The sequence below is a fragment of the Candidatus Borrarchaeum sp. genome, assembly GCF_019058535.1.
GTDB lineage: Archaea > Asgardarchaeota > Sifarchaeia > Borrarchaeales > Borrarchaeaceae > Borrarchaeum > Borrarchaeum weybense.
Genome location: NZ_JAHPYX010000268.1, coordinates 1 through 47,213 on the forward strand (window position 1 = coordinate 1; position 47,213 = coordinate 47,213).

The 47,213-nt window shown below is 37.3% G+C and carries 55 protein-coding genes; 40 read left to right on the forward strand and 15 right to left on the reverse strand.

Translation table 11 applies throughout. From position 1 onward, the window contains the following. Positions 1-990: AAA family ATPase (locus QVB70_RS16750; RefSeq protein WP_287588638.1), on the reverse strand; the 990-nt coding region annotated here is incomplete at its 3' end. A gap of 239 nt (positions 991-1,229) precedes the next feature. On the opposite strand from QVB70_RS16750, the gene thpR reads away from it, so the two are divergent. The 7 genes from thpR (at position 1,230) to QVB70_RS16785 (ending at position 8,557) form a co-directional block, all read left to right on the forward strand. Then, positions 1,230-1,808 (forward strand): RNA 2',3'-cyclic phosphodiesterase, encoded by a 579-nt coding sequence (gene thpR, locus QVB70_RS16755; protein ID WP_287588640.1) that lies wholly within the window; start codon positions 1,230-1,232, stop codon positions 1,806-1,808. A gap of 30 nt (positions 1,809-1,838) precedes the next feature. Further along, on the forward strand, positions 1,839-3,257 hold the full coding sequence (gene cca / locus QVB70_RS16760; RefSeq protein ID WP_287588642.1) for a CCA tRNA nucleotidyltransferase: 1,419 nt from the start codon (positions 1,839-1,841) through the stop codon (positions 3,255-3,257). Between the two features lie 325 nt (positions 3,258-3,582). Beyond that, positions 3,583-4,782: a Cdc6/Cdc18 family protein gene (locus tag QVB70_RS16765; protein ID WP_287588644.1), complete on the forward strand. Its 1,200-nt coding sequence runs from the start codon at positions 3,583-3,585 to the stop codon at positions 4,780-4,782. 161 nt (positions 4,783-4,943) lie between these two features. Further along, positions 4,944-5,660, forward strand: coding sequence for an ATPase domain-containing protein (locus QVB70_RS16770; protein ID WP_342766581.1), 717 nt, complete (start codon positions 4,944-4,946; stop codon positions 5,658-5,660). A gap of 41 nt (positions 5,661-5,701) precedes the next feature. Then, entirely contained in the window at positions 5,702-6,355 is a 654-nt protein-coding gene (locus QVB70_RS16775; RefSeq protein ID WP_287588648.1) for an RAD55 family ATPase, read from the forward strand. A gap of 214 nt (positions 6,356-6,569) precedes the next feature. Then, a complete protein-coding gene (locus QVB70_RS16780) occupies positions 6,570-7,337 on the forward strand; it encodes a geranylgeranylglyceryl/heptaprenylglyceryl phosphate synthase (protein WP_287588650.1) in 768 nt (255 codons plus the stop codon). A gap of 74 nt (positions 7,338-7,411) precedes the next feature. After that, entirely contained in the window at positions 7,412-8,557 is a 1,146-nt protein-coding gene (locus QVB70_RS16785; protein ID WP_287588652.1) for an NAD(P)/FAD-dependent oxidoreductase, read from the forward strand. Between the two features lie 13 nt (positions 8,558-8,570). On the opposite strand, the gene QVB70_RS16790 is transcribed toward QVB70_RS16785, so the two are convergent. Continuing rightward, the gene (locus QVB70_RS16790) at positions 8,571-8,876 is read right to left on the reverse strand and encodes a hypothetical protein (RefSeq protein ID WP_287588655.1); all 306 of its coding nucleotides are present in this window, start codon (positions 8,874-8,876) and stop codon (positions 8,571-8,573) included. A 277-nt stretch (positions 8,877-9,153) separates the two neighbouring features. Here QVB70_RS16790 and QVB70_RS16795 point away from each other — a divergent pair, with 277 nt between their 5' ends. Beyond that, positions 9,154-10,689, forward strand: a complete 1,536-nt coding sequence (locus QVB70_RS16795) for an AMP phosphorylase (protein ID WP_287588751.1) — start codon at positions 9,154-9,156, stop codon at positions 10,687-10,689. A gap of 24 nt (positions 10,690-10,713) precedes the next feature. On the opposite strand, the gene QVB70_RS16800 is transcribed toward QVB70_RS16795, so the two are convergent. Both QVB70_RS16800 and QVB70_RS16805 read right to left on the reverse strand, forming a co-directional pair. Then, entirely contained in the window at positions 10,714-11,295 is a 582-nt protein-coding gene (locus QVB70_RS16800; RefSeq protein WP_287588657.1) for a hypothetical protein, read from the reverse strand. 363 nt (positions 11,296-11,658) lie between these two features. Further along, positions 11,659-13,422 (reverse strand): ATP-dependent DNA ligase, encoded by a 1,764-nt coding sequence (locus QVB70_RS16805; RefSeq protein WP_287588659.1) that lies wholly within the window; start codon positions 13,420-13,422, stop codon positions 11,659-11,661. Between the two features lie 173 nt (positions 13,423-13,595). Here QVB70_RS16805 and map point away from each other — a divergent pair, with 173 nt between their 5' ends. The 10 genes from map to QVB70_RS16855 all read left to right on the forward strand — a co-directional run bounded on the left by map (position 13,596) and on the right by QVB70_RS16855 (position 22,711). Beyond that, on the forward strand, positions 13,596-14,516 hold the full coding sequence (map, locus tag QVB70_RS16810) for a type II methionyl aminopeptidase (RefSeq protein WP_287588661.1): 921 nt from the start codon (positions 13,596-13,598) through the stop codon (positions 14,514-14,516). A 95-nt stretch (positions 14,517-14,611) separates the two neighbouring features. Beyond that, positions 14,612-16,045, forward strand: coding sequence for a hypothetical protein (locus tag QVB70_RS16815; RefSeq protein WP_287588663.1), 1,434 nt, complete (start codon positions 14,612-14,614; stop codon positions 16,043-16,045). Positions 16,046-16,241: 196 nt separating this feature from the next. Further along, complete coding sequence (locus QVB70_RS16820) at positions 16,242-16,655, forward strand: Lrp/AsnC family transcriptional regulator (RefSeq protein ID WP_287588666.1); 414 nt, start codon at positions 16,242-16,244, stop codon at positions 16,653-16,655. Between the two features lie 258 nt (positions 16,656-16,913). Then, positions 16,914-17,090 (forward strand): hypothetical protein, encoded by a 177-nt coding sequence (locus QVB70_RS16825; RefSeq protein WP_287588668.1) that lies wholly within the window; start codon positions 16,914-16,916, stop codon positions 17,088-17,090. 231 nt (positions 17,091-17,321) lie between these two features. Continuing rightward, positions 17,322-17,498 (forward strand): hypothetical protein, encoded by a 177-nt coding sequence (locus tag QVB70_RS16830; protein ID WP_287588670.1) that lies wholly within the window; start codon positions 17,322-17,324, stop codon positions 17,496-17,498. Positions 17,499-17,607: 109 nt separating this feature from the next. Beyond that, on the forward strand, positions 17,608-18,480 hold the full coding sequence (lysX, locus tag QVB70_RS16835; protein ID WP_287588673.1) for a lysine biosynthesis protein LysX: 873 nt from the start codon (positions 17,608-17,610) through the stop codon (positions 18,478-18,480). 78 nt (positions 18,481-18,558) lie between these two features. Beyond that, positions 18,559-19,623 (forward strand): N-acetyl-gamma-glutamyl-phosphate reductase, encoded by a 1,065-nt coding sequence (gene argC / locus QVB70_RS16840; protein ID WP_342766583.1) that lies wholly within the window; start codon positions 18,559-18,561, stop codon positions 19,621-19,623. Between the two features lie 18 nt (positions 19,624-19,641). Continuing rightward, positions 19,642-20,445 carry a [LysW]-aminoadipate/[LysW]-glutamate kinase gene (locus QVB70_RS16845; protein ID WP_287588678.1) on the forward strand — a complete coding sequence of 268 codons (804 nt, stop codon included), beginning with the start codon at positions 19,642-19,644 and terminating at the stop codon, positions 20,443-20,445. Next, complete coding sequence (locus QVB70_RS16850; RefSeq protein WP_287588680.1) at positions 20,442-21,641, forward strand: aspartate aminotransferase family protein; 1,200 nt, start codon at positions 20,442-20,444, stop codon at positions 21,639-21,641. The genes QVB70_RS16845 and QVB70_RS16850 overlap by 4 nt, the downstream gene beginning before the upstream one ends. Further along, a complete protein-coding gene (locus QVB70_RS16855; protein ID WP_287588682.1) occupies positions 21,626-22,711 on the forward strand; it encodes a M20/M25/M40 family metallo-hydrolase in 1,086 nt (361 codons plus the stop codon). The genes QVB70_RS16850 and QVB70_RS16855 overlap by 16 nt, the downstream gene beginning before the upstream one ends. A gap of 15 nt (positions 22,712-22,726) precedes the next feature. On the opposite strand, the gene speB is transcribed toward QVB70_RS16855, so the two are convergent. The 3 genes from speB to QVB70_RS16870 are packed head-to-tail and all read right to left on the reverse strand — an operon-like array spanning position 22,727 to position 24,725. After that, positions 22,727-23,677 (reverse strand): agmatinase, encoded by a 951-nt coding sequence (speB, locus tag QVB70_RS16860; RefSeq protein WP_287588685.1) that lies wholly within the window; start codon positions 23,675-23,677, stop codon positions 22,727-22,729. An 18-nt stretch (positions 23,678-23,695) separates the two neighbouring features. Then, positions 23,696-24,001, reverse strand: a complete 306-nt coding sequence (locus QVB70_RS16865; protein ID WP_287588687.1) for a DUF211 domain-containing protein — start codon at positions 23,999-24,001, stop codon at positions 23,696-23,698. A gap of 46 nt (positions 24,002-24,047) precedes the next feature. Next, complete coding sequence (locus QVB70_RS16870) at positions 24,048-24,725, reverse strand: HAD family hydrolase (protein WP_287588688.1); 678 nt, start codon at positions 24,723-24,725, stop codon at positions 24,048-24,050. Between the two features lie 173 nt (positions 24,726-24,898). On the opposite strand from QVB70_RS16870, the gene QVB70_RS16875 reads away from it, so the two are divergent. From QVB70_RS16875 to npdG, 4 genes are all read left to right on the forward strand, one after another. After that, positions 24,899-25,282: a hypothetical protein gene (locus QVB70_RS16875; RefSeq protein WP_287588691.1), complete on the forward strand. Its 384-nt coding sequence runs from the start codon at positions 24,899-24,901 to the stop codon at positions 25,280-25,282. Between the two features lie 110 nt (positions 25,283-25,392). Then, positions 25,393-25,728 carry a hypothetical protein gene (locus QVB70_RS16880; RefSeq protein ID WP_287588692.1) on the forward strand — a complete coding sequence of 112 codons (336 nt, stop codon included), beginning with the start codon at positions 25,393-25,395 and terminating at the stop codon, positions 25,726-25,728. A gap of 128 nt (positions 25,729-25,856) precedes the next feature. Then, the gene (locus tag QVB70_RS16885) at positions 25,857-26,177 is read left to right on the forward strand and encodes a hypothetical protein (protein WP_287588693.1); all 321 of its coding nucleotides are present in this window, start codon (positions 25,857-25,859) and stop codon (positions 26,175-26,177) included. 123 nt (positions 26,178-26,300) lie between these two features. Continuing rightward, complete coding sequence (npdG, locus tag QVB70_RS16890; protein ID WP_287588696.1) at positions 26,301-26,975, forward strand: NADPH-dependent F420 reductase; 675 nt, start codon at positions 26,301-26,303, stop codon at positions 26,973-26,975. A 10-nt stretch (positions 26,976-26,985) separates the two neighbouring features. On the opposite strand, the gene QVB70_RS16895 is transcribed toward npdG, so the two are convergent. Together QVB70_RS16895 and QVB70_RS16900 are read right to left on the reverse strand one after the other, a co-directional pair. Next, positions 26,986-27,705: a hypothetical protein gene (locus QVB70_RS16895; protein ID WP_287588698.1), complete on the reverse strand. Its 720-nt coding sequence runs from the start codon at positions 27,703-27,705 to the stop codon at positions 26,986-26,988. A 74-nt stretch (positions 27,706-27,779) separates the two neighbouring features. After that, positions 27,780-28,508: a HEAT repeat domain-containing protein gene (locus QVB70_RS16900; RefSeq protein WP_287588700.1), complete on the reverse strand. Its 729-nt coding sequence runs from the start codon at positions 28,506-28,508 to the stop codon at positions 27,780-27,782. A 516-nt stretch (positions 28,509-29,024) separates the two neighbouring features. Between QVB70_RS16900 and QVB70_RS16905 the strand changes: the two genes are divergently transcribed. The 12 genes from QVB70_RS16905 to QVB70_RS16960 are packed head-to-tail and all read left to right on the forward strand — an operon-like array spanning position 29,025 to position 34,465. After that, complete coding sequence (locus tag QVB70_RS16905) at positions 29,025-29,486, forward strand: 50S ribosomal protein L22 (RefSeq protein WP_287588703.1); 462 nt, start codon at positions 29,025-29,027, stop codon at positions 29,484-29,486. Between the two features lie 51 nt (positions 29,487-29,537). Then, complete coding sequence (locus QVB70_RS16910; protein WP_287588752.1) at positions 29,538-30,236, forward strand: 30S ribosomal protein S3; 699 nt, start codon at positions 29,538-29,540, stop codon at positions 30,234-30,236. Further along, positions 30,236-30,445, forward strand: coding sequence for a 50S ribosomal protein L29 (gene rpmC, locus QVB70_RS16915; protein WP_287588705.1), 210 nt, complete (start codon positions 30,236-30,238; stop codon positions 30,443-30,445). Before QVB70_RS16910 ends, rpmC begins: the two co-directional genes overlap by 1 nt. Continuing rightward, positions 30,442-30,720, forward strand: coding sequence for a ribonuclease P protein component 1 (gene rnp1 / locus QVB70_RS16920; RefSeq protein ID WP_287588707.1), 279 nt, complete (start codon positions 30,442-30,444; stop codon positions 30,718-30,720). Before rpmC ends, rnp1 begins: the two co-directional genes overlap by 4 nt. A 6-nt stretch (positions 30,721-30,726) precedes the next feature. Then, positions 30,727-31,053, forward strand: coding sequence for a 30S ribosomal protein S17 (locus tag QVB70_RS16925; RefSeq protein WP_287588709.1), 327 nt, complete (start codon positions 30,727-30,729; stop codon positions 31,051-31,053). Between the two features lie 19 nt (positions 31,054-31,072). Then, entirely contained in the window at positions 31,073-31,495 is a 423-nt protein-coding gene (locus tag QVB70_RS16930; RefSeq protein ID WP_287588711.1) for a 50S ribosomal protein L14, read from the forward strand. Positions 31,496-31,507: 12 nt separating this feature from the next. Continuing rightward, the gene (gene rplX, locus QVB70_RS16935; RefSeq protein ID WP_287588713.1) at positions 31,508-31,897 is read left to right on the forward strand and encodes a 50S ribosomal protein L24; all 390 of its coding nucleotides are present in this window, start codon (positions 31,508-31,510) and stop codon (positions 31,895-31,897) included. A gap of 14 nt (positions 31,898-31,911) precedes the next feature. Next, positions 31,912-32,658, forward strand: coding sequence for a 30S ribosomal protein S4e (locus QVB70_RS16940; protein WP_287588715.1), 747 nt, complete (start codon positions 31,912-31,914; stop codon positions 32,656-32,658). Between the two features lie 35 nt (positions 32,659-32,693). Beyond that, complete coding sequence (locus QVB70_RS16945) at positions 32,694-33,302, forward strand: 50S ribosomal protein L5 (RefSeq protein WP_287588717.1); 609 nt, start codon at positions 32,694-32,696, stop codon at positions 33,300-33,302. 5 nt (positions 33,303-33,307) lie between these two features. After that, positions 33,308-33,475 carry a 30S ribosomal protein S14 gene (locus tag QVB70_RS16950; RefSeq protein WP_342766584.1) on the forward strand — a complete coding sequence of 56 codons (168 nt, stop codon included), beginning with the start codon at positions 33,308-33,310 and terminating at the stop codon, positions 33,473-33,475. A gap of 11 nt (positions 33,476-33,486) precedes the next feature. Next, on the forward strand, positions 33,487-33,879 hold the full coding sequence (locus QVB70_RS16955) for a 30S ribosomal protein S8 (RefSeq protein WP_287588720.1): 393 nt from the start codon (positions 33,487-33,489) through the stop codon (positions 33,877-33,879). A 43-nt stretch (positions 33,880-33,922) separates the two neighbouring features. Beyond that, complete coding sequence (locus tag QVB70_RS16960) at positions 33,923-34,465, forward strand: 50S ribosomal protein L6 (protein ID WP_287588722.1); 543 nt, start codon at positions 33,923-33,925, stop codon at positions 34,463-34,465. Between the two features lie 57 nt (positions 34,466-34,522). On the opposite strand, the gene QVB70_RS16965 is transcribed toward QVB70_RS16960, so the two are convergent. Further along, on the reverse strand, positions 34,523-35,794 hold the full coding sequence (locus QVB70_RS16965) for a transposase (protein WP_342766582.1): 1,272 nt from the start codon (positions 35,792-35,794) through the stop codon (positions 34,523-34,525). Positions 35,795-36,037: 243 nt separating this feature from the next. Next, the gene (locus QVB70_RS16970; protein WP_287588725.1) at positions 36,038-36,445 is read right to left on the reverse strand and encodes a 30S ribosomal protein S19; all 408 of its coding nucleotides are present in this window, start codon (positions 36,443-36,445) and stop codon (positions 36,038-36,040) included. Positions 36,446-36,681: 236 nt separating this feature from the next. Here QVB70_RS16970 and glmM point away from each other — a divergent pair, with 236 nt between their 5' ends. From glmM to QVB70_RS16990, 4 genes are all read left to right on the forward strand, one after another. Then, positions 36,682-38,049, forward strand: coding sequence for a phosphoglucosamine mutase (gene glmM / locus QVB70_RS16975; RefSeq protein ID WP_287588727.1), 1,368 nt, complete (start codon positions 36,682-36,684; stop codon positions 38,047-38,049). A gap of 49 nt (positions 38,050-38,098) precedes the next feature. Then, the gene (locus QVB70_RS16980) at positions 38,099-39,451 is read left to right on the forward strand and encodes a signal recognition particle protein Srp54 (protein ID WP_287588729.1); all 1,353 of its coding nucleotides are present in this window, start codon (positions 38,099-38,101) and stop codon (positions 39,449-39,451) included. A gap of 86 nt (positions 39,452-39,537) precedes the next feature. Then, positions 39,538-40,878, forward strand: coding sequence for a tRNA pseudouridine(54/55) synthase Pus10 (locus QVB70_RS16985; RefSeq protein ID WP_287588732.1), 1,341 nt, complete (start codon positions 39,538-39,540; stop codon positions 40,876-40,878). Between the two features lie 45 nt (positions 40,879-40,923). Continuing rightward, positions 40,924-41,487, forward strand: coding sequence for a class II aldolase/adducin family protein (locus QVB70_RS16990; RefSeq protein WP_287588735.1), 564 nt, complete (start codon positions 40,924-40,926; stop codon positions 41,485-41,487). A gap of 121 nt (positions 41,488-41,608) precedes the next feature. On the opposite strand, the gene QVB70_RS16995 is transcribed toward QVB70_RS16990, so the two are convergent. Further along, positions 41,609-41,875, reverse strand: a complete 267-nt coding sequence (locus tag QVB70_RS16995) for a UPF0147 family protein (RefSeq protein ID WP_287588737.1) — start codon at positions 41,873-41,875, stop codon at positions 41,609-41,611. Positions 41,876-42,009: 134 nt separating this feature from the next. Here QVB70_RS16995 and QVB70_RS17000 point away from each other — a divergent pair, with 134 nt between their 5' ends. After that, positions 42,010-42,381 carry an Sjogren's syndrome/scleroderma autoantigen 1 family protein gene (locus tag QVB70_RS17000; protein ID WP_287588740.1) on the forward strand — a complete coding sequence of 124 codons (372 nt, stop codon included), beginning with the start codon at positions 42,010-42,012 and terminating at the stop codon, positions 42,379-42,381. A gap of 99 nt (positions 42,382-42,480) precedes the next feature. Here the strand turns inward: QVB70_RS17000 and QVB70_RS17005 are convergent, their stop codons facing one another. After that, the gene (locus QVB70_RS17005) at positions 42,481-42,825 is read right to left on the reverse strand and encodes a hypothetical protein (protein ID WP_287588743.1); all 345 of its coding nucleotides are present in this window, start codon (positions 42,823-42,825) and stop codon (positions 42,481-42,483) included. Between the two features lie 309 nt (positions 42,826-43,134). On the opposite strand from QVB70_RS17005, the gene QVB70_RS17010 reads away from it, so the two are divergent. Beyond that, the gene (locus tag QVB70_RS17010) at positions 43,135-44,385 is read left to right on the forward strand and encodes a glycosyltransferase family 4 protein (protein WP_287588745.1); all 1,251 of its coding nucleotides are present in this window, start codon (positions 43,135-43,137) and stop codon (positions 44,383-44,385) included. Between the two features lie 91 nt (positions 44,386-44,476). Here QVB70_RS17010 and QVB70_RS17015 read toward each other — a convergent pair whose 3' ends face one another. Then, on the reverse strand, positions 44,477-44,974 hold the full coding sequence (locus tag QVB70_RS17015) for a hypothetical protein (protein WP_287588747.1): 498 nt from the start codon (positions 44,972-44,974) through the stop codon (positions 44,477-44,479). Positions 44,975-45,048: 74 nt separating this feature from the next. Then, the coding region (locus QVB70_RS17020; protein ID WP_287588749.1) for a DNA topoisomerase at positions 45,049-47,213 on the reverse strand (2,165 nt) is incomplete at its 5' end.

Here is a 47,213-nt window from a genome sequence, read left to right on the forward strand (position 1 = left end):
ACTAAAGCCTTCTGTGTCAACAGCCAACTTCCGAATATTCACTTCAATTTGTAATGGCAGTTTGTCAATGTACATTTCGAGAATTTTAATTCTATCTTCTAAAGTTGGTAGTAGAAATTCAATCTCATCTTCAAATCGACTTCTTATTGCACGATCGAGGAGTTTGGGTGCATTAGTTGATCCAATAGTCACAACACCCTTATTTTCAGTTATTCCGTCCATTTGCTGCAATAGAGCCGTAACTACTTCTGAAACATCCCCTCGAATGTTTTGATAACTTCTATCAAGTCCTATTGCATCTAATTCATCTAAAAATATAATACATGGAGCTTGTGCCTTTGCTTCTTTGAACAGGTTCGAAATCCTTCGACTAGCATCTCCAACATGAATTCCAATCAGTTCAGTGGATGATATTGCGAAAATTTCGGAATTCGTTTCCGACGCCAGTGCCCTCGCAGTCATAGTTTTCCCAGTTCCTGGAGCCCCATAAAATAAAACACTTCGGGGTCTCCATTCTGAAAAGCGTTCTGGATCTTTAAGATAATTTTTGATTATTTTACATTTTTCTTTTGCTTGTTGATGACCAATAATCTCATCAAAAGCAACTTTTGGTATTTCCTGATGCATATATGATGTTTTCTTTGACTTAGAGTCTAATATTATCTTAGTCTGAGTGCCAATTACTCCACCTTTTTTTGGTTCGCAGTTTTTTACTTCGAATGCGTAATCTGGAACCATAAATTGGTCGAATAGAAAGTCTCCTTCGTTCACCTGAAATCCTGCCCACTGTTCTCTTGCGTATGCTTCAAAAAGCCTAGGATTGTCTGTATCAACTTCAATATCTTTTTCCTCTTGAAATCGCAGGGGGTAGCCTGCAGGTTGAATACGTATTATATTAAGTGGTATCTTTAGTTTTCCTTTTGTTGTTTTTTTATCAATTAGATCATCTGAAGGCGCCGATGAAACATGCCAAAGTTTTGTTTTTTTCATATATTCAAAACCCTCTTCTTATGATCCATGTATTCAATTCTGTGCACAATTGTCAGATATTTTATCAACAATAAAAACTTCATACACCAACTTGTTTTTCAATCTATTGTTATTTTAAAAATCACAAGAACAAATCTAATACAGTTCTCTATAAAGATTAAAACAATTATTAACTAATTTGAATCCGTATTACAAAAATAATTACTTTTATTCTGGCAAAAAGTATTGTAAGAAAGGTTGTGGGGAAAATATCTGAACAAATACGCGCGTTTCTAGCAATAGATATAGATGAACATTTATTTGATAAAATCAGAGAAATACAAGATTCTCTCATTCAAATTAAGGATGATTTAAGATTAGTACCTCTTGAAAACATCCATATTACTCTCGAATTCCTTGGAAATCTCCCCCCATCGATGGTTGATGAAATTTCTCGAATAATGCAAGCAATTTCGCTAGAACCTTTTAACCTTGAGTTTAAGGGTGTAGGGATTTTTAATCCAAAATTCATAAGAGTAGTATGGATTGGTACTGGGGACGGGAGCAAAAATGCGATCTCTCTTGCTGAGGATTTAAAAAAGAGACTGAAAACTCTTGGCGTAAGAATTACCAAAAAAAGATTTACGCCACACGCGACAATTGCAAGGGTTAAGAGCAAAAGGAACACTCGCGAACTTGCTAGGTCAATTCAGGAACTCTCGGAGATAAAAATTGGAACAATGATGGTTACTTCATTTAAACTAAAAAAAAGTGAATTGAGACCAAGAGGTCCTATTTATACAGATCTAAAAATACGTCAACTGGAGCCTCTTCAGTAGATATTAAGAGATTGTATCAGGTATTGAAAAATGAGCATTCAAAGTGTATTAAAAAATGCTATAAAAAGACTGAAACCGACAAAGAAAGAAAGCCAAGATGTTCAGCATCAAGTTAAAACTATAATTGACGAGTTAACTATTGGGCTCAAAAACTTCTATCCAGATATCGAAGTTCATGTAGAAGGATCAATCGCTAAGAACACTTGGATTTCCAATAGTAAGGAAGTCGATATTTTTATTCTTCTTCCTTCAGAGGCAACGCGAGAACATCTTCAAGATGTGCTGAGCACCGTAAAAAATGTAATTAAGGCTCAGTGGATTGAAAGGTACGCAGAACATCCCTTCCTTGAGTTTTCCATAAACGACTATAAAGTAGAGATAGTTCCTTGTTTTAAAGTGCTCGATTCAAAGCATTTGAAATCAGCGGTTGATAGAACACCTCTCCATACACGATATGTTAACAAAAAAATGACCCAACAATTAAGAGATGATGTCCGCTTATTGAAGGGTTTTACCAAAGGAATTGGCGTTTATGGTGCTGAATTGAAGATTGGAGGTTTTTCAGGATACCTTTGTGAACTTCTAATCATTGCATATTCTGGTTTTTTAAGACTCTTACAAGAAGCAACTTCATGGACAACTGGAACTGTGATTGATATTCAAAATCACTACAAAAACTTTAATGAATTACGAAAATTATTTGATTCGCCTCTTATTGTCGTGGATCCTATTGATATTTCACGAAATGTTGCATCCGCATTAAATCTCAAAAATTTCTCGATTTTTGTAGCTGCTGCTGGCGAGTTCTTAAGGAGACCTCATCTCCACTTCTTTTTCCCTCCATCTACACCAAAACTCTCTGTCAAAGAAATAATTTCACGAATGAATTCACGTGGAACTCATTTTCTTTTTCTAGTGATTCCTGCGCCATCTGTTGTTTCAGATATTCTGTGGGGACAACTCTATAAATCTGTTTCAGCACTTCATACTTTTTTTGAACATCATGATTTTCCAATATTCCGCAAAGATGTTTGGACTGACGAACAAACTCTCGTGATTTTTATATTTGAGTTAGAACACAAAACTATCCCTTATGTTGTGAAAAGAATTGGACCTCCAATAACATCACCTCAACATGCAACCAAATTCATTAAAAAGTATATTAAAAGCAAAGATACTTTATCCGGTCCCTGGATAAATGAAGATGGAAGATGGATCGTTGAAATAAAAAGAGATTTTACAAAAGCAGAAGAATTACTTGCCAGAAAAATCCTTGACAAATATTTAGAGGAAATTGGTCTTGGAAAATATATTAAAATGGAACTTACATCGGCAAAAGTCTACTTGGATTCTGAGATCGCATCTCTTTTGAAGGAAACTCCCGATTTTCTAGATTTTTTCACTAATTATCTTGTTAAAACACCTAAGTGGCTAACAAAGAACTCCTAGTTACACAAACTATTTTTGAACTACTCTTTCCTATCGAAATGAACTTTTTGCCGAACAAGTTAAATACTGTGTTTGAGAATAGGTAACTGCATATTCTTCGATTAAGAAGAGAATTTGTCATAAATATGATTATTTAATTCAAAATCAAATGAAAGCAACACAATCAAATTCATTTAGCGTTAGCAATACTTCGACAAAACATCAAAAAACATGAAGTAAGTATATTACGTTCTTAAAGAAAATAAATCATATGTAATCGTGTGAATACCAAATCAAGTTATTATTTACAAAATCTCTTTAGGATGTAGGATGGGATGTGTTCGCATTGGAAGAAGAAGATCTTGTTGAAAAGATATTATTAGGTGCGTCTGTTTTTAGGGACGAGCGTTCTTTATTTCCAGAATTTCTACCTCAAAAACTTCCTAGACGTGAAGAAGAAATTTCTCGCCTAGCTACAGATTTTCGTCCACTTATTCAAAAAAAGGGATCTTTTGCTATTAATATAGCAATTACTGGAACTGCTGGGGTTGGAAAAACGGCAGTAGCGAGATATTGCGGAACACATATCGAAAACGCTGCAAAGAAAAAGAATATAGCGATTAAATTCATTTTATATAATGCACATACTTTTCGGACAAAAACTTCGATTTTAAGAAATCTTTTGACAGACCATTTCAATGTTACAGCTAGAGGTTTTTCTGATGAGGAAATTCTGGGCATGTTAGTTAAACGACTTGAAAAGGACGACATGCGTTTAATAATTGCTCTTGATGAAGCTAATCTTCTAGGTAGTGATGAAATTCTGTCAATAATTCATGCTAGTGAAGTTTTTGGGATAGAACGTAGCCGAATCTCCACAATAATAATCTGCAGACGGACAGAATGGCGGGCTATACTTAATGCCCCTCTTTCTGGACATATTCACGATCAAATTAATGTACCTGGTTATACAAAAGATGAGTTATTCGATATCTTGAGTTATCGTGCACAGTTAGCATTTAATTCCGGAGTTATTTCTGAGGATATCATCGATATGGTTGCAGAAATTGCTAGCCAAACACAGAACGCAAGACATGGTATTGAGATTCTATTAAGGTCCGGAAAAATGGCTGATTACGAACATTTTAATGAGATAAACGCAGAACTTGTTCGAAAGGCGAAAGTTGGAGTGTATCCTGAACTACGCCCTGATGTTCTTGACGATTTAAATGATCACGAACTTTTGGCAGCACTTGGTTTAGCAAGGCGCCTTAAACACCACGGAATAACTGCTACTACTATTAATGAAGCTTACAAATACTACCAGATCGCATGCGAAGAACGCGAGGGAATAAAAGCGCAAAGCTTGTCAGCCTTCAGAAAATATGTACATCGTCTTGATTCAGTAGGTATAATTGGAAAGGCAGTAGGACCACTTGGTAGAGGAAGACGTGGTCGAAGAGCGCGCATTACGTTATACGATCTTCCAGCAACAGTTTTAGAAGAGCGTGTGTTAAAGATATTCGAGTTGCATAACAAAAAATGAACAGAGAGCAAGTCCTTCCGTATCGCAAAGAGTAATTTATATATCAAGATATACAAAACCATCGCTAGTTAAATCAAACTAGATAGCCAATAATGCAATAACTTGAAAGTTTTCCTCAGAAACAGTAATCATTATATCATATTAGAATGGAGCAAAAATCTATGAAACAACTACAGACTGGGATATCCGGCCTAGATGAAATACTTGACGGTGGAATCCCTGAAAAAAAAGTAATTATGCTTACTGGTTATGCTGGTACTGGCAAGACAATTTTTAGTACACAGTTTTTAATTGGCGGTATAAAAAACCAAGAAACTGCCGTATATGTTACTTTCGAGGAAACTGCCCAAGAGATAATTGATAATACAATGAAATTTGGATGGAATTTGGAATCATTAATTGAGGAAAAGAAACTTGTTTTTGTAGAGGTGTTTGCCAGCGAAGAATCGGTAAGGATAGTCCGAGAAGTTGACGACCTGACACCTCTTATTGAGCGCATTAAACTTGCAATAAAAAGAAACAAAGCAAAGCGAGTTGTTTTAGATTCCATTACGGCACTTTTAATGGCTTTGAAAAGTAAAGATGTTGTACGCCGAGAATTACATCGTTTATGTGCAATTTTGAAGAATATGGGCTGCACAATTTTGATGATTTCTGAAGTGCCTGAAGTATCGTTTGAACAGGCTTCTACTGTGCTAAGTCGATATGGCGTTGAAGAATTCGTGGCAGATGGGCTCATTACCTTGTACTTTAGGCCTGAAGGAATGACACGTGAACGATATATTGAGATTCGTAAACTCCGCGGCGTTCATCATAAAATTGGCGTGTATCCCTTTGAAATTACTGATCATGGTATAGAAATAAAACCACGTGCATAGGGGGGAAAAACCTGTCACAATCAAGGGATGATGTAGACCGAATGACATCTGGAATTGAAGGATTAGATGATTTACTTAAAGGAGGTTTCCCTAGAGGAAGTTTTATCAGCGTTTGGGGCTTTGATGGATATGCAGAGTCAATTTTCTCCAAACAATTCTGCTTCAAAGGACTTGAAAACAATGAAAAAGTTTTGTACGTAGCTACAACTGAGACAGAATATGTATTTCGAAAACAAATGGAAGTATATGGTTGGGGTACATCTAGTATGTCCACTTCTCTCAACTTTCTTGAAATTCCTGAAACTGTTTTAACTGACCTTAATGCAGCCAGTAGACTAATTTATGATAAATTTGAACGTTTACAAGGAGTTGATAGATGTTGCATAGTTATGACACCACTTGTTCATCTTAGTCCACCAGCCCACACGTTAGGAGCGACAAAAATTTGGCGTGATCGCTTCTGGAGATCACGTTCTGTTGGTATCGCAGTATATACAAGGGGCGGTATTCCTACACCACTAGAAGTGTCGATTCGGGCGAGTTTTGATGGTGTTATAGACTTCTTACCCTCCGAAAAAGAAGAATATGATGGATATTTGCGTATTTCTAAACTACATCGAACAAAAACCCCTCCGGAATATATTCCGTTTATTCTTGAACCAAAAATTGGTATCGTCTTAAAGAAAAATGATTGATTTTTTGAATGCCTCTTGAAAGGTTGAGTATAACTGGGTTTTTTAGACGTCTTTTTGACGATTTTTAACGTATCTTAAGAAAGCTAAATTATTGAATAAGTTTAAGTGTGAGAAAATTATATGAGCAAAATCACACGAACAGATATCAGATAGCGTATCAAGTGAGACTATTCAAGGCTACAATGGATCTATCTTATTGGAGGACATAAAAAAAATGCCAAAACAATCTGTCTGGGAATATTTACGAAATAAAACAGAAGAACACTCTGCTATACATCTTACACTCATTGATCCTGATCCTTTAAGTGGAACTACTTCAGAAGTAGCTGGAGAGATAGCCAAAATTGCTTTTGAAGTTGGAACTGATGGAATTATGGTAGGAGGGTCAACAGCTTTTGGTATTCTAGATGATACTGTAAAAGAAATAAAACGATATGTAGATGTACCAGTGATCTTATTCCCTGGAAATATCACGGGTTTGAGTAAATTTGCAGATGCTGTATTTTTTATGAGTTTAATGAATTCTCGAAATCCTTATTGGATCTCTGGAGCACAAGCAATGAGCGCACCAATTCTAAAAAACTGGGATCTAGAGGCAATATCAATGGCTTATTTACTTATAGAACCCGGTGCAACGGCTGGATTCGTTGGAGATGCGAATTTACTTCCGAGAGAAAAACCTAAAATTGCAGCAGCATATGCTCTTGCATCACAATACTTAGGATTCAAACTTGTTTATCTGGAAGCGGGATCTGGCGCCAATGCAGCGGTTCCTTTAAACATGGTTAAAGCAGTTTCACAAACAATAGATATACCGTTAATTGTAGGTGGCGGCTTAAATTCAGTAGACGCGGTTGTTAACTGTGTTAAAGCAGGGGCAAATATAGTTGTACAAGGTACATTTGTCGAAAAGACTGTCCCGATTGACAGTGGAAAATCTCTTTCCGAAATAATCCAGGCACTTAAGAAGATACAAAGGTAGCTGAATCTACTTTCTTGAAATAAACAGTTTTGCTATTAAATCTTATTTTTATTTCTACGGGGGCCCTAGTGTTGATGAATTATGATATAATTATTGTTGGTGGAGGCTTTGCTGGATTAGCTACTGCAATAACTGCATCAAGGAACAATTTAGATTGTTTAGTAATTGAAAAAGAGAAGGAACTGGGTTATCCTGTTCATACAAGTGGAGGTTCCTGGTATAGTGAGATGCTCCATCTTGGGCTTGATAAAAACCTTTTGCATCCCATAAATTCTATTGCTTTTCACTCTCCTTCAGGAGATGTTGTCTCTGCTAGTTTTAAAGATCAAGACCCTTATGGTTGCATAATAGATGTAAGAGGGACAATTCAGTTTTTGGCAATGAAGGCGGCACAAGAAGGTGCGCACATCCTTCCCAATACCAAGGTACTCTCACCAATCTTGGAAAATGGTGAGATTGTTGGTGTTAATACTAAATCTTCTGGTTCAGAGTCCAAAAACATTTTCTCAAAAATTGTTGTAGATGCCTCTGGTAGTTTATCACTTATTACACGTCGATTAGGATTAAAAGAAGGCAAATGGCAAAGATATGGTATCGGTGCAGAATATGAAGCATATGTTCCTAAACTGCCAGATGAAAACCATGTTGATTTTATTTTGGGAGAAAGATTTGCGCCTGCAGGTTATGCATGGATTTTCCCAACAGGTAAAAATCGCGCTAGAATTGGTGTCGGGATTATAAGACCTGATAGTAAAGAAAATCCGTTCAAATATTTGGAAGTCATAATGCAACAGCATCCAAATATTTCCAAATATCTAAAACATGCGGTGCCTATTGAGTATCACCATGGAATTTTCCCTTGTGAGGGGCCACTTCCGAAAACAGTATCGAATAGATTTATCAGCGTTGGGGATGCTGCTGGTCAGGGGAGTCCACTAGTTGGCGAAGGAATCCGATATGCAATACAATTTGGTTATTTAGCTGGAGAGGTTGCTGCTAAAGCAATAGCAACCGATGATGTATCAGAAGACTATCTTATGCAATTCTATGAAGAAAAATGGAAAGAGCAAATAGAAACAAATTTTAAGATAGCCTTAGAAATACAAAAAAGGCTTGCGAGACATTCTGATGACGATTGGGAACGAAAAATATCAATGCTGAAAGCACTGGATTTTGATAAACTTGTAGTTTTTTTGAATAAACTAAAGGGCGAACTTTAACTAGATTTAATTTCTATATTCTTGTATAAATCTTTATACCGCAGTATCCACATTTAATAATATTGTCAGGATTTGGTGACATTTCAATCTCTTTCCCACACTGAGGGCACTTTGGTAACGTTTCAAGTGCACTTGGTGGAAGAATTAATTTATTGAACCAGTCCACTGCTCCAGACCACTCTCCTTTTTCCCAAAGTTCTAAGATTACCTCTTTGCATCTCCTAATAGTAGGTATTTCAAATCGCTCGCAGATATCACCAAGAGTTGTACGACCTTTGATTGTGGTGTACTTTATGATCTTCTGTGCCAGTTCGTTCATTTTCATCCCTCAGCGCGCTATCATAACCTTATATTAGAAGCCTACACATCATAGTTTAAATATTTCTCGTAAAAATTTTGATCTAAATACTTAGAGATGTTGCTATACATGGATTTTTGGTCTTTTTCAAGCCTTCAATTTCGAATTTGGTGATCGTTGATGTCAAAAAGCAGCTGAATCGATTATTGCCGACTCTCAAGAAAGTTATATGAACCAGTAATTTAACAAGTTAGTTGTAGAAACCTTTCTCAATTACTAGGAGAATTGATCTGATTTGATGACAGAATTCATTATCAAGCCGATTGACATTACCTCTGGAAAGAATGAGGTCATTTTAAATGAAGATGATGCTACAAAAATGGGATTTAAAAACGGCGATCGACTCAAGATAAGACAAAGTGAAGTATCTACAGTTGGTATGGTTGAAACCACTAAGACAGTCGTAAATGAGGGCGAAATCGGAATTTATAAGGATATTTTAGAAAAATTTGCTTTTGAATTACGTGCGGGAGTAGAGGTTACAGCTGTAGGACGCCCTGATTCCTTCTACTTCATAAAAGAAAAAATGAAAAGTGAGAAGTTGTCAAAAGACAAGATTTATTCAATTGTTGCTGATGCTGTTGCAGGAAACCTCTCTAATTTGGAACTTGCGGCTTTTATACTAGCTGAAGAGTTTGTTGGATTAGATATGGAGGAAATTGGGCATCTTACAAAAGCGATGGCAGAGACAGGACAAATGATCGATTTTGAAGAAACCGTATTTGATAAGCATAGCATTGGAGGCGTGCCAGGGAATAAAGTGACCCTACTCATTGTGCCCATCGTTGCTTCAGCTGGATTACTCATCCCCAAAACCTCAAGCCGTGCAATTACTTCCCCGGCTGGTACAGCAGACACCTTTGAAGTATTGGCGGATGTAAAATTTAATATAGACGAACTAAAAGAGTTGGCAAAAAAAGTCCGAGGAACCATTGCCTGGGGAGGCGCTCTTAATCTTGCTCCCTCTGATGATATCTTCATTCACCGTGTTGAACATGGACTTGGCATAGATCCATTGCCGCAAATGATGGCAAGCATTTACTCAAAAAAACTGGCAACTGGTGTGGATTTTCTTGTTCTGGACATTCCTACACTTACCCGATATTATGAAAGAGGTGCAAAGGTTAGAAGTGTCGAAGAGGCGCGTACTCTCGCTAGACAATTCGTTGAGCTTAGTGACCGAATAGGAATAAAAACAGAAGCTGCAATTACCTATGGCGGACAACCTGTTGGCCATGCAATAGGACCTGCATTGGAGGCAAGAGAAGCACTTCAAGCTTTAGAAGGACTTAGACCCTCAGCTAGTTTAATTGAAAAATCATGTGCTCTAGCCGGAGTGCTTATTGAGATGTCTGGAAAAGCAACTAAAGGTCAAGGAAAGCAACTTGCTGAAGAAATTTTGAACTCAGGAAAAGCATTAAGCAAAATGAAAGAAATAATTGAAGCACAAGGCGGTAATCCTACTATTGAATCACAGGATGTTGCTATAGGCAATTATAAGGCGGAGTTGCGCTCATCCAGCGATGGCTATATAGTAAGAGTCGATAACAAACAGATTGTGAAGATTTGCAATACCGCAGGAACTCCTCGTGATAAAGGTGCTGGAATATTACTCCATGCAAAGGTGGGTTACAAAGTGAAAGCGGGTGACTTACTTCTTTCAATCTTCTCTAATAGTGAATCACGGCTCTCAAAGGCACATGCAATTGCACTTAAAAACAATCCAATAGTGTGTGAAGGCATGCTCATTGAAAGAATCTCTGATCTCACCTAAAGATTATCTCGTTTCTTTTTAATGTTAAACCGCAAGTTTTTCATAACTGGATATTAGTTTCCTACGTTCTTCATTGAGCTGCCGCAATTCTGAAAGTTTCTCAGAGAATACATTTAAATTTTCAATGCCGGCGCCTACAAAATTCTCGTTTATAATTTCATTTTTAAAGGACATTACACTCTCTTCTAACGCTTTCAGTTCAGTAAGAATATTGAATTCAAGAACTCGTACGAATTTGAAATCAATATCCTCAATTTTCTTGACTTCAAAATACGTGGAAAACCCATAATCTGGATTGGTTACGTCGTTATAAAAGTTTTCAGCCAGGTCAATAATTGAGTCCATCTGAGTCCATGAATTTAAAAGCTGTAACTCGATGAATTTTACATGGGCTTCTTTTAATGCATCTCCTATCGTAACTAATCCTGTCTTTAAACATCCTCTCACGATTTTTTCTGCGCGATTCCTACCTTCAAGATCAATATACATTTTATCATCTGGTAGTTTATCAGGATCAATTTTAGTAAATTCGTCTTCTGAATCACTCTTTAGCGTAATCTTATGCAGAGTGCCTTTTGACATTTTCTTGATTTTTTTCCAAACCAAATTGAAAACCACCTTGGATAATTTAGATGATTGGTAATTGTTAATCTGCTCGAAGTAAAAGTGTCTATATCATGCATTCTCTTATTACGTTTTAGGCTAAAAGCACACATACCTTACTGATAACTGAGCAGGAAAGCACCAATGCTTAAGCAAAGTGATGAATTGTGTTGTGGTTATATAGCTTGTTGGTGACAAAGTTTATGAGTACCTACGGGGCGTGGGGATGTTAAGCCTGTGGAGATAAGACCTCCGTAACCTGCAAGGGGATCGAGTCTGTCATAGAAGCAGTAAGCCTAAAAGCTTTAGCACGAGATAATTCATCTAACATATTCCATTCTCTATTTTATTTTTTTTTATTTTGTGCTATTCAATTTTCTTTAACTGACCTTTGAAAAGGTCGATTATTTCCTGTTGAGATGTTGCTTGTTCAGCTGTCTTATCATCCCTTATACGTCCAGTAAACCTTGGGAAACGCATAGCTAGACCGCTTCCCTTTCTTATCATATCTAAAGCACATGTATGCACTGGCGAAAGTGTTAGTTCAGCAGCTTGAACCTCTAAAACAATTGTTGGTTTGATCCATATGTCTGGAACTGTTGAGTTTTTGATAATTACTCGAGGTGGTTTCTTCGAGACGCGATATTGGTCTAATAATTTTTGAAGAGTCTCCAAATGTTCGTCTGTAAAGCCACTACCCATTCTACACACGCTTTTAAACTGATTTTCGATTGGGTCATAACACGCCATGAGAAGAGAGCCATAGAAACCTGTGCGCGCTCCGTACCCCACATATGCTCCAATTACAACCGCGTCGATCGTATCTGCAACTTCGCTTTTATAGTCTCTTTTAAATTTAATCCACAGCCAGCCTCTTGCACCCGCCTGATAAATGGATTCTTCTTGAATGGATTTTGCCATAATGCCTTCGCATCCCTTTTCAACCGCTGATTCGAAAAATTCTTCTAATTCATCTTCAGAAGTTATCTCTTTTTGAACTGCAAGTCTAAGTTGTTCTGTTTCGTTTACTATCTTCTCCAGCGCTTTTCTACGAAGAGGATAGTTTTTATTTGTGAAATCTTTGTTATCAAGGTATAAAAGATCAAATAGGAAAAGATTAACTGGAATCGCTTTCATAGTTTTCTTTATTCCATATTTTCTGCGTCGATGCATTAGTTCTTGAAAAGGACGTAATTCTCCAGTTTCAACATTATATGCAACAACTTCTCCTTCTATAATTGCATTATTAGCACGAATCTGTGCTCTAACCATTTCACATACGTCAGGATATTGTTCACTAATTTCTTCAAGTCGTCTTGAAAAAATAAGCACCGTTTCCCCATCCTTGTGAATCTGAAGACGTTCTCCATCGTACTTAAATTCAGCAATAAATGTTCCTTTTAACTTTGCAAATATTTCTTCTTTCTCTCCTGACCTTTGTGCCATCATCATACGAATTGGATGCCGAATCGTGACCTTAAAGTCTTTGACAGACTCTATTCCTTCCTTCACTAATCTTTCTGCAATTAGACCAAGATCTGACGAAATATTGAACGCTCTTTCTATTATAGGTCTATTTGTTGCATTATCAGTATAGGCAATTGCAAGTGCATCCATAATAGTCATATCCGCCATACCAAGTCTCATTTGACCTAAAATTGTCCGGATTATGTACCTAGCTTCTAAAGGAGACGCATTTGTTAGCAATCCTGCTAATAGTTTAATCTTAGTGTCTACTGATCCCTTACCACTTGTTCTGCCTATCTTATCAAGTGTTTCTGACATGTATTTGACATCAAGTAGCTTTGTGAACAAAGTTGTTTGTTTTTTAATTGCTAACTCTTCTTCCGCAGCCTTTCCTAGATCCCCTTTCTCTTTCATTTTTTCTACAATTTGATTGGTAGTTAATCCGGTAGCATTTGCAATAGATTTTATTACCATTTTTTCAGCCATTCCGTATTGGAAATCTTCATAATCAGGGTAAGGTGAGCCTCTTATAAGGCCAATAACGTCACGGATATGGTCTGGAGGAGTCGCTTTAAATAACTCCACTAAATGGTTTGTCATCTCCGTTCGCTTTGACGTAACTTCTATCTTACTCAATTTTCCTGCTAAGACCTGATATTTCACTTTTCCCACGATCCGTTATAGCAAAATTTAAAGTAACCATTATCACAATCAAAGCCTTGTTATTCACAAAGTGTAATGCAAGAATTAATTTAAACATGATACCAAACAAAAGACACTGGTAACCAATTTCCAAGCTATTATTCTTTCAATTCATTTCGGAGAGGTGTATTTGAATGTCACGTAAAAAATCAAGTTCAAAAGAAGATATATTTGAGAAATATAGAAAAGCCGGTCATATTGTTGCGAAGGCAAAAGAATACATTCGACCATTTGTAAAAATTGGTACAAAACTCTTTGATATCTGCGAAAAGGCTGAACAATTTGTGATAAAAGAAGGAGGAAAACTTGCCTTTCCTTGTAATGTCTCAATTAACCATATAGCCGCCCATTATTCATCACCACCTGGGGATAAGACAATAATAAAAGAAGGCGATATCGTGAAGGTAGACATCGGTGCACACATCGATGGTTTTATTGCAGACTCAGCATTTACAGTAAACTTCGATCCAGATTTCGATAAATTGGTTGAAGCTGCGGTGGATTCTTGCCATGCCGCAATTGAAGCAGTGCTTCCTGGAACCAACACTAAAGATATTGGCAAAATAGTTGAATCTACTATAAAATCAAAATCATCTAAATATAGGCCTATCAAAGAACTTTCAGGACATATTCTAGATGAATATTCGTTACATGGGTCAAAAACAATCCCAAACGTCCCTATTCCATACGGGGTTAAGATCGAAGAGGGAGAAGTGTATGCCGTTGAAACATTTGCCAGTTCTGGTTCTGGCTCTGTTCATGATTTACCCTATGGCTATATCTACCGTTTACTGCCAGTTCGAACTCCAGTTAGATCAAAAGGCGCTCGAAAAATAATTAGTGCTGTTTTAAAGGAGCATAAAACGTTACCATTCAGCGAGAGATGGATCGCCAAACAAGTCAAAGCTTATAAAGTGGCCTTAAATGAACTCGTCACGAAGGGTGTCTTCCATCGATATAAAGTACTTTCAGATAAGAAAGGCTGTAAAGTTGCTCAAAATGAAGAAACGATGATTGTCACGAAAGAAGGACCTGAAATTACAACAACAATTTAGTTTATAACGTATTTCAGAGAATTGCGATTTATACTATAAGCCCATAGATGAAACTGAGGTCAAATTAAAGAATTACAGAAAAAGGTATAAAGCCTATGACTAAAGCGCAATCACTTTTTTCTCTAACCAGGGATATAAGGACACGTCTTTTTATTAGCGTCTTAATTGTGTATGTCTACTTTATTAACGGCTTTAATTCTCCCAACGAAGGGTCTCGCCTTGCTTTAATTATGGCAATTGTAGAACAGCAATCGTTTAAGATCAATGATTTTATGGAATGGACATGGTGGATAGATTATAGTGAATACCCTCCTGGGAGCGGAAACTATTATTCGGATAAAGGACCAGGCTTGAGTTTTTTAGGAATTCCCTTCTATTTTCTTGGTAAATTTGTTGCATATAGACTGTATTCAGATCCTTTATTAGTTAACGGAACGTTGGCAAGTTTTGTAGTCTTATGTGGCTCTATATTTACTGTACTTAGCGTTGTGGTGGTTTTCGAGTTTTGTAAGTTGCTTGAAATTAATGAAAAAACGAGTCTCCTTACAGCTTTATCTTATGCCTTTGGTACAATCGCTTTTGTCTATGGGAAAACCTTTTTTGCACATGGAACATCCGCATTTCTATTAATTTCAGCGGCGTACCTCACAGTGCATTACTTTCAAAATGGAAGGAAAGACAGTACAAAAGTATTCCTTGCTGGCCTTGCCTTAGGATATTCTGTTTGTATAGATTACCAAAATGTACTTGCATTACCACCAATTCTCGCATTTTATGCGTTTAAACGAGAATTTAGAAAATTATTGTTATTTCTAGTTCCTTACCTAGCATGTTTAGGACTGCTCGCCTGGTACCATTTTGTAATTTTCGATAGCCCATTCTCAACGCCATATATGTATACTGGCTATTATGGAGAAGTACAAAGTTTTCAGGCGTTTTCTTATCCCATGTACCTCGGTTTGTGGGGCTTATTGTTCAGTACCTATCGTGGATTATTTTATTTTTCGCCATTTCTTCTATTTACAGCATATGGTTTTGTATTGTTCTTTAGACGTTATCCACAAGAGGCAATTTGGTTTGCGTCAACCTTCTTATTGATGTTATTTGTGTTGTCTGTGTATGTTGTATGGCATGGAGGCGGAGCTTACGGCCCAAGGCTTTTATTGAGTGTCATTCCTTTCATTGTCGTCCCCATAGGGATACTTTTAGATACTCCCCATATTGCGAATAATCGCTGGTTTCAAGTGATTTTTTTTGGTACTTTGGCATATAGTATTTTTACCATAGCAACTGGTGCAGTTACTGATCCAGTTCCTTTTCCATGGACTCCAAATCCGTTTTTAGAGTATAACTTACCCCTTTTGATCGGAGGAAATTTAGATAGCGCTTTATTCAAATACATTTCGCCGTATACAATCATTCTGGTACCAATATTGCTTCTAGTAGTAAATCTGCGACAAATTCACCTTCTTAAATTAAGAAATAAATTGCTTGACACAATTAACGCTTTTAGAAAGGCTCTGCCATAACATGCTTTCATTAAACTTTGTTTTGAGAAAACAAGAGTAATGTAAGTTTGTTTTTGTGTATTTGTCCGCCCACAATTTCTATAAGGTTGGTCTTTCCTCTCACGGAAAGATTGAGAATTCTTATAAAACGTGGAGTTTTATAAATAATCATAAGGTTAGGTTGGGATTCAAATATATCTAAATGGGAGGTTTTCCATTGGATGACATAGACCAAAAAATTATTGATCTCTTAAAAAAAGACTCCCGTACTTCCTTTGTAAAAATTGCTGACGCTGTGGAACTTTCAGAAACTGCTGTTCGAAAAAGGATAAAAAATCTTCAGGATAATGGCATCATTAAGCGTTTTACTGTTGAAATCGATGAAGAACAACAAACAAAGGCTATCGCGATGATAGAAACCCAAGCAAGCATGCATACGCCCGAGATTTCTCAAAAATTCATTGAAATTGAAGGAGTGTCATATTTATTTGAAACAACTGGAGAGTACGATATCATTGCTGTTCTTTCAACTACGACAATTGAAGAGCTTAATCGAACACTTGAAAAAATCCGGTTAACTGAGGGTGTAATTAGAACAAACACAAGTCTCGTCTTACGCAGTTGGTTTTAATTACTTGATCGGTGGGAAGTCCCCTCCTTCGGAATGGAAGTATTTTACTAACGTAACTTTTTTATTTCTTCTTGAATTAGATTTTCGTATGTTGCTCGATTTTTTGAAAATTTTCACAATTTCGAACCAAAAAAATCGAATTATGAACCTCGAATTATGTTTTCAAACACAACATTTATATAGTGAAAACTATTATTCCGAATCAAGTATCTTAATCACGAACAATAATCTTATCAATATTACTTGAGGTGACCCAACTTGTACGATGTTGAATGTCCAGAATGTTGTGCCGCAATAGATGCCCCCGATGACGTAATGGAGGGCGAAATACTCGATTGTCCCGATTGTGGAGTAGAAGTCGAGGTTAGAGAAATCAATGGAAATGGTATCGAGGTCTGCATAGCTGAAATTGAAGGAGAGGACTGGGGCGAGTAAATAAATTCTATGATTTTTTCTTATTATTTTTCAGCTAGTTTTTTATTATTTTGCAGCCTCTATTTTGATTTTAAACACAATGGCTCCAATATAATCACATACAGAGACATAAAAGACTGTAAATTGCCTTTAATCACTAGTCAGCGCATTCTTTATAAACTAACTATTATTATTCATACTCCTTAGAATGTTAACAATGAAATCTTTATGTTGACAATGAGATGACCTTGTTTGAAATCTATTGAATGCCCTCAGTGTGGTGCCTTGATAGACGTCCCCGAAGACGTAGTAATGGGTGAAATCCTTGACTGCCCCGATTGCGGGACTGAGCTAGAAGTAACAAAAGTCAGTGAAGGAGAAATAGAAATTTCTTCTGCTGAAATTGAAGGAGAAGACTGGGGTGAATGATTAAAATATTTTTAACTTCAAATTTATTATTTTAAAAAACTAAATTGATCAAAATGAAATTATGTTCATACATTTGTGATAAGAGAAACTGAGCGATGTGGATAACGAAATGAAAACCATTGGACTTCTTTTTGATAGGCTTAGATGGTACGAAAAATCGATAATCCAAGCGGCAGCAAAAAAAGGTATTGAAGTTGCAAAGATTGACGCAAAAGATCTCTCCATTGATATTACCCGTTCTGATAACGATTTTGGCGAAAACGATGTAATCCTGCAAAGATGTATCAGTTATTATCGTGGTCTATATCTCACAGCGGTTTTAGAAAACGAAGGCACACAGGTAATAAATCCTTTTCAGGTATCTCAAACCTGTGGTAACAAACTTCTGACTACAATGGCTCTGAAAAAGGCGAATGTGCCTACACCACGAACTATAATGGCATTTACACCAGAATCAGCACTCAAAGCGATTAAGGAAATTGGTTATCCCGCCATAGTCAAGCCAATTGTAGGAAGTTGGGGCCATTTTATTGCACCTGTCAATGAAGATAACGTAGCAAAAGCTATTATCGAACATAGAGAATCGATGTCACCTCCTCTTGGCAAAATCTATTATATCCAAGAGGAAGTTAAGAGGCTACCTACAGAGTTGCGGAAGCGCGATATTCGTAGTTTTGTAATCGGAGATGACGTGGTTGCGGCTATTTATAGAGTCGCTAAAGAAGGTGAATTCATAACAAACACCTCACGCGGAGGCAAAGCTTTACCATGTGAAGTGGACAGCGAAATCGAAGAAATAAGCCTGAAAGCAGCTGAAGCTGTTGGAGGCGGGGTTCTAGGAGTCGATTTAATGGAAAGCCCTGATGGATATGTTTGTCATGAAGTGAACCACGTCATGGAATTTCGCAACACTGTTGAAGTAACAGGCATCCCAGTTCACGAAATAATAGTGGATTACCTTATTGAACAAGCTAAGAAATAACTACTTAAATATTTCAAAACTCTTGTTTTGTCACGATTTTCAAGAGTTTATGATAAACGCAGGTGAGAAAAAGCTATGATAAACGCAGGCATAATTGGTGCAAGTGGGTATACTGGCGGTGAATTGTTAAGACTACTTGTAATGCATCCAGAAGTAGAAATTTCATATGTTACGTCTGAAAGATACGTGGGTGAATATGTCCATCGTCTTCATCCGAATTTAAAAGGCTTACTTCAAATGAAATTTTCGTCTCGTAAAACCGTAGATTTATGCAATTGTGACGTGATTTTCACGGCAACTCCACATGGCGCATCCATGAGTTATGTACCAGATCTAATAACGGAGTGTGACATAAAAATTATTGACTTGTCAGCAGATTTTCGACTCAAGAATCCAGAGAAATATGATGAATATTACAGCCGTACGCACCCAAATCCTCAGTTATTGAGTGAAGCTGTTTACGGGATCGCAGAACTTCATCGTGAAGAGATAAAAAAAGCAAGGATTGTTGCATGCCCTGGCTGTCTGGCAGCTAGCGCAATTATTTCTTTATTCCCTATTTTCAAAGAACTTGCCGACCAAATAGATTTAAAGCGGATTATTGTTGATAGCAAAATTGGTAGTTCTGCAGCGGGAGCAACACCTTCAACCGCAACTCACCATCCGCATAGAGCGGGCATTGTTCGACCATATAAACCCACTGGTCACCGACATACAGCAGAAATAGAACAGGAACTTCAAGAAGCTTCTGGCAAACCTGTAGAAGTCTTTATGACGCCACATGCGGTTGACATTATTAGAGGTATTTTGAGCACCTCTCACGTTTTTCTTGATGGCGGAACTGAGGTAAGTGAAAATGCGATTTGGAGAATTTATAGAAATTTCTATAGAGATGAGCCTTTTATTAGATTTATCAGAGACAAAAAAGGTCTTTATAGATATCCAAATCCTAAAAATGTTATAGGAACGAATTACGCAGACATTGGATTCGATATAGAATCAAAAGGCGTTAAACGTATTGTTGTATTTTCAGCAATTGATAATCTCGTTAAAGGTGCTGCAGGAGCTGCTGTTCAGAGTTTGAATCTTATGTTTGGGATGGAAGAAACAACTGCTCTCACCTTTCCGGGATTACATCCTTAATTAGTTGGAAGTGATGATATGCGCATCGTAGTTAAAGTAGGAGGTACTCTTATCGCAGAACCAGATATCTTTACAAATATCGCACAAGACTTCCAAGAAATAACAACTACAAATCAATATGTTTTGGTTCATGGAGGCGCTAAAATAGTGAATAAAGTCGCCGAAAAGATGGGCAAAGAACAAAGATTTGTTACGTCAGCGAGCGGCTTTAGAAGTAGATATACTGATCGCGAGACCATGGAAATTTTTGAGATGGTTATGGCTGGTAAAATAAACAAAGAACTCGTTGTTTCACTACAGAACAACGGTATAAATGCAATCGGCCTGTCTGGAGTTGATGGAGGCTTAATTCGTGCACAAAGAAAAGGTAGAATAAAGATTATCGACGAAAACGGACGAAAGCGGATGATTAGCGGCGATTATACTGGAAAGATTAATGAAGTCGATGGGAACTTGCTTACCCTCCTTCTTGAAAATGGTTATTTACCTGTAGTTGCCCCTATCGCGCTCTCTCATGAATATGAACCATTAAATTGTGATGGTGATAGAACTGCTGCTTATATTGCTAGCGCCGTTTCAGCTGATAAACTTATCCTTTTGACTGATGTCTCAGGTCTTTTAGTTAACGATAATGTAGTTCCTGTATTGACTGCTGCAGAGGCAAAAAATGAAATCGATAAGATCGGTGCTGGCATGAAGAAAAAGGTCTTTGGAGCATTAGAAGCCCTTGAAGGAAATGTTAAAGAAGTTATAATTGCATCTGGTCTTGTAGATGCTCCAATAAGTCAGGCTTTAGAACATAAAGGTACGGTGATATCATGAACTCACAAGAGATAATGCAACTTGAAGATGAATACCTCTCAAATGTGTATCCGAAGCGAAATGTGGCTATAGTGAAAGGACAGGGCGCTTTACTATGGGATGCTGATGGAAAGGAATACATAGATTGTATTGGCGGTCATGGTTCCTGTAATATCGGTCATTGCCATCCTCGTGTCATAAAAGCTATAGAAGAACAATTACCAAAACTCATGATTTGCCCTAGCATCTTATATAGCGATATTCGGGCTGTTTTCGGAGAAAAAATTGCAAAACTCACTCCAAGCGGTTTAAGCAAAAGTTTTTTGAGCAATAGTGGTGCTGAAGCGGTAGAATGCGCTATAAAACTTGCACGGAAATATACCAAAAAAACTGATATCCTTGCGATGAAAAAGGGCTTTCACGGTCGTCTAGGCTTTTGTCTATCAGCGACATGGAAACCAAAATATAGAAAACCCTTTGAACCGCTTAACCCAGGTTTCTCTCATGCAAAATTTGGAGATATTCAATCGATAAAAGATGCAATAACCGAAAAAACAGCCGCCGTACTCGTTGAATCGATACAGGGTGAAGGAGGGATAAATCCCGCACCAGAAGGATTTCTTCAAGAGTTGCGAGAACTATGTAATGCAAAAGATATTCTGTTTATTCTTGATGAAATCCAAACAGGATTTGGACGAACTGGTAAAATGTTTGCTTGCGAACACTGGGACGTCGTTCCTGACATAATGTGTCTCGCTAAATCAGTTGCTGGCGGTGTTCCTATGGGAGTGACTTTGGCAAAAGAAAACATTATGAATGCGTTCGATCCTGGCGAACACGGAACAACCTTTGGCGGAAATCCGATAGCATGTGCTGCTGCAAATGCTTCACTTGATGTGTTGGTAGATGAGCGACTTCCTGAACGTGCTTCAGAAATGGGCGCATATTTCAAGAAAAAACTCTCACAATTAAAAGAAAAATACAAGATCATACGTGATGTACGTGGCACGGGTCTGATGATTGGTGTTGAACTTCGATTTGACTGTAGAGATATACTTCTGGGTGCCTTGGAACGTGGTATTCTGATTCTCTCTGCCGGGCGGAACGTGCTCAGATTCCTACCCCCTCTAGTTATTAAAGAAGAGCATATTGACTACGTCATAGATACTTTAAACGAGTTGTTTAGGGAGCAAGAAGCAAATTGGATGAAAAAATAGAATTTTTGAAGCAAGTGCTTGAGATTTACAGCCCAAGCGGGGATGAACAAAAGTTAGCGGAATTTCTATGTTCAAAAATGAAACAACTTGGCTTGAATTCATGGATTGATGAAGTAGGCAATGTTATTGGAGAAATCGGTAGTGGGCGTCCAATTCTTCTTTTTTTACCACATATAGATACAGTTCCAGGATATATTCCAGTCGAAGAAAGAAATGGAATAATCACAGGGCGTGGGGCGGTAGATACTAAATCTTCTCTTGTTGCAATGATCATAGCTGCCTCAAGTTTTGTCGATAAGGAAATCCCTGGTAAAATTAAAATAATAGGGGTTGTCCAAGAAGAGCCCGATTCAAAAGGCGCCAGATTTCTATTAGAAAAAGGCATTGACGCAGATTATATTGTCATTGGAGAACCCAGCGGATGCGGTGGAATTACTTATGCGTATAAGGGGAGGCTAGATTGCAAATTATCCCTTAGCACTGAAACTGGGCATACAGGTGCATGTTGGCAATATAAAAATGCGATAGAATCCGCCTTTGAACTGTGGACTACAATCGTAGAGAGCATAGAACACTATGAAGAAGGAAGTTATTTCAACTCAGTCATTCCATGCCTTACGTTTATTCAAGGAGGAAGATACGAAAACATCGTTCCCAATGAATGCGAAATGAGGTTTGATGTCCGCTATCCACCAAAATATACTTCCAAAGAGTTGTTTAATGAGATTCAATCTTGTGTTGAAAGGTTTAAGGCTCAAAATCAAGTAAAAATTGAAATCAGCTTAATTTCAGCATCGGAAGCAATTGAGACTGATAAACGCTCAGATTTGATGAAAGCCTTTAAGAAAGCAATTAGAAAGGTTCTAAAGGGCCATCCTCGTTTGATTCGAAAGACTGGTAGTTCGGATATGAATGAAATTGGGGCACAAATACCAATTCCACTAGTTGCATACGGTCCTGGAGATTCTAAACTTGATCATTCACCAAATGAGCGTATTGAGATTCACGAATTTATTTCAAGTATTGAAGTTTTAAAAGAAGTTGTTTTAGATATTCTAAGTGCTTGTTAATGCGCATGCTATTAATTATTCCTTTTTCTTCAAAGAATATGTATATGCAGCCGCCAGAGCTTCAATAATAATTGCAGTCGCGTTAGATGCAGTAATTCCTGCAGAATCATGAGGCGGGGCGACCTCAACTAGATCCATCGCAACCATACGTTGCCCGAGTATGGCTAACATCTTGAACAATTCCCAGGGAGTTAAGCCGCCAGGTTCATGTAATCCTGATCCAGGGGCAAAGGCAGGGTCGAGCACATCAATATCTATTGAGAGATAAAAAGACTTTGTATTCTTTGTAGCAATCTCTACGCTTTTCTTAGCTATTTTTTCCAGACCTTCTTCGCGTATATCATATATACTAAACCTACTTATGCCTGCTTTATCGACTTCTTCTTCGTGTTCAGGATGACTTGCATATCCTGAATACCCTATCACAACAATATTTGTTGGATCAATAAATGGCAATTCACTGGTTCTTCGAAGACTACAAGAGTGCGAATAACGTTGCCCTGGAGGGTATTCATTATCAAAATCAAGGTGGCTATCGACCCAAATAACCCCTATGTTTTCTTTGAGTATATCATGAGCCTTTATTGCTGGATAAGTAATTGAGTGGTCGCCTCCAATAATAGCAGATGTTATATTCTTTTTAATCAACTGTTTAACAGTTTCATAAATTGCCATGTGACTCTTTTCAACATTGCCTGGAATAACGGGCACATCACCAGCATCAATAATGGTCAAATCATTCAAATCGAATTTAGATCTAAGAGAATATCCCGAAAAACTAGTAGAAGCCTCTCTGATAGCACGTGGTGCTAGGCGGGCTCCCGGTCTATGAGTTGTTGTCTCATCTAGAGGGACGCCTACAATTGCAACGTCTACATTTCGTAGGCTTTCAATGTCTTTGATATTCACATGTGGAAACTTAAGAAAGGTTGGGATTCCTGCGTAAGGAGCTTCAAAATCCTCCAATACTCTCACCAAAAAGAGTTAAGACTCGTGGGTTTCTACTTCCTCTATAATTACCTTTCCAGCTACAGTTTGATCAATGCTATGGATTACAGCTCCAGACTCCTCCAAGGATTTCGCAATTAACTCGTAATCCAACGAATTTCCTTCAATCGTGATTTTTACCGATTCGGTATTCTTGTCTACTTCGATTAAACTAATATTTACGCCAGCTACACCACTCAATCGACTCAATTCGACTGAAAGTTCGGGAAGAAGTGGCATATGTGGTTTTAAAACATCCAGAACTAATCGTTTTAAACCTCTTTCCTTCGTTGATTCTGACATTTTGACAGACATCCAGTTTAATTCAGTTCTTTTATTCTTATATGGTTTATATCTCTAACACTTTTTGAACTATTTCAGGAATCTCGTCTAGTGAATTAATTAAATAGTCATATTTTTCTTCTTTTAATAATTCCTTTTCATTTCGCGGTGTGAGAACTCCAACTGTGATTGCATTCATTAGATTGCCTGCCTCAATATCAATAGTATGATCTCCAATTACAATGGATTCGTTTCCTTTAACTCCGAGTTTTCCGAGACAGTTGCGTAAATATTTCATTTTTATGCTCTTTTCATAAAAATCACTCACGCTATTTCTTGTAACGACCGCATCAAAGATTTCCAAGAGGTTGTTTGCCTTTGTAAGTAATATTTCAACTATTTTTCTCTGATTGAGCGTAAAAATCCCTAACTTTAGATTCATCTCTTTTAGTGTTTTTAAGACTTCTGAAACGCCTGTGATTACTGCATTATTCTTTGCACCCTCTAACTCATAAAAATCAATGATTTCCTCTGTTTCACGCTCAAGGGTGTCTATATCTTTATTGTTCAATAATTCACGTGCCTTCTTCAATGTAACTCTTATAGGATCTTTAACATCAAATATATCCTCAGAGATGCCCGTCTCTGCAATTTTATTGATAATTCCTCTCCTTAAAGCTATGTAATCCATCTTAAATGGAACAAGAGTTCCGTCAAAGTCAAAAACAGCCGCTTTAATGCGCAAAATTCTCACACTGAGTTTTTTTAATTGAAGTTATCATTTTATATTGCATTTTCTTAAAAGCTTTAAATAATTTGACTTGTCAGATATCTAACTTCAAAGAATTATGTATGTGGTATGTCAGTATATTTGACAAATTAAATACGATTTAAGTTATTTAAGGAGGCTAATTAAAAATGGGGTTAATTAAAGAAAAGGCTAAGAAACAAAAAAATATTGCAGATAAAGAAATGGAAATCGCGAAAAAACGAAAGAATATTGCAAATAAATTAGAAAACATAGGAAAGGAAGAAGATAAAGTTCTAGATTTAGAAAAGGATGTCGCTAATCTTAAGAGAGATCTTGAAAATAAAAATGCTGACGTTCATAAGGCTAAAAATGAGAAAGACAAGGCAAACAAAGAAAAGAAAGCAGCAGAAGCTAAAGAAAAACTAGCGAAGAAAGAAAAAGAAGTGGCACAAATAAAAGAACAATTTGAAAAAAGAAAGTTAGAAGTTACGGACCTTGAGAAAAAAATCAATGAATTAGAGCGTAAGATTATAGAGATCAAAGGGCAGTAATCAATACTAATACTTTCTTGGTCATTTTTCTTCCTTTTTCAAAGGATTATCTAACGAGAAATTAGTTAATCTATTATTTCTTTCATATTTTCCTCTATTTTGGTGAAAAAATGTCTTTGGATGAGTTTCTAACAAAAAAAAAGAAGGGTTCTAAAGAGCCTCCCTTAAAGGATGAACCCCTCGAACCCCTCCCTGATCCAATTACAGAAAGTGAACCATTTAACACTAGTACGTCTGAAGATTTATGGTCTATCTTGGTAGAGGCAGTCAAAGGTGACGTTGTTTTGTTCCCTAATTTGAAGGCTTATGTTCAAGGTCAAATCCTGCCACGTGAACCCGATATTTCTCCTAAGGAATTAGCATCACGATTGAATATTTCAATTGGTACTGCAATGGTTTTGCTTTCTGAAATAAAGTCTAATTCTATATCCAACGATCAAAGATAATTTAAAGCTTTAAGATGCTTTGTTTTTTCCTAAAACACCTTGAGATAACTTATTAACAAGAAAATAGATCTCTCTATTTTTCGTGCATTTTTATTAGTTTAATATATCCAAATTTCGTGGTGCTTAAATTGCCTATCAAGCATCAAATTATGATACTGATGGACACTCAGAGCAAAGTCAATGAAAGAAAAGAAGATATACAAACAAAAATCGCACTTCTTGAAGCATGGATAAAAGCAGAAGAACAAATCGTCGAGAAATTGGTAGAAATTGCTCATTTCATCCTGGGAGAACTTGATGGGATTTATAGTCAGAAAGAGATTTTACCCTTTAATGTAAACAATCGAGAACTTCTTTTTGAACTTATCGGCAAATATATGAGTATGTGTGCTAATATGTCAGAAAAACTGACGGCAATTCAAATCGGAAATACTATTTTGGACACCTGATTTATTTTGTACTGTTCAATCTTTTCCTTTGTTAACTTAGTTATAATTGCCTCTTTTTTCAAAATTAAATAATAGAACTTGGAATAACTATCTTCTCAAAAATAAAAAGAGTATTAGATGTGAATGAAAATAGGTGTAATAGGCGGTACAGGAAGTCATGGTGGAGGATTAGCTCTTAGGTGGGCTATTGCAGGAGAAAATGTTGCAATCGGTTCTCGTTCATTAGATAAAGCGATAAAAGCAGTCAATAAGTATCAAGATATTGTGAAAGTTAGTAGTGGCAAAGCAATAAAACTAGAAGGGCGCGAAAATCCTGATGCTGCAAAGGATTGTGATGTTGTAGTTCTTTCTGTTCCTTATACTAGCCAAGTTCAAATGCTCCATGAAATTCAACCTTTTATGAATCCAGAAACCATTCTCATAGATGTGTCAGTTCCTCTTGAATGGAAAAATGGTCAACCTACACCAGTAGCAATCCCTGAAGGATCATGTGCAGAACGCGCTGCTAGTGTCTTAAAAGATAGTGATATCATTGTGATAGGCGCTTTTAAGACAATTGGTGCATATAGTCTCCGCGACGTTCTTATTGATTTAAAGGGTGATGTTTTTCTTTGCGGTGAAGACGAAGATGCCAAAGAAACAGTTGCGCAATTGGTAAAAAAAATCAAAAAATTGAGACCCCTAGATGCTGGACCCTTAAGCAGTTCAAGAGCATCTGAGTTGATGGTTCCGCTGCTTATTAATTTGAACAAACGCTACAAATCTAAGCAAGCTTACATAAAAGTACTTAATATTTAGGATCAATTAATTATAAGGTTCCTCGTAAAGTGTTTACGATTTCCATTATCTCCTTAGCTTCATCTTCTGAGGTAATTCCAACAGCTACAGCATCAATATTTTGTTGGAAAAGGAATTCTAATGCATCTTGAGGCGCAATCTCGCCTGCGGCTAATGGTTTCATCGCGATAATTTTTGTATTTGAGCTATTTTCGTTTATGACTTTTAATAAGTCTTTGAGATCATTAACAAACTTACCCATTGCGTTTAAAGGTGTCATAAGATATTCAAGATCCAAACCACTTTGAAGCAATTTTGGCAGCGTTTCGTTTGGGCTATGTGTTGCTGCGCCTGGGATTGCAAATTCTCGTACTTGTTTAACAAATTTTACTAAGGTTTCATAATCATTTGACATGAGAGCTTTATCAGTGATTGCTCCATGAGCGAGTACAACTTCCGCTTTCATGTCTGCAAGATTCCACAGACTTTCTTGTATTTCTCTCGGTGGCACACTTGCAATTATAGGAATATGTTGTCCCGTATTCTCTCGTGCGACATAAAGGGCATCTAATATCCTAGGATATGCCACAGCTTGGATCCCATCAAATTTTAGCTCAATGGCCGTCATAAACATCTTTATCATGTTTTCAGGCTTGTTCCAAAACGTTTCATAGTAAACTCTTGAGCGGCTTCCGAACTGTCCTGCTCCCATAAAAGGGCTTGTACCCATGTAAACCTCTATTTTTTTCAAAAAAGCTCCTCCTCATAGAAAATTAAATTGAAGAAAAATCTTTCGGGTTCTAGTGCATAGAGCATTTTGATATCCTATTCACTATTTCGATTGTTACAATCATTTTTTGAAATTAATTCTTCCTTTGAAAATTGATGCTTTTTTGCTATCTCTTCTAATGCAAGTTCAGCTTCTTGACGAACATCGGGGCTTTTGTCCTTTTTTAATGCTTCAACTAACGGTTTTATTGCCCGTGTATCACCAATCTCTCCAAGCGCCCAAGCAGTCCAGTCTCTAATATTTGACTCCTTTTCTTTTTTTTCATCAATCAATGAAATTAGTGGAAGTACGGCAGCTTTAGCATCTTTTATTGCTCCTAAAGCTCTGACTGCCGCCCAACGGACTCTTCCATTATTTGAGTTCAGATTCTGCAGTAAATAGGGTACTGCTGTTACGATCTTCATCTTTCCAAGCGCTAATGACGCTTCGCTTCTTATTTGCGGATCTTTATCACTAAGAAGTGGAATCAAAAAAGGAATCGCTTTTTGTTCCCCTATTTTTCCTAAAGACTCAACTAAGGCTTCTCTAACATAAGAATTTGTCTCATCCTTTAATGTTCTAATTAAGAATGGAAAGGCTCTTTTATCTTGCATTTCGCCCAGTATTTCAGCTATTTTGTATCTTACATACCACGAATCATGTTGAAGTGCATCAGTCAATTGACCAATAGCATTCTTCCCTATAGCAATCAGCTCTTTAATAATCTCCATATTGTCTTTGGTGCTTATGCCATTAATTAATTCCTTTATTCTGCTGCTGGACATTTTTTCCACGATGTTGCACTCTAAAACAAAACATCTTGAGTGTTATAGTATTTCCTTCTTGAATAGTCTAGTCAGAGTTTTAATCCATGAATAATTTTTTAATCATTTGATTTCCTTTTGATGAATGATTTCTTAAATTTCATTAAAGAATGAATTTGAAAAACTATACAATTCTAATTGATTTCATGACATTAAGAAGCTATGTACTGTAGTGTTAGTCCTGGTATTCACACAAAATTAATTCTAATTATGTTACTTACGATATTGGATCATACTCATTCGTTAGAAGAGCTATGAAAAAAAATCCCTCGTCTAAAAGAAACTTTTATAAATATTTCAAAAAATAGGAAGAGGTACTAATAGAAGGATTATTCAGATTACGCAAAAATCATAAAGAAGGATTATTCAGATTACGCAAAAATCATAAAGAAGGATTATTCAGATTACGCAAAAATCATAAAGAAGGATTATACTGATACGTTCTTCTTCCTTAATACTTGTTGGAAGGAAAGAATTATGCCAAATTACAAATATTCAATTTATGGTCTGGATCCAGATAGAACTGCTAAAGCAAGCGGCAGAGACTTAAGAATTTCACCGAAGCATGCAAGAGAGATTTGCGATGCTTTAAAAGATATGGATCTCGACAAGGCGAAGGAATTCCTCGAAGATGTAATTGATATGAAGAAAATGGTGCCATTGAAGCGTCATAAAAGAAAAAAGCCGCATCATAAAGGCCTAAATAAGTGGTATGCGGGTGCGTATCCTGTAAAAGCAGCCGATGCTATTTTGACTATCCTTGATAATGCAGAAGCAAATGCGGAGTATAAAGGGCTTGATATTGACAGATGTAGGCTTATTCATATTGTGGCGCATCGAGCAATGAAGATTAAGAACTATATTTCTCGCGCCTTTGGAAAATCGTCACCATATTTTAATACGTTAACACATATTGAGGTTATAGTTGAAGAACAGTAAATGTGAGTTTAGACTGTAAAAAATCCTAATGATAAACCTGGGGGGAAAAAAATCCCAACGAAGAATCATTTCATCGAAAAAGGCATATTACAAAATGATATTGACGAATATTTCAGATCCAAACTCGCACGTGCGGGTTATAGTAACTTGGAGATATTCAAAACACCACTTGGTACTCGTGTTATTATTAATGCTGAACGTCCTGGTATGATAATTGGTCGCCGAGGTCGAAGCGTTAAAGAACTTACGATTGACCTTGAACAGCGGTTTAACCTCGAAAACCCTCAGATTGAAGTAAATCAAATTGACGTACCTGAGTTAGATGCAAAAGTTATGGTCCAGAGAATTGCTAGCGGGTTAGCTAGAGGTATACATTTTAGACGTGCAGGATATAGCGTCTTAAGACTAGTAATGAAAGCAGGAGCCAGAGGCGTAGAAATTACCATCAAGGGAAAGATTACAAGCCAACGTGCTCGAACAGAAAAATTTCGAGAAGGTTTTGTTGCAAAATGCGGCGAGCCTGCCTTACTATATGTAGATCAAGCAACAACCCATGTGCCACGAAAAAGCGGTGTCCTTGGTGTCACCGTAAAGATTATGCTCCCTCAGGGAGTACTTCCTGACGAAGTAGAATTTATTCCTGGAACCAAACCTGATGAAAAAGAAATCGTTGAAAGCCCGATTGATGAACTGATCGAAGAAGAACCAGAGAATAAAGAATCTGACAGTGATGAAGAGGTGTCCGATTAATGGCGATATTACGTTCTAAAGAAATTAGAACAATGGAACCTTCTGCTAGACTAAAAAAATTGATGGAACTCAGAGCAGAATATATGGAAAATAAGGCAAAGATAGCAACTGGAGGGGCCTTAGAGAGCCCTGGACGAGTAAAAGCATTAAGAAGAACTATTGCCCGACTAGTTACCATCATTCGTGAAGAAGAAGCGAAATCAAAATGACATTAAACCGTAATGCAAAGATCCTGTTAAGTCGTGAATTCATTGGTTTGAGAATAAAGGTTATGAAATCCACTCATAGTGAGCTATGTGGTATATTCGGTACGATTATTGATGAAACTAAGAATACGTTAGTAATTTACAATAAAGGAAAACCCAAAATCGTTCCAAAAAAGTATTCTACATTTCATTGCATTTTACCTGATGAGAAAATCATTGAAATCGAGGGAAAACTGTTAGTTGGACGTCCTGAAGATCGTATAAAGAAAAAACGGTGAGATTGAATGATAAGAAATATTGGGCTAGATGTGGATCCCCCAAAAAGTATATGTGAGGATCATCATTGTCCTTTTCATGGGATCAACCCAGTGCGTATTCGAGGAAGGATATTTTCTGGGGTTATTGAAAATGATAAAATGGATAACACTGTCATTGTTCGACAAGATTATCTGAAATATAGTCGAAAGTTCAACCGATATGAGCGTGCAACTTCGCATATTCCCGCACATAATCCACCTTGTATAGATGCAAAAAAGGGTGACAGAGTAAGAATAGCAGAATGCCGACCCATCAGTAAAACAGTATCTTTTGTCGTTGTTGAAAAACTATAGAAATTGGAGGAATAACTCAATGTCAAAAAGAGGACGTGCATCTGGTAGTGCCTATAAAGTAGGTGTTACTAAAGGTTTACCTTTAGGTGCTGTCTTAAAATGCGCAGATAATTCTGGCGCAAAAGTTCTGAAAATTATTGCAGTTCTAAGATATGGAGGAAGGCTACGTCGTCTTGCATCAGCCGCTGTTGGGGATATGGTGGTTGTTTCAGTAAAGAAAGGAACGCCACAGATGCGCAGACAGGTTATTAACGCTGTTATAGTACGACAAAAAAAGCCTTATAGACGATTTGATGGCACTTGGATTTACTTTGAAGAAAATGCTGCTGTTATTACTACACCTACAGGCGAACCCCGTGGAAGCGATATAAGAGGCCCTGTTGCGAAAGAGGCTGCTGAACGGTGGCCAAGAATCGCTAGCACTGCGAGGATGATTATTTAGGAGGATTTCTTAATGCGAGTAAAATCAAAACAACCAAGAAAGCAACGTAAAGCGTTATTTAAAGCACATCTTCACCAAAGACAAAAACTTGTTTCCGTTCATTTATCACCTGAATTACGAGAAGAACTGGGTTTACGCTCACTTACTGTAAGAAAAGGCGATTTAGTCGTCATTAAGCGTGGAGGACTACGTGATGTCGAAGGAAAAGTCACTGATGTCAATTTGAAGAAAATTCAGGTTTTCGTTGATGGTGCAACAAGAGACAAAGCGGATGGTACTACAATCAATATACCTTTTCATCCCTCAAATTTGATGATTATTAAATTAAATTTAAAAGACAAGCGACGAAAAGCAATTCTCGAAAGAAAGGCAATTGGAAAGGAAGAACTGTTTGAAGAATAGAGGTGAACATTAAAATGGCGAGAATGGGAAGTAAAAAACACTTAAAGAGGCTAGCTTCGCCGCGTTTATGGCAGATCCACAGAAAAGAGGCAAAGTGGGCACCAAGAACAAGACCAGGCCCACATCCACTAAATAAATCAATACCACTTCAAATTATTATCCGTGATATGCTAGGTTATGCAAAGACTTATCGAGAGACGAAAAAAATACTAGCAGAAGGCAATGTTCTCATTGATGGAGTAGTGCGTGCAGACGAACGTTTTCCTGTTGGACTAATGGATGTTATTGAGATTAGAAAGATAGACAAATTCTATAGAGTTCTTCCACACCCCTCAAAGGAACTTATCCTTCACGAAATAGGAGGAGAAGAAGTCACCTTTAAATTATGTCAATTAATAAACAAGGTCACCGTTAAGAAAGGTAATATTCAATTGAATTTTCACGATGGAAGAAATATTCTGGTGAAAGTTCAAGATCCTACCAATCCTGTAGAAGATACGTATAAATCAAGAGACGTATTACAGCTCGTTCTCCCAAATCAAGAAACCATCAATCATTTTAAATTTGAAGAAGATGTCCTCGCGATTATTATAGGTGGCAAGAACGCGGGATTAGTAGGACGTATTAATGAAATTGAAAAAAGAATTGGTCATCATGCAAGCGTCGTCACGCTTGAAAATGCTCAAGGGGAATTAATTAGAACTGCTCTTGAATATACTTTCCCTATCGGGACAGATGAACCAATAATTTCCTTGCCATAGTAAAACATAATCTAAAAATTCTAACGTGAACGCTTATGTCAAGTATTTCAGATGAAGAAAAAGTGTCAAGTATTTCAGCTGAAGAAAAAGAGAGATTACTTAACGATTGGAAAGAATATCCTATGCGTAGCCCAAAAATTGCAAAAGTCGTTGTGAATATGGGTGTAGGAAGATCTGGAGAGTTATTGGAACGTGCTAGAAACGTTCTTGAAAGTTTGACAGATCAAATTCCAATAAATCTTATTGCAAAACAGACTATTCGTGATTTTGGAATTCGAAAAAATGAACCAATATCGTGTAAAGTGACCTTAAGAGGAGAAAAGGCAAGATCATTCTTAGAAAAAGCAATTGTTGCTGTTGATAATCAATTACTACTCAATTCCTTTGACAAATTTGGCAATTTCTCTTTTGGAATTAAAGAGCATATTGATATTCCGGGAACACAGTATGATCCGGATTTAGGAATTTTTGGGATGGATGTATGCGTAGCTTTAGAGCGACCTGGGTATAGGATTGCTCGACGTCGTCGACAGCGTTATTCTGTTCCTATGAGGCATAGGCTTACAAAAGAAGAAGTGAGACTTTTCATGGAAGAAGAGTTTGGTGTTGAGATTGTTAAAGAACGTAGAATGAAATTCTTTTAATGTGAATATTAGAGGTGAAATGTTTGCCTGAACGTGCAAAATTTGGAAAGGGAAGCCGAAGATGTAGACGGTGTGGAACTCATAGAGGTTTGATCAGATCTCATGGCATAAATATTTGTCGCCGTTGTTTCCGGGAAGTGGCTGATAAACTTGGTTTCAAGAAATTTGGGTAAAGGAGATTAAAATGACTCTTATGGATACTTTAGCAAATGCAATGTCTAATGTTTATAATCATGAACTTGTTGGTAAGAAAGAAGTAATAGTTAAACCAGCGTCTAGAGTAATTGCAGCCACCTTACGCGTACTTCAAAAAGCGGGTTACGTTGGTGAATTTGAGTTTATCGACGATGGACGCGCAGGGATATTTCGAGTGCAATTATTAGGACGAATTAATAAATGTGGTGTTGTAAAGCCACGTTATCCTGTTAAGTTTAGAGATTTTGAAAGATGGGAAAAACGATATCTTCCAGCTAGAGGCTTTGGCTTGCTCGTAGTGTCAACACCCGAAGGTGTTATGTCTCATACAGATGCAAAACATCAAAAAACCGGTGGACGGCTGTTAGCTTACGTATATTAGATCTTACATGAAGGATTTTGACTTAAACTTTAGGTGAATTACGATGGTGAAACAAGCTCTCGTTGAAGAAATGATTGAGATTCCAAGGGATGTAAGTGTGGATTTAAATGAATCTACTATAATAGTCAAGGGTCCAAAGGGAGAACTGAAAAGAGATTTTAGCCATGCTCACGTTTCAATTATAAAAGAAAATAATGTGATTAAGACCCAAAACTACTTTCCTAGAAAAAAAGAAAGGGCACTTGTAGGTACTATTGCTTCCCATATACGAAATATGCTCAAAGGCGTGACAGATGGGTTTATTTACAAAATGAAAATTGTGTACTCACATTTCCCGATTTCAGTAGAAGTTAGGGGTAAAGAAGTTCGTATCAAAAATTTTACCGGTGAACGTTCTCATAGAAGAGCCCGTATTATTGGACACACTTCTGTACTCATGGAAGGCAAAGATACATTGCTCATTGAGGGTATTAATATAGAAGAAGTTGCTCAAACCGCTGCAAATATACAACAATCGACTAAAATTAGAAAAAAGGACATTCGTGTGTTTATGGATGGCATTTACGTCTCAGAGAAAATTAAGTGAGATTGATTGACTTTTTCCAAAAACTCAAAGTCTTGTTTTGCTGATTTGTGAACTACCTCACGCTAAAGCAGTGAGGCTTCCTGTTTCTGCGACCATACTTGCCTCAACGTAGGCTATCTGATTCAGATACTCCAACGTTAAGGTAGAGGTATTAGTCTCCACAGGCGTGACTTCGGTAGGTCCCCTACCTAGTAACCTATGACCTTCGTGTTCTAACACACAACTACTATTATAATCACGATCTATCACCAGACCGCAATGATGACACACATAGGTGCGTTCGGCTAAACTCATAGTGCGCTGATGACCGCAACGCGAACAAGTCTTTGTGGAGGGGAAGAAACGGTCAATTTCCACCGGTGTATGCACCTTTGTTTCAAGCATGCGAATGATTCCACCGAGGCTGGTTGATAGCATTCTGTTACCCCATAGGCGTTGCCAGGCGCGTAAATTCTCAGTTTGATAACATACCATTTGGAAATTAATGGCAAGGAAATGAACCAGTTTATTACGAATGTCTCGTTTTATATTGGTAGTTTTGGCATATGCTTTGAGCAACTTATAGAGCGTTTTCCACCAATTCTTACTGCGATACTGTTTACGACTTAATTGCTTACACAACTGCTTTATACGGCGTGTAACTGGCACCTTGTAGCGTATACGCACACCGTTCGACAGCGATAACTGATGCTTTACCCCAAAATCAATGCCAATTGATTGGGTTGGCATTACCATCGCCGGTCTGTGTTCTCGCGGCGTATAGGTAGTTATGGATACGTAATAATCGCCATGCTGGTGCAGTAGGGTAGCATTGGCACATTCACAATTGGACGGTAGTTGTTCCAAGCCGTTGACACGCAGTTTTTGCGGTATCCTTTGAATGTGCAAGTATTTCCTGTTGATAAGCTTGTAGGTATTGCCGTATTGCTTGAGCGGGATGGAATTCACATATGACTTAAACTTCAACCTCCCCACTTTACGACCCTTCGCTTTCGCACGCGCTAAGCTATGGATATTCTGTTGGGTGCGCGTGATGATGCTCTGACGCATGTGTGACGATAACTGCCCTAATTGGCGCATCTCAAACTGATCTTTAACCTTCACTGACACGGCTGTGATTTTATCATCGATAGAGAACACGTTAGGGTGGCTAACACAATAATTATACAGCCATTTAGCTTCTAAGAATAAGCGCTTCAAGCGAATTAACGAATCTTTGTTTAAGTGCGAATGGTCTAGCTTCACGGTATACACCCGACACTTCATGTGTTTACGCCGCTCCTTAGTGTCCTTCAAGGTATTTTTGATCTGTTCGTTCTTTGTTAACATGGTATGAGTGCTCCGCACAACTTACAATAACTCGTTAATAATGTACAACACAATTGCTCACTCTGTGTACTCCATCCCTGTTTATAAACTCAGCAAAAAGTAGCACAAAGTTAAAAAATGTAAAATCCTGACACCATTCATCCCCAGGCTCAAGCAATGGGGCTTTCTTGTGTTATCTTATGTAAGCTTGCTGTTTGAGACAATCTCAAATTCACATTTTAAAAGATAAATTATCTTGCTTATTTATTTGAGCGGTACAAATTGAGAACTCTTAGTAGCTCCAACACCAGGATTACCATGATTTACCCTTTTACATGTCGGGGCGAGTTCACCCAAATACTTACCAATCATTTCTGGTCTTATTGTGACCTCTATGAAAGTTATTCCATTGTATATGCCGATTGTGAAACCGACGAGTTCAGGTAAGACAACCATGTCCCTATTGTGTGTTCGAATAATTACCTTCTTTCCTTTTTTGACCGCGCGCCTTGCTTTCCTAATATTTTCTAATAACTTTTTTTGTCGTGGTGGTAGACCGCGTAATAAAGATCTCCGCTGTCGTGCTGGTAATAGTTTAATGATGTCATCCATAGACATTTTTTGTAACTCATCAAGAGTGTGGCCGCGATATGTGAAAACCTTCTTGGACATCAGAAATCACCTTTTTCTTGCACTACAAAGGATGTTCAGCTCCTTTTAAGAATGTTTTGATGAAGTAGTGGATTTATTTTGTTTCTTACATCTGAGATGGAATAATATAAAATGAGGTGGTAATCTCTTTGAAAACCATCAAGCAATTTAAGGGTTCTATGATAGCTTTTATAATATGTTTAAGAGTCTAAACTGAAATATCAATAAAAAAATCTACGAGGCTTAAAGTGGTAAAAATGGTAAGAACACAGAAACAACTCTTTGGTACAAACGGCATACGCGGTGTTGCAAATAAAGAAATTACTGCTGAATTTTGTGTTAATATGGGTAGTGCCATTGCAACCCATTTCGGGAGAGGAACCCTGATTGTGGGGTGCGATGGGCGTACAAGTAATCAAATGCTGAAATCAGCTGTCATCTCAGGTATCGTTTCCGCAGGTCTCGGCGTGCTTGATATCGGCTTATGCCCAACGCCTGCACTCCAGTATGTGATACCTCTCTACGGTGTTAGAGGGGGCGTAATGATAACAGCGTCACATAATCCACCTGAATACAATGGCATCAAGGTTATGGATAGAGATGGGGTTGAAATCTCTAGTGAAGAGGAATTAGCTATTGAGACAATTTATTTTGAAAAAAGACAACATCTGGCAGAATGGAATATGATTGGAACCATCCAAACGGAGTCAAAGACATGTGATGTATACAAAGAAGCAATAAAGACACATGTGACGGGCAAAGATGAGATTCTAAGGACAAACTTGAAAGTAGTCGTCGACCCGGCAAACGCTGTTGGTGCATTAGTGACCCCGTATGTACTTAGGGAACTTGGCTGTAGTGTAATAACTATTAATGGCCACATTGACGGTAGTTTTCCAGGAAGAACCCCAGAGCCCACTCCAAAGACACTTAAAGACCTTTCAAAAATCGTAGTCAACGTAGGTGCAGATTTCGGTGTAGCGCACGATGGAGACGCTGATCGTGCGATATTTGTGGATGAAATAGGAATAGTACAACCAGGAGATCGTACTTTTGCACTTATCGAAAAACATGTCCTGTCAAATAATCCGAAAAACAAAGTAGTAACGCCCGTTGCTTCTTCTTCAATGATTCAAGAGATTGCAAAGGAAAGTGATTGTGAAATTGTATGGACAAAAGTCGGATCGGTAGGTGTCTCAAGAGCAATTTTAGGGGAAAATGCGATATTAGGTGGCGAGGAAAATGGTGGTGTATTTTTCAGTGAATTTCAACCCGTGCGTGATGGGGCAATGACTGCTGCATTGATTGCGGAGATTGTTTCTAAATCGAAAAAAAGTCTATCTACTTTATTGGGCGAATTACCGCAGTATTTTAATGTAAAACTAAAGATTTCGTGCCCGAACGAAAAGAAAGCGCAAGTAATTGAAACAATTTTAGAAAACACGAAAGAGTACGATTCGATTACAATTGATGGTACGAAGATTCTTACGGATGATGGTTGGGTTCTTATTCGTCCCAGTGGTACTGAACCGATTTTTCGAAGTTTTGCTGAGGCAAAAACACAAGAACGCGCAACAGAATTAGCTGAATGGGGTATTTCGCTCGTAAAAGATGCGCAAAATTGATGGAAAAAACATTAATGATTGATGACAAAAATAGTATGAGGTAATTGTTTTGGTACTTGAAAAACTTAGTGGCGCTTTGAATGGTGCGCTACGCAAATTACTACGTATGCCTACCGTTGACGCAAAAGCGATTAAGGAACTTGTAAAAGACTTGCAACGAGCCCTGTTACAAGCTGACGTAAAGGTTGATCTTGTTTTTGAACTTTCAAAGAACATTGAACGACGAGCGTTATCAAAGGAACTTCCTCCAGGTATCACTAGAAGAGAACATGTTATAAAGACCGTTTATGATGAACTTGTAACAATTCTTGGTGAAAAAACTGAAGTTATTCGTATAAAACCTGGTCAAACTTCCATTATAATGTTGATTGGGATTCAAGGCAGCGGAAAGACGACGTCTTGTGGTAAATTAGCCTATTTTTATAAAAAGAAAGGATTCAAGACTGCACTCGTATGTGGTGATACCTATCGGCCTGCGGCGTTTAATCAACTCTCACAACTTGCTGCATCCATAAATGTACCGATTTTCGGAGATACTTCGGAAAAGGACGCAATAAAGGTTGTAAAAAAAGGGGTTGAGCAATTTACAAATGAAAAACATGAAGTAATTATTGTAGATACCGCCGGACGCCACAAAGATGAAACATCACTTATAGAGGAAATGAAAGGCATAGAACGTTCCATTCATCCACAAGAGATCATTTTGGTAATAGATGGAACTCTTGGTCAACAAGCGTATACTCAGGCTGAGGCTTTTAATGATGCTACAGATATTGGGGCGATCCTTGTAACAAAACTTGATGGAAGTGCTCGTGGAGGCGGTGCTTTATCTGCAGTTGCTGCTACAGGAGCTCCAATAAAATTTATCGGTATTGGTGAAAAAATAGAAGATTTGGAGAGATTTAATAGCCCTAGATTCGTTGGCAGATTACTTGGAATGGGTGATCTATCATCCCTTATTGAAAAATTGAGAGACGCAGAAGTCACCCCTTCTAAAAAAGAAGCCAAAGTATTTCTTTCAGGTAAATTCACCCTGTTAGAGTTCAGAGAGCAGATCAAGAAAATGAAAAAAATGGGTCCTCTATCAAAGATATTCAGTTTTCTTCCAGGTGTATCTAATATTCCTGATGAAATGAAATCAATGTCTGAAGAAAAAATCAAGCGATGGGAACATATTCTTGATAGTATGCGCAGTGAAGAATTAATAAACCCTAAACTTTTGAAACGTTCTCGTGTTGTTCGTGTAGCAAGGGGTTCTGGAACAGATATAAAAGATGTAAGAGAATTACTTCAACAATATAACATGCTCAGAAAACTTATGAAAGGCATGAGAGGACGAAGGCGAATGAAAGGACTTCCTATGATGCCCGGTGGGCTTCCTGATATGCCCATGGACCTATAGTTCACAATCATTATATCGTCTTTTTCCTTCCACCGTAGAAGTAGCGGGTTTCCTTGAGTTGTTTTTACGGAATTAATGTGATTTCTATGAATGAAAACCACCTTGACAATAAGATTTGCAGTAAGGCAATTGAACTTCTTAAATCTCATAAATATTTATGCGACAGTTGTCTTGGTCGGCAATTTGCGGCTTATGGTAGTGGTTTGGCTAATAAAGAACGAGGATTTGCAATTAAAACTCTACTAACTATGAATGCGCATCGCCTTGAAGATTTGGAATTATTGAAAGTCCTTGCCATTCATGGTAAATGTGAAAGTGCTATTAAAACACTATTAATTTTTGGAATAGACACGCAACCCCATGATTCAAAGTGCTCTTTATGTGAAGGAATATTTGATGATTTGCCAAAATATGCAAATGAAATTATTGAAAAAATCAAAGATGTTGATTTTGATACCTTTCTTGTCGGCTCAAAAATTTCGCCGTTACTATTAGAGCGTGAGGATGAACTTCGAGCAAATTATCGTATTGAATCGGGTGAAGCGTGCAAGTCTGAATTAAATAGAGAACTCGGAAAATATATTCACAAATTTACTGAAAAGAATGTAAGTTTTCAGAATCCAGATGTGGTTATTCTTCTGGATACTATAAATAACGAATTATCGATATCTGTGAATCCGCTTTTCATCTATGGACGTTACCGGAAATTAATTCGAGGAATCCCACAAAGTACGTGGATCTGTTCATCATGTCAAGGAAAAGGATGTAGTGAATGTAATGGGACGGGGAAACGATATTCTGAATCAATAGAGGAACTAATCTCCAATCCCACATTAGAATTAACCAAGGGCAAAGATGGTATTCTTCACGCCTCAGGACGCGAAGATATAGACGCAAAGATGCTTGGAAATGGAAGACCCTTTGTGCTTGAAATTAAAGAGCCTAAAATACGCAACATTTCGCTAGATAAACTTCAAGAGGCAATTAACAACTATGCTCAGGGAAAAGTAGAAGTATTAGATCTAAGGAAGATCACTCGAGAGATAATTAGACAAATCAAGGCGCGCTCTAAATTCACAGAAAAAACTTATAGATTGCTTGTAAAGGTTTCTCGCAAAATAGAAGTTGTTGATGTAAATAGAATTGAGCAAGCATTTCAATCTATCACCATCGATCAGCGGACACCTCAACGAGTTCTGCACAGGCGTGTAGACAAGATTCGTCAGAAAAGAGTATTTAGTTTTAAGATTAATCAAGTCCTTGATGATAATATTATGGAAGTTATTGTTCACTGTGAAGGAGGCCTCTATGTCAAAGAATTGTTAACAGGAGATGAAGGATTTACTAAACCAAGTGTTAGCGAATTACTTAATTCAGACATTGAAGTATTAGAAATTGACGTTATCAAGGTTCATTCTAACTTATAATATTTGATTTTTGGTCAAATCTCTCAATTGAGGTTGTCTTTAGACATGTCAAAAGCACTTAAATGCGAATTTGTTGAAATCTGTAAACTTCTTTATTTAAGAGGTCTTGCTAAGGCTTGGGGAGGAAATGTAAGCGTTCGGAATGGAAAAAATCACATAATCATTATCCCGAAGGGGACATCATTATTTGATATCTCTTTAGATGATCTTGTTGTAACAACTCTTGACGGATTAGTGGTAGAGGGGGGTCAGCCTTCATCAGAATTACCTATGCATAGTGCAATTTATCATGCAAGATCTGATATAGGGGCTATCATTCATATTCATTCTCTTTATTCGACTCTTTATTCAATTCTTAAAAAACCAATTGAATTATTTACCGCTGAGAGCAAAATCCTCATTGGAGCACTTCAATTTGTTGAATATGCTGAACCTGGTTCGCAGAAACTTGCTGGTCTCGTAGTTAATCGCTTTAAAGATCATAGTGCTTGCATTCTTGCTCGCTATGGAATTGTTGTTGGTGGAAGTTCTTTAAAAAACGCCTATTATCTCGCTGAATTGATAGAGGAGGCTGCGAAACTTAATTTTTTGAAAAAATTAGTTTGTTAGCTAAAAATTAACATAAACGGTTCTTTTAAGATTTTAAATGACAAAATACCTTTGCCTAATGCAAAATTTTCTAAATACAAAAAAACTAGATTGAAAAGAAAAAATGAGAAATTTGATTGATTTAATCAGAGATCGTCTCTAAGATACTAACGGCATTCCATATTCGCGTCCTAGCATGGAGGGGACAATTTGGATCCTGAGAAATTTCATCTAGAATTGAAATCGCATTAGAAGCTTTTACCGCAGCGCTGTCTACCTTATCTGTTTCTATTGCATCGATACTCTCATTGGCAGCTCTTCGAATATTTCTGGGGACACTGGTATCCTCTGATATCATCTTAAGGACTTGGAGGACTTGCTTTAATTTTTCCTGTGTTTCTTCGCTCATTTGTTTCGCCACCTCAGCAAAAGAACTAATAGTAAACTATTCATATTCCTTAATCATACAGCAGTAAGAGAGGTTTTTAAAACTTTTTCACTATACATTAGTTGTTAAAGGAATCTGAACTGCAGGCGAGACTGTTGAAAGAATCTGATACAAAAAAAGAAGAGGCTGGCATTCAAAAAGCAGTTGAATTGATGAGGAAGGGCGCGACGATGCTAAATGAGGCGTGCCCAGAGTGTTCTGGTCCTCTATTTCAGTTGCCAGAGTCCCGCGATATCATCTGCCCCCAGTGTGAGAAAAAGGTGTTAATAGTTTCCGATGAAGCAGAAGTTCAAGAATTAGAGAAAGAATCTCTTTTGACGGAATTAGATCAAGCTATTTGTATACAAATTGAAAATGTGATGAGGAGATTAAAAGAAGAAATTGATGCCGACGAACTTATGACAATAGGACGTCTAACCATTTTATGGCTTGAAATCCTCGAAAAAACTAAACGTATACGCTCTTGAAAGGATTTATTTTATCCTCTCCAGTTTATGATTTTACATAGTTTGCTTGCCCTGTTCAGTGAAATCTTGATTTTTTAATGACATTTGAATACTTGGTGACTAAATATTGGCAATATATGCTTTTATTTCTTCTAAAATCTTTTTTCTTAGGCTCATAACCTCGCGCACTTCAATTTCGCGAGCCTCTTTAATAATTGTCTTTAGTTGAACAATATTTCCTACTGCTTGGATGTTTTCGATACCTACTGGAAATTCTACTTCAAGACCTTTAACAACAATTTCTGCCTTAATTTGAGGAAGCTGTGATAAACTCAATCTTACACTGCGGATTATTCCGATCCTTCTTGCTCCAGCATCAACAACTTCTTTACCTAATATCTTTCCTGGCACGATGAGTTCGTATAGCTCAATTTCGGTGAGTTTTTTTCCTTCAGGGTGTTCCAATTTCGTTCTAGCCCTCCTTGTCTTATTCTTACTACACTTAATAATTGGTGAATTTTTCCTTTTTTTAATTATGTATCATTAATGAAAGTTGTAGATTAGCATTTGTTTGTTATCTTGAGATTTCAATTAAAAACTACATCACACACTTCTCTATACTTTTTTTAACTTAGTCTTTTCTTCTCCTACACTATGTTTGGGTTAAACTCATTAATGAAACATTATTGAAATTTAATCTTGTAGAAACAAAATTGAATATCCTTCGTATAGAACATTTATCCATTTGCTTATAGCGGTTTCTGGTGCGAATTCATGACTTATAAAGCAGTTATAATCACCCCATCGTTTCCTAGATACCTTAACGATCCAGTTTCTCCATTTCTTTTTGAATTGTTTACTCGGGTTGCAAAACTTGGCTTTGAGATTCACGTCGTTTCACCTCAGGATTATATGATACCAGGTATTGGACCAATATTAGACGAAGAAATCTTAGGGGGTATCCACGTACATCGTTTCACGTATATGCGTCCACCATGGCTTCAAACTTTGACTTACCGAGATAGAATGCCCGCTAATCTCGAAGAATCAGCATTTGCAAAAATGCTTACGCCTTTTTACTTGCTAAATGCTGCACGGAAGACTATAGAAATTTGCAAGAACTATAATGCCGATATAATCTGTCCTTTCTGGGCGCTCCCACAAGGCCTCATAGGAATCTTGGTTAAACGCATTTTTAACCGACCACTGATAGTTGGGACGTTTCCTGTTGAAATTGCTCTTTCTCAATCTAAGTATCAGTTTATGATGCCTGCCCTTGATTTAGTCTTCAAAATGGCTGATGTAATTATACCTAATTCAAATTTCACAAAAAAAGAAATTGAACGTATGGGCGTTAACCCCAATAAATTGAAAATGGTTTACCCAGGCGTAGATCCTAAAAAATTCAATCCAAATTTAGATGGTTCCCTTGTTAGGGAAAAATATAATTGTAATGGCGATCCAATTCTTCTTACTGTTTGTAGATTGGTTGAGCGGAAAGGGATAAGATATCTAATAGATGCATTACCCTCAATAAGAAAAGAGTTTCCGAATGTGCAACTTTTAATCGCAGGAGATGGTCCTGAAACAAATATTTTGATGAGCCAAGCAAAAAGACTAGGAGTTATGGATAGCACAGTATTCTGTAGAATGGTGCCTGATGATGACCTTCCATACTTCTATGCGATTGCTGATGTTTTTATTTTGCCCGCGATTATAGACTCAAAGGGAGATACCGAAGGGCTGGGTGTGGTAATGCTTGAAGCCATGGCTAGCGGAGTCCCAGTAATTGCCTCAAGAGTGGGAGGAATCCCGGAAGCATTAAACTACGGAAAAGCTGGAATTCTCATCGAACAAAAGAACCCTAAACAAATTAAAGAGGCGGTGATCTCTCTCTTACACAATGATGACTTAAGAATGTCCTTGAGCAAAAAAGGCAGAGAATGGATACTTAAAACTTTTAGTTGGGACAGTCTTGCCAAACAAATAACTGAAATTTTCCGCTATTCCCTTACTCGTTACTAATTGATTTCAAACTATTTAACTCCTTAGAAGCCTTAATTTTTTTAAATCGGCTTTAGCTTTCGAAGGAAAAAACATGAAGAAATGCCAAGCATTATTTATGAAGAAAAATTTTTATTTTGCGCAAAAGCACTTCATTCCACACACTTTGAAAGTGCTTCAAAAACTTCCATGTCTTTTCTAATTCTCCGTTAAGTCGTGATTTTTGCGCTGCTTCCAGAAGTTGATGCATGAAAAATAAACTATGATAAGGGGATTCGTCTGTATGAAAAAAGAGTGAAGTCGATTCCACAGGTTTGATTGGGGGGGCTATAGTAATCCTTGTCCGCCATGTTGAGGCTAAGAATAAACTTAGTATTGCGATATATAAAACCCAAATCAGCGAATTATTGCGGACATTAACTATAAATACTCCTAGAATAGCATAAACTAAAGTAAGAAGTGCCATTAGACTGACTGCGAATAGAGATACAACAGTTCTTCGATATCTTCTTGAATTGTGGATGAGATCCTTGAGGAATAACAAATCATAGACTAAAACAGATAAAAAGAGTATATAGTCGTAACCAATCTTTTTAACAATTCTTTTCATTAGGATCGTTATCCAAAATCTACTTTATGAACAATCTGTATTCTTCTAGAAATACACTGATTCTCAATTTTCCACTAACTTGTCTTTTTTTTAGTTGTTGCTTTTGGAAAATCAATATAATCGCATTCTTTATTGGGGCATTTCCAGTACCGGTTCTTTTGTTTTGAAAGTTTGCTGATAAGAGGGAATCCGCATTTCGGACAAGCAGTTTTTAAAGGGTTATCGCCAGGATATAGTGAGATGGTTAGTTTACATTCGGGATAATTAGAGCAACCAAGAAACCTTCCAAATTTCCCTGTTCTTTCAATTAACTCTCCTTTGCCACAAGCAGGACACTTTACAACACCGCTTTCATGTTTTCGCGCCTCTTTTTGATCAATTTCTTCAGTGCATTCCTTGTTCGAACACTTATAGTAACGTTTTTTATTTTTTGAGAGTTTTGAGATAATAGGCCATCCACATGTACAGACCTTTTTCAGAGGTCGATCACCAGGATATAATGTAATCGTAGTTTTACATTCGGGATAATTAGAGCAACCTAAAAATTTGCCGTATTTTCCTCTTCTTTCGACTAATTCTCCTTCCTTACAAACAGGACACTTTTTACGTGATTTTTCATCAACAACCTTCCCCTTGCAATCCTCAACCTCGCAGTTGAAGCACGGACCACGCTGTTTTTTTCCTTCTTCTGTTTCAATTTCCTCAATCCAGCAAATTGGACAGAGATTGTACTGTACTCCTTTTGGTGAGGTCATCGTTATAATTGGTTTATCACATAAAGGACATATGAATTTTGCGGCTCTGGGTATCCCTGCGGGAAGTGGGTATGATGTTTTACATTCTTTCTTATCTAGATTAGTACATCGTAAGTAATATCCTTTTTTTCCTTTGAAAATCTCAATTGGGTGGCCGCAGTTTAGGCAATTAAATAATTCAACTTTTGGAGTACTTTTCTTCCTTTCGGTCTGTATGGCCTCTGCTAGGGCGTTTATTAAAGTTTCTTCTTTTGCGACAACTTCTTTGAAGAGTTTTTTCATGCGTTTCGACGAATCTTTGACAACAGTTTCTTTTTTTTGCTCTCCTGTCGCAACAAGATTCGTTTGGTTCTCGATATAGGCTCTGAGTTCTGGTTTAACAAGCATCTCATCAATATTTCCTAATCCGGTGATTAAAGCTATACCCAGCAAAGTTGGTTGAATCGTTCGTCCTTTTCCAGAGATTTTAAAATAGTTTCGCAGTTTATTTGTTTTAATGTGCTGTGGGATTGTAGCATCTGTCCCGATACCATTTTTATCCATTAATTTGATTAATTCAGTTTCTGTGATCCGACGTGGAGGTTTAGTTTCTCCTTTTTTCATTTCTAGGTTGGCGATATTTACTTCATCGCCTTTTTTAAGGACTGGTAGTAACCTTTCAGTAATTTTTCGAAATGGATATATTTCTAAAAAACCGAGCTGCTTCAGTTGCTTTCCAGTTAGATTAAACATTTCTTGACCGATTTGAATGGTTATTTTCATTTCTGAATATACTGCGGGCATGCTCATGGTGGCAAAAAAATGTCTTGAAATCATGTCATAGACTGACCATACAGCATTTTTGTCAAATTTTTTGACCTCAGGCAATTTTTCCAATTCGCTTTTTTCAATACTTTTTGTAGGATGAATTGGTGGATGTGCTTTATCATCTCGCTTTCCGCGTGTAGCTCGTATGCGTTTTTGTAGTAACTTTGAGACATAGTCACCCCATTCTGGATGGTCAGCATGTTGCTCTAGCAATCTTTTAAGGCTAAAGGTTCGTGGATAGATTTCTGTTTCTGTTCTTGGATAACTTATAATTCCTGCATTATACAAGCGCTCTGCAATTTCCATGGCGCGTTCAGATGCAATTTGTAGATGTTTTGCCGCCATACTAACAAATTGAACCGTGTTTAAGGGCTTTGGTGGATATGCTTTCTTTTCTTCGGTAATTACATCTTCCACTCTGCCCTTTGTTTCTTTTTTCAATCCATCAAAAATTTTCTTACATTCTTTTTTATCGAATAGGCGATCTTTCTCCCATTTGAGATCATAAAGTTGTTTTTCAATCTCAATTTGAGCAAAAATAAACCAGAATGGTTCTGGAACAAACTCTTCCCGTTCCAAATGTCTTCCAACTACAAAAGAAAGTGCAGCAGTTTGACATGGACCGAAACTTACTATTTTAGGCGCAGACACTGGATTGACTTTACGCACCCCCATTG

Excerpts from the sequence above, each read along its gene's own strand:
- rnp1 (WP_287588707.1), top strand. The coding sequence starts at position 30,442 with ATGACATTAAACCGTAATGCAAAGATCCTGTTAAGTCGTGAATTCATT.
- cca (WP_287588642.1), top strand. The coding sequence starts at position 1,839 with ATGAGCATTCAAAGTGTATTAAAAAATGCTATAAAAAGACTGAAACCG.
- QVB70_RS16930 (WP_287588711.1), top strand. The coding sequence starts at position 31,073 with ATGTCAAAAAGAGGACGTGCATCTGGTAGTGCCTATAAAGTAGGTGTT.
- QVB70_RS16960 (WP_287588722.1), top strand. The coding sequence starts at position 33,923 with ATGGTGAAACAAGCTCTCGTTGAAGAAATGATTGAGATTCCAAGGGAT.
- QVB70_RS16900 (WP_287588700.1), bottom strand. The coding sequence starts at position 28,508 with ATGTCCAGCAGCAGAATAAAGGAATTAATTAATGGCATAAGCACCAAA.
- QVB70_RS16925 (WP_287588709.1), top strand. The coding sequence starts at position 30,727 with ATGATAAGAAATATTGGGCTAGATGTGGATCCCCCAAAAAGTATATGT.
- QVB70_RS16865 (WP_287588687.1), bottom strand. The coding sequence starts at position 24,001 with ATGTCAGAATCAACGAAGGAAAGAGGTTTAAAACGATTAGTTCTGGAT.
- QVB70_RS16775 (WP_287588648.1), top strand. The coding sequence starts at position 5,702 with ATGACATCTGGAATTGAAGGATTAGATGATTTACTTAAAGGAGGTTTC.
- rplX (WP_287588713.1), top strand. The coding sequence starts at position 31,508 with ATGCGAGTAAAATCAAAACAACCAAGAAAGCAACGTAAAGCGTTATTT.
- QVB70_RS16955 (WP_287588720.1), top strand. The coding sequence starts at position 33,487 with ATGACTCTTATGGATACTTTAGCAAATGCAATGTCTAATGTTTATAAT.
- QVB70_RS16785 (WP_287588652.1), top strand. The coding sequence starts at position 7,412 with ATGAATTATGATATAATTATTGTTGGTGGAGGCTTTGCTGGATTAGCT.
- QVB70_RS16845 (WP_287588678.1), top strand. The coding sequence starts at position 19,642 with ATGCGCATCGTAGTTAAAGTAGGAGGTACTCTTATCGCAGAACCAGAT.
- QVB70_RS16990 (WP_287588735.1), top strand. The coding sequence starts at position 40,924 with ATGTCAAAAGCACTTAAATGCGAATTTGTTGAAATCTGTAAACTTCTT.
- QVB70_RS16970 (WP_287588725.1), bottom strand. The coding sequence starts at position 36,445 with ATGTCCAAGAAGGTTTTCACATATCGCGGCCACACTCTTGATGAGTTA.
- QVB70_RS17010 (WP_287588745.1), top strand. The coding sequence starts at position 43,135 with ATGACTTATAAAGCAGTTATAATCACCCCATCGTTTCCTAGATACCTT.
- QVB70_RS16770 (WP_342766581.1), top strand. The coding sequence starts at position 4,944 with ATGAAACAACTACAGACTGGGATATCCGGCCTAGATGAAATACTTGAC.
- QVB70_RS16940 (WP_287588715.1), top strand. The coding sequence starts at position 31,912 with ATGGCGAGAATGGGAAGTAAAAAACACTTAAAGAGGCTAGCTTCGCCG.
- glmM (WP_287588727.1), top strand. The coding sequence starts at position 36,682 with ATGGTAAGAACACAGAAACAACTCTTTGGTACAAACGGCATACGCGGT.
- QVB70_RS16795 (WP_287588751.1), top strand. The coding sequence starts at position 9,154 with ATGACAGAATTCATTATCAAGCCGATTGACATTACCTCTGGAAAGAAT.
- map (WP_287588661.1), top strand. The coding sequence starts at position 13,596 with ATGTCACGTAAAAAATCAAGTTCAAAAGAAGATATATTTGAGAAATAT.
- QVB70_RS16850 (WP_287588680.1), top strand. The coding sequence starts at position 20,442 with ATGAACTCACAAGAGATAATGCAACTTGAAGATGAATACCTCTCAAAT.
- lysX (WP_287588673.1), top strand. The coding sequence starts at position 17,608 with ATGAAAACCATTGGACTTCTTTTTGATAGGCTTAGATGGTACGAAAAA.
- rpmC (WP_287588705.1), top strand. The coding sequence starts at position 30,236 with ATGGCGATATTACGTTCTAAAGAAATTAGAACAATGGAACCTTCTGCT.
- QVB70_RS16945 (WP_287588717.1), top strand. The coding sequence starts at position 32,694 with ATGTCAAGTATTTCAGATGAAGAAAAAGTGTCAAGTATTTCAGCTGAA.
- QVB70_RS16965 (WP_342766582.1), bottom strand. The coding sequence starts at position 35,794 with ATGTTAACAAAGAACGAACAGATCAAAAATACCTTGAAGGACACTAAG.
- npdG (WP_287588696.1), top strand. The coding sequence starts at position 26,301 with ATGAAAATAGGTGTAATAGGCGGTACAGGAAGTCATGGTGGAGGATTA.
- QVB70_RS17015 (WP_287588747.1), bottom strand. The coding sequence starts at position 44,974 with ATGAAAAGAATTGTTAAAAAGATTGGTTACGACTATATACTCTTTTTA.
- QVB70_RS16880 (WP_287588692.1), top strand. The coding sequence starts at position 25,393 with ATGTCTTTGGATGAGTTTCTAACAAAAAAAAAGAAGGGTTCTAAAGAG.
- QVB70_RS16815 (WP_287588663.1), top strand. The coding sequence starts at position 14,612 with ATGACTAAAGCGCAATCACTTTTTTCTCTAACCAGGGATATAAGGACA.
- QVB70_RS16905 (WP_287588703.1), top strand. The coding sequence starts at position 29,025 with ATGCCAAATTACAAATATTCAATTTATGGTCTGGATCCAGATAGAACT.
- QVB70_RS16875 (WP_287588691.1), top strand. The coding sequence starts at position 24,899 with ATGGGGTTAATTAAAGAAAAGGCTAAGAAACAAAAAAATATTGCAGAT.
- QVB70_RS16995 (WP_287588737.1), bottom strand. The coding sequence starts at position 41,875 with ATGAGCGAAGAAACACAGGAAAAATTAAAGCAAGTCCTCCAAGTCCTT.
- QVB70_RS16780 (WP_287588650.1), top strand. The coding sequence starts at position 6,570 with ATGCCAAAACAATCTGTCTGGGAATATTTACGAAATAAAACAGAAGAA.
- QVB70_RS16985 (WP_287588732.1), top strand. The coding sequence starts at position 39,538 with ATGAATGAAAACCACCTTGACAATAAGATTTGCAGTAAGGCAATTGAA.
- QVB70_RS16790 (WP_287588655.1), bottom strand. The coding sequence starts at position 8,876 with ATGAACGAACTGGCACAGAAGATCATAAAGTACACCACAATCAAAGGT.